The organism is Candidatus Methanocrinis alkalitolerans (genome assembly GCF_029167205.1).
Classification (GTDB): Archaea; Halobacteriota; Methanosarcinia; order Methanotrichales; family Methanotrichaceae; genus Methanocrinis; species Methanocrinis alkalitolerans.
In genome coordinates this window covers 1-54,875 of sequence record NZ_JARFPL010000013.1, presented here as the reverse complement: position 1 = coordinate 54,875, position 54,875 = coordinate 1, and the positions used below count along the sequence as shown (strand labels likewise).

The 54,875-nt window shown below is 60.2% G+C and carries 60 protein-coding genes and 3 pseudogenes (1 of these 63 running past the window's edge); 24 read left to right on the top strand and 39 right to left on the bottom strand.

The genetic code is table 11. From position 1 onward, the window contains the following. On the bottom strand, positions 1-35 hold the 5' portion of the coding sequence (locus P0O24_RS05715; RefSeq protein WP_316968779.1) for a phosphoglycerate kinase. 1,183 nt of this gene lie to the left of the window's left edge; only the first 35 of its 1,218 coding nucleotides appear in the window; the start codon lies at positions 33-35; the stop codon falls past the left edge of the window. A gap of 247 nt (positions 36-282) precedes the next feature. Between P0O24_RS05715 and P0O24_RS05710 the strand changes: the two are divergent. Continuing rightward, a pseudogene (locus tag P0O24_RS05710) lies at positions 283-528 on the top strand (DUF4277 domain-containing protein); the annotation flags it as partial. A gap of 86 nt (positions 529-614) precedes the next feature. On the opposite strand, the gene P0O24_RS05705 reads toward P0O24_RS05710, so the two are convergent. From P0O24_RS05705 to P0O24_RS05695, 3 genes and pseudogenes are all read right to left on the bottom strand, one after another. Next, positions 615-1,376, bottom strand: a complete 762-nt coding sequence (locus tag P0O24_RS05705; RefSeq protein ID WP_316968778.1) for a DUF6834 family protein — start codon at positions 1,374-1,376, stop codon at positions 615-617. Positions 1,377-1,504: 128 nt separating this feature from the next. Continuing rightward, positions 1,505-2,428 (bottom strand): annotated as a pseudogene (gene mptA / locus P0O24_RS05700) (GTP cyclohydrolase MptA); the annotation flags it as partial. A gap of 6 nt (positions 2,429-2,434) precedes the next feature. After that, entirely contained in the window at positions 2,435-2,650 is a 216-nt protein-coding gene (locus tag P0O24_RS05695; RefSeq protein ID WP_316968776.1) for a hypothetical protein, read from the bottom strand. Between the two features lie 264 nt (positions 2,651-2,914). Between P0O24_RS05695 and P0O24_RS05690 the strand changes: the two genes are divergently transcribed. Then, positions 2,915-3,556: an RNA 2'-phosphotransferase gene (locus P0O24_RS05690; protein WP_316968775.1), complete on the top strand. Its 642-nt coding sequence runs from the start codon at positions 2,915-2,917 to the stop codon at positions 3,554-3,556. Here the strand turns inward: P0O24_RS05690 and P0O24_RS05685 are convergent, their stop codons facing one another. Beyond that, positions 3,557-4,183 (bottom strand): undecaprenyl diphosphate synthase family protein, encoded by a 627-nt coding sequence (locus tag P0O24_RS05685; RefSeq protein ID WP_316968774.1) that lies wholly within the window; start codon positions 4,181-4,183, stop codon positions 3,557-3,559. A 64-nt stretch (positions 4,184-4,247) separates the two neighbouring features. Here P0O24_RS05685 and P0O24_RS05680 point away from each other — a divergent pair, with 64 nt between their 5' ends. Continuing rightward, the gene (locus P0O24_RS05680) at positions 4,248-5,504 is read left to right on the top strand and encodes a TIGR00297 family protein (protein ID WP_316968773.1); all 1,257 of its coding nucleotides are present in this window, start codon (positions 4,248-4,250) and stop codon (positions 5,502-5,504) included. A 100-nt stretch (positions 5,505-5,604) separates the two neighbouring features. Here P0O24_RS05680 and P0O24_RS05675 read toward each other — a convergent pair whose 3' ends face one another. Together P0O24_RS05675 and P0O24_RS12525 are read right to left on the bottom strand one after the other, a co-directional pair. Beyond that, positions 5,605-7,149 (bottom strand): AMP phosphorylase, encoded by a 1,545-nt coding sequence (locus P0O24_RS05675; RefSeq protein ID WP_316968772.1) that lies wholly within the window; start codon positions 7,147-7,149, stop codon positions 5,605-5,607. A gap of 424 nt (positions 7,150-7,573) precedes the next feature. Continuing rightward, complete coding sequence (locus tag P0O24_RS12525) at positions 7,574-7,666, bottom strand: helix-turn-helix domain-containing protein (protein WP_394356711.1); 93 nt, start codon at positions 7,664-7,666, stop codon at positions 7,574-7,576. A gap of 225 nt (positions 7,667-7,891) precedes the next feature. On the opposite strand from P0O24_RS12525, the gene P0O24_RS05670 reads away from it, so the two are divergent. Beyond that, a complete protein-coding gene (locus tag P0O24_RS05670; protein WP_316968771.1) occupies positions 7,892-8,167 on the top strand; it encodes a hypothetical protein in 276 nt (91 codons plus the stop codon). 52 nt (positions 8,168-8,219) lie between these two features. Here the strand turns inward: P0O24_RS05670 and P0O24_RS05665 are convergent, their stop codons facing one another. From P0O24_RS05665 to P0O24_RS05630, 8 genes are all read right to left on the bottom strand, one after another. Then, positions 8,220-8,615: a putative zinc-binding protein gene (locus P0O24_RS05665; RefSeq protein WP_316968770.1), complete on the bottom strand. Its 396-nt coding sequence runs from the start codon at positions 8,613-8,615 to the stop codon at positions 8,220-8,222. Positions 8,616-8,621: 6 nt separating this feature from the next. Further along, complete coding sequence (locus tag P0O24_RS05660; protein ID WP_394356714.1) at positions 8,622-8,855, bottom strand: thioredoxin family protein; 234 nt, start codon at positions 8,853-8,855, stop codon at positions 8,622-8,624. Positions 8,856-8,914: 59 nt separating this feature from the next. Then, entirely contained in the window at positions 8,915-10,528 is a 1,614-nt protein-coding gene (locus P0O24_RS05655) for a sulfurtransferase (RefSeq protein ID WP_316968768.1), read from the bottom strand. A 153-nt stretch (positions 10,529-10,681) separates the two neighbouring features. After that, on the bottom strand, positions 10,682-11,782 hold the full coding sequence (locus P0O24_RS05650; protein ID WP_316968767.1) for a cytochrome c biogenesis CcdA family protein: 1,101 nt from the start codon (positions 11,780-11,782) through the stop codon (positions 10,682-10,684). Between the two features lie 112 nt (positions 11,783-11,894). Further along, entirely contained in the window at positions 11,895-12,461 is a 567-nt protein-coding gene (locus tag P0O24_RS05645) for a CBM96 family carbohydrate-binding protein (protein ID WP_316968766.1), read from the bottom strand. Positions 12,462-12,520: 59 nt separating this feature from the next. Further along, positions 12,521-13,549 carry a permease gene (locus P0O24_RS05640; protein WP_394356713.1) on the bottom strand — a complete coding sequence of 343 codons (1,029 nt, stop codon included), beginning with the start codon at positions 13,547-13,549 and terminating at the stop codon, positions 12,521-12,523. Positions 13,550-13,677: 128 nt separating this feature from the next. Beyond that, positions 13,678-14,010 carry an ArsR/SmtB family transcription factor gene (locus P0O24_RS05635; RefSeq protein ID WP_316968764.1) on the bottom strand — a complete coding sequence of 111 codons (333 nt, stop codon included), beginning with the start codon at positions 14,008-14,010 and terminating at the stop codon, positions 13,678-13,680. Positions 14,011-14,142: 132 nt separating this feature from the next. Continuing rightward, entirely contained in the window at positions 14,143-14,385 is a 243-nt protein-coding gene (locus P0O24_RS05630) for a hypothetical protein (RefSeq protein ID WP_316968763.1), read from the bottom strand. 144 nt (positions 14,386-14,529) lie between these two features. Between P0O24_RS05630 and P0O24_RS05625 the strand changes: the two genes are divergently transcribed. Genes P0O24_RS05625 through P0O24_RS05610 form a run of 4 tightly spaced genes read left to right on the top strand, consistent with a single transcriptional unit; the run spans position 14,530 to position 16,535 of the window. Continuing rightward, positions 14,530-14,685, top strand: a complete 156-nt coding sequence (locus P0O24_RS05625) for a hypothetical protein (protein ID WP_316968762.1) — start codon at positions 14,530-14,532, stop codon at positions 14,683-14,685. Between the two features lie 7 nt (positions 14,686-14,692). Beyond that, complete coding sequence (locus tag P0O24_RS05620; protein ID WP_316968761.1) at positions 14,693-15,148, top strand: hypothetical protein; 456 nt, start codon at positions 14,693-14,695, stop codon at positions 15,146-15,148. Between the two features lie 15 nt (positions 15,149-15,163). After that, positions 15,164-15,448 (top strand): DUF2098 domain-containing protein, encoded by a 285-nt coding sequence (locus P0O24_RS05615; protein WP_316968760.1) that lies wholly within the window; start codon positions 15,164-15,166, stop codon positions 15,446-15,448. Beyond that, positions 15,423-16,535 carry a DUF2117 domain-containing protein gene (locus P0O24_RS05610; protein WP_316968759.1) on the top strand — a complete coding sequence of 371 codons (1,113 nt, stop codon included), beginning with the start codon at positions 15,423-15,425 and terminating at the stop codon, positions 16,533-16,535. Before P0O24_RS05615 ends, P0O24_RS05610 begins: the two co-directional genes overlap by 26 nt. A 49-nt stretch (positions 16,536-16,584) precedes the next feature. Here P0O24_RS05610 and P0O24_RS05605 read toward each other — a convergent pair whose 3' ends face one another. Together P0O24_RS05605 and P0O24_RS05600 are read right to left on the bottom strand one after the other, a co-directional pair. Then, on the bottom strand, positions 16,585-18,549 hold the full coding sequence (locus P0O24_RS05605) for a SpoIIE family protein phosphatase (RefSeq protein ID WP_316968758.1): 1,965 nt from the start codon (positions 18,547-18,549) through the stop codon (positions 16,585-16,587). A gap of 185 nt (positions 18,550-18,734) precedes the next feature. After that, positions 18,735-19,866: pseudogene (locus P0O24_RS05600) on the bottom strand (RNA-guided endonuclease InsQ/TnpB family protein). 224 nt (positions 19,867-20,090) lie between these two features. On the opposite strand from P0O24_RS05600, the gene P0O24_RS05595 reads away from it, so the two are divergent. From P0O24_RS05595 to larA, 4 genes are read left to right on the top strand one after another with little or no spacing between them, the layout of a single operon-like run. Continuing rightward, complete coding sequence (locus tag P0O24_RS05595; RefSeq protein WP_316968757.1) at positions 20,091-20,954, top strand: hypothetical protein; 864 nt, start codon at positions 20,091-20,093, stop codon at positions 20,952-20,954. Positions 20,955-21,012: 58 nt separating this feature from the next. After that, positions 21,013-21,963, top strand: coding sequence for an AAA family ATPase (locus P0O24_RS05590; RefSeq protein ID WP_316968756.1), 951 nt, complete (start codon positions 21,013-21,015; stop codon positions 21,961-21,963). Between the two features lie 9 nt (positions 21,964-21,972). Continuing rightward, positions 21,973-22,830, top strand: coding sequence for a DUF58 domain-containing protein (locus tag P0O24_RS05585; RefSeq protein ID WP_316968755.1), 858 nt, complete (start codon positions 21,973-21,975; stop codon positions 22,828-22,830). 3 nt (positions 22,831-22,833) lie between these two features. Beyond that, positions 22,834-24,051 (top strand): nickel-dependent lactate racemase, encoded by a 1,218-nt coding sequence (larA, locus tag P0O24_RS05580; RefSeq protein ID WP_316968754.1) that lies wholly within the window; start codon positions 22,834-22,836, stop codon positions 24,049-24,051. A 9-nt stretch (positions 24,052-24,060) separates the two neighbouring features. On the opposite strand, the gene P0O24_RS05575 is transcribed toward larA, so the two are convergent. The 4 genes from P0O24_RS05575 to prf1 are packed head-to-tail and all read right to left on the bottom strand — an operon-like array spanning position 24,061 to position 27,146. Continuing rightward, positions 24,061-24,723, bottom strand: a complete 663-nt coding sequence (locus tag P0O24_RS05575; protein WP_316968753.1) for a translin family protein — start codon at positions 24,721-24,723, stop codon at positions 24,061-24,063. Continuing rightward, complete coding sequence (locus tag P0O24_RS05570) at positions 24,720-25,493, bottom strand: sugar phosphate isomerase/epimerase family protein (protein WP_316968752.1); 774 nt, start codon at positions 25,491-25,493, stop codon at positions 24,720-24,722. Before P0O24_RS05570 ends, P0O24_RS05575 begins: the two co-directional genes overlap by 4 nt. Beyond that, positions 25,486-25,896, bottom strand: a complete 411-nt coding sequence (locus P0O24_RS05565) for an RNA-binding domain-containing protein (protein ID WP_316968751.1) — start codon at positions 25,894-25,896, stop codon at positions 25,486-25,488. Before P0O24_RS05565 ends, P0O24_RS05570 begins: the two co-directional genes overlap by 8 nt. Positions 25,897-25,904: 8 nt before the next feature. Next, positions 25,905-27,146: a peptide chain release factor aRF-1 gene (gene prf1, locus P0O24_RS05560; protein WP_316968750.1), complete on the bottom strand. Its 1,242-nt coding sequence runs from the start codon at positions 27,144-27,146 to the stop codon at positions 25,905-25,907. Positions 27,147-27,348: 202 nt separating this feature from the next. On the opposite strand from prf1, the gene P0O24_RS05555 reads away from it, so the two are divergent. Then, positions 27,349-28,101, top strand: coding sequence for an MTAP family purine nucleoside phosphorylase (locus P0O24_RS05555; RefSeq protein ID WP_316968749.1), 753 nt, complete (start codon positions 27,349-27,351; stop codon positions 28,099-28,101). A gap of 54 nt (positions 28,102-28,155) precedes the next feature. Here the strand turns inward: P0O24_RS05555 and P0O24_RS05550 are convergent, their stop codons facing one another. The 4 genes from P0O24_RS05550 to P0O24_RS05535 form a co-directional block, all read right to left on the bottom strand. Continuing rightward, positions 28,156-28,530, bottom strand: a complete 375-nt coding sequence (locus P0O24_RS05550; RefSeq protein ID WP_316968748.1) for a PKD domain-containing protein — start codon at positions 28,528-28,530, stop codon at positions 28,156-28,158. Between the two features lie 22 nt (positions 28,531-28,552). Then, positions 28,553-29,317 (bottom strand): nucleotide-binding protein, encoded by a 765-nt coding sequence (locus P0O24_RS05545; RefSeq protein WP_316968747.1) that lies wholly within the window; start codon positions 29,315-29,317, stop codon positions 28,553-28,555. After that, positions 29,314-29,910, bottom strand: coding sequence for a 30S ribosomal protein S3ae (locus P0O24_RS05540; RefSeq protein ID WP_316968746.1), 597 nt, complete (start codon positions 29,908-29,910; stop codon positions 29,314-29,316). Before P0O24_RS05540 ends, P0O24_RS05545 begins: the two co-directional genes overlap by 4 nt. A 115-nt stretch (positions 29,911-30,025) precedes the next feature. After that, positions 30,026-31,357 (bottom strand): hypothetical protein, encoded by a 1,332-nt coding sequence (locus P0O24_RS05535; RefSeq protein WP_316968745.1) that lies wholly within the window; start codon positions 31,355-31,357, stop codon positions 30,026-30,028. Between the two features lie 284 nt (positions 31,358-31,641). Between P0O24_RS05535 and P0O24_RS05530 the strand changes: the two genes are divergently transcribed. The 4 genes from P0O24_RS05530 to P0O24_RS05515 are packed head-to-tail and all read left to right on the top strand — an operon-like array spanning position 31,642 to position 35,761. Next, on the top strand, positions 31,642-32,634 hold the full coding sequence (locus P0O24_RS05530; protein ID WP_316968744.1) for a hypothetical protein: 993 nt from the start codon (positions 31,642-31,644) through the stop codon (positions 32,632-32,634). Between the two features lies 1 nt (position 32,635). Further along, complete coding sequence (locus tag P0O24_RS05525; RefSeq protein ID WP_316968743.1) at positions 32,636-33,493, top strand: mechanosensitive ion channel family protein; 858 nt, start codon at positions 32,636-32,638, stop codon at positions 33,491-33,493. A 25-nt stretch (positions 33,494-33,518) separates the two neighbouring features. Next, a complete protein-coding gene (locus tag P0O24_RS05520) occupies positions 33,519-34,703 on the top strand; it encodes an FprA family A-type flavoprotein (protein WP_316968742.1) in 1,185 nt (394 codons plus the stop codon). Positions 34,704-34,723: 20 nt separating this feature from the next. Then, on the top strand, positions 34,724-35,761 hold the full coding sequence (locus P0O24_RS05515; protein ID WP_316968741.1) for a ketopantoate reductase family protein: 1,038 nt from the start codon (positions 34,724-34,726) through the stop codon (positions 35,759-35,761). A gap of 167 nt (positions 35,762-35,928) precedes the next feature. Here P0O24_RS05515 and P0O24_RS05510 read toward each other — a convergent pair whose 3' ends face one another. Together P0O24_RS05510 and P0O24_RS05505 are read right to left on the bottom strand one after the other, a co-directional pair. Further along, a complete protein-coding gene (locus P0O24_RS05510; RefSeq protein WP_316968740.1) occupies positions 35,929-37,329 on the bottom strand; it encodes a tetratricopeptide repeat protein in 1,401 nt (466 codons plus the stop codon). 193 nt (positions 37,330-37,522) lie between these two features. Continuing rightward, a complete protein-coding gene (locus P0O24_RS05505; RefSeq protein ID WP_316968739.1) occupies positions 37,523-38,362 on the bottom strand; it encodes a sulfite exporter TauE/SafE family protein in 840 nt (279 codons plus the stop codon). 58 nt (positions 38,363-38,420) lie between these two features. On the opposite strand from P0O24_RS05505, the gene P0O24_RS05500 reads away from it, so the two are divergent. Both P0O24_RS05500 and P0O24_RS05495 read left to right on the top strand, forming a co-directional pair. Further along, entirely contained in the window at positions 38,421-40,973 is a 2,553-nt protein-coding gene (locus P0O24_RS05500; RefSeq protein WP_316968738.1) for a U32 family peptidase, read from the top strand. A 58-nt stretch (positions 40,974-41,031) separates the two neighbouring features. Further along, positions 41,032-41,322, top strand: a complete 291-nt coding sequence (locus P0O24_RS05495) for a hypothetical protein (protein ID WP_316968737.1) — start codon at positions 41,032-41,034, stop codon at positions 41,320-41,322. Positions 41,323-41,354: 32 nt separating this feature from the next. Here the strand turns inward: P0O24_RS05495 and P0O24_RS05490 are convergent, their stop codons facing one another. The 10 genes from P0O24_RS05490 to P0O24_RS05445 form a co-directional block, all read right to left on the bottom strand. Next, positions 41,355-41,762, bottom strand: a complete 408-nt coding sequence (locus P0O24_RS05490) for a hypothetical protein (protein WP_316968736.1) — start codon at positions 41,760-41,762, stop codon at positions 41,355-41,357. Between the two features lie 102 nt (positions 41,763-41,864). Beyond that, positions 41,865-42,596: a DNA alkylation repair protein gene (locus P0O24_RS05485; protein WP_316968735.1), complete on the bottom strand. Its 732-nt coding sequence runs from the start codon at positions 42,594-42,596 to the stop codon at positions 41,865-41,867. 56 nt (positions 42,597-42,652) lie between these two features. Next, positions 42,653-43,156 carry a peptide-methionine (S)-S-oxide reductase MsrA gene (gene msrA / locus P0O24_RS05480; RefSeq protein WP_316968793.1) on the bottom strand — a complete coding sequence of 168 codons (504 nt, stop codon included), beginning with the start codon at positions 43,154-43,156 and terminating at the stop codon, positions 42,653-42,655. A 63-nt stretch (positions 43,157-43,219) separates the two neighbouring features. Further along, positions 43,220-44,356 carry a hypothetical protein gene (locus P0O24_RS05475; protein WP_316968734.1) on the bottom strand — a complete coding sequence of 379 codons (1,137 nt, stop codon included), beginning with the start codon at positions 44,354-44,356 and terminating at the stop codon, positions 43,220-43,222. After that, positions 44,353-45,720, bottom strand: a complete 1,368-nt coding sequence (locus P0O24_RS05470; RefSeq protein WP_316968733.1) for an MBL fold metallo-hydrolase — start codon at positions 45,718-45,720, stop codon at positions 44,353-44,355. Before P0O24_RS05470 ends, P0O24_RS05475 begins: the two co-directional genes overlap by 4 nt. Before the next feature lie 233 nt (positions 45,721-45,953). Continuing rightward, on the bottom strand, positions 45,954-46,349 hold the full coding sequence (locus tag P0O24_RS05465; protein ID WP_316968732.1) for a hypothetical protein: 396 nt from the start codon (positions 46,347-46,349) through the stop codon (positions 45,954-45,956). A gap of 357 nt (positions 46,350-46,706) precedes the next feature. Beyond that, a complete protein-coding gene (locus P0O24_RS05460) occupies positions 46,707-47,492 on the bottom strand; it encodes an ABC transporter ATP-binding protein (protein WP_316968731.1) in 786 nt (261 codons plus the stop codon). Next, positions 47,486-48,559 (bottom strand): FecCD family ABC transporter permease, encoded by a 1,074-nt coding sequence (locus P0O24_RS05455; protein WP_316968730.1) that lies wholly within the window; start codon positions 48,557-48,559, stop codon positions 47,486-47,488. Before P0O24_RS05455 ends, P0O24_RS05460 begins: the two co-directional genes overlap by 7 nt. 46 nt (positions 48,560-48,605) lie before the next feature. After that, positions 48,606-48,815 (bottom strand): hypothetical protein, encoded by a 210-nt coding sequence (locus P0O24_RS05450; protein WP_316968729.1) that lies wholly within the window; start codon positions 48,813-48,815, stop codon positions 48,606-48,608. A gap of 196 nt (positions 48,816-49,011) precedes the next feature. Beyond that, positions 49,012-50,067 (bottom strand): ABC transporter substrate-binding protein, encoded by a 1,056-nt coding sequence (locus P0O24_RS05445; protein ID WP_316968728.1) that lies wholly within the window; start codon positions 50,065-50,067, stop codon positions 49,012-49,014. A 189-nt stretch (positions 50,068-50,256) separates the two neighbouring features. On the opposite strand from P0O24_RS05445, the gene P0O24_RS05440 reads away from it, so the two are divergent. From P0O24_RS05440 to P0O24_RS05430, 3 genes are all read left to right on the top strand, one after another. Further along, complete coding sequence (locus tag P0O24_RS05440; RefSeq protein WP_316968727.1) at positions 50,257-50,526, top strand: SemiSWEET family sugar transporter; 270 nt, start codon at positions 50,257-50,259, stop codon at positions 50,524-50,526. Positions 50,527-50,607: 81 nt separating this feature from the next. After that, positions 50,608-51,030, top strand: a complete 423-nt coding sequence (locus P0O24_RS05435; RefSeq protein WP_316968726.1) for a phosphate-starvation-inducible PsiE family protein — start codon at positions 50,608-50,610, stop codon at positions 51,028-51,030. A 197-nt stretch (positions 51,031-51,227) separates the two neighbouring features. After that, complete coding sequence (locus P0O24_RS05430; RefSeq protein WP_316968725.1) at positions 51,228-51,866, top strand: hypothetical protein; 639 nt, start codon at positions 51,228-51,230, stop codon at positions 51,864-51,866. Positions 51,867-51,888: 22 nt separating this feature from the next. Here P0O24_RS05430 and P0O24_RS05425 read toward each other — a convergent pair whose 3' ends face one another. Both P0O24_RS05425 and aroE read right to left on the bottom strand, forming a co-directional pair. Then, positions 51,889-52,935 (bottom strand): prephenate dehydrogenase/arogenate dehydrogenase family protein, encoded by a 1,047-nt coding sequence (locus tag P0O24_RS05425; RefSeq protein WP_316968724.1) that lies wholly within the window; start codon positions 52,933-52,935, stop codon positions 51,889-51,891. Beyond that, complete coding sequence (gene aroE / locus P0O24_RS05420; protein WP_316968792.1) at positions 52,932-53,738, bottom strand: shikimate dehydrogenase; 807 nt, start codon at positions 53,736-53,738, stop codon at positions 52,932-52,934. Before aroE ends, P0O24_RS05425 begins: the two co-directional genes overlap by 4 nt. Positions 53,739-54,122: 384 nt before the next feature. Here aroE and P0O24_RS05415 point away from each other — a divergent pair, with 384 nt between their 5' ends. Continuing rightward, the gene (locus P0O24_RS05415; RefSeq protein WP_316968723.1) at positions 54,123-54,689 is read left to right on the top strand and encodes a helix-turn-helix domain-containing protein; all 567 of its coding nucleotides are present in this window, start codon (positions 54,123-54,125) and stop codon (positions 54,687-54,689) included. Between the two features lie 83 nt (positions 54,690-54,772). Beyond that, on the top strand, positions 54,773-54,875 hold a 103-nt coding region (locus P0O24_RS05410), incomplete at its 3' end, for a DUF4277 domain-containing protein (RefSeq protein WP_316968791.1).

Here is a 54,875-nt window from a genome sequence, read left to right as displayed (position 1 = left end):
AGGGGGAAATCGTCTAGCGTGAGATAATCCTTCAACTGGCTCCCTCCTCAGGGATTTAGCTGTGACAGGGGTTGACTCAGGGGGTATATCACTTTTAGCCCACAGGGCGGCGCGAGGCGGGCGGGGCTCTTCCTTGGGGACGCGGCCGGAGAAATGGAGATATAACTTGCGCGCGAACTTCAGGTAGCTTGGGGTGGTCGAAACGATAGATCCGTCGTTGTGCACTAACGGTCTAATCTACAAACATTTTCTCTATAATTTATAGCAAATTTCCACTAGACTATGATCCTGAACGGACTGGGCTACGTTGGCCAAAGACTATACTTATTTCCCGAGTTTTACGAGAAGCTTCCCGTCGAGAGGTTGCTTGGTGAAGGTGTCACCGCCGCAGACCTGAACGATGATGCCCTCGGCAGGACCCTTGATGCGATTTACGCCTACGGTCCGACGGAACTCTTCAACTATTTTGCTCTGAAGGTCATGAGCCAGCTGGATCTCGGAGTTCAACGGCTTCATGCCGACACCACGATAACGAAAAATAATTTCAATGCAGTAAATTTGCTTATCGCCAAGAAATAATCTAAAGGGAATTGAATGCGCCGACAGCCCCGCCCCTACTCCATCCTCCGCCCCCAGTTCGTCTTGACCATCATCGCCATCCGGGGGTTTTTGAACTGCTTGTAGATCGCCATATCCTTGGGGTAGCCGATGAAGGGGTCGATCGTCCCCTGCTCCATGTTGGCGACCCAGACCTTGATCTGCCCCTCCTCCACCTCCTTGCCCTTCTCCTGGAAGAAGGAGATGAAGGGGCCGGGGCTCTCGGCGTGGGGGACGATGACGACGGACTCCTCCATCCCCTCCACCAGCTCCACCTCCTGGATGGAGGTGAAGATCCTGAAGTCGAGCCTCCTATCTCCGGGACCATTGAAGGTGAGCTTCCCCGAGGAGCCGTCGGCGAGGGCGTAGCCCGCCCGTCCCATGAACTCTGTGAGGAGGTCGGCGAGGTTCAGCCTCACCAGCCCATCCAGCTCCCCCTCTGAGCTTTTGAACTTTTCATAGGCCCTTGCGAAGTCGGGGTCGGTGTAGCCTCCGGTGTGGACGAAGTGGAACATTCTGTCGTTGATGTTCATCACGCTGTCGAGCTTGGGGAGGTTGATGAATATCGGCTCGCCGGAGAGGACGTTGAAGAATATAGCCGATGCAATGTGTTTATTTCCCAGGATGGCCTGCAGCTCCACCCTCTCCTCGGCGGTGAGGTCGGCCCTCCGGACGCAGTCGTAGACCCTCTGGAGGAGCTCGTAGCGTGCTATGATCTCCTTCTCGGCGAGGAGGGCTGATAGGCAGCCTCCCATCAGCTCAATCTTCTTATCCGTCATTTAGTCTGCACCTCTGAATCGATCTTTGAAGAGGGTGAGGGTGAGGTGGATGAGGCAGCGGTGGAGGTGGGGGTGGAAGTGGAGGGGGAAGGGGACGGTGTGGAGGCGCAGCAGCCCGCCGTCTCCTCAGCCCCCAGCTCAGCCCGCAGCTCCCCCATGGTTGCTGACCTCTCGGCGAAGGCGTTGTGCTGGTGGATGCTCTCCTCGTTTATCTGCTTCATGATGACCACCGCGTCGTCGGGGAGGTCTTTGAAGGACTCGACGACCTTCTGGGCCATCGTCCTGACGCAGTCCTCTACGAACTTGGGGTTGCTGTGGGCCCTCTGGACGACGACCGCCTCGTCGGGGCGCTTCAGGAGGCCGAAGACCCTGGAGCTCATGGACCTCTCGATGATCTTTATGATCTCTTCGAGGGATACGCACCGTCGGTCGCATACCTGGATCGAGATCATCCCCCGGCCCCGCTGGTTGTGGGTCGCAACGGGAAGCCTCCCGGCAAACTCGAAGGCCTCCTCAGGGGTGAGCCCCAGGGTCGCCAGCTCCCGTCTCACCTGGTCCCTCATGATCTCCTGGGCGCAGGGGCAGGCCGTCATCCCCACCACCTCGGCACCCACCAGCTTTCTTACGTGGCCTTCCCTGGCGACGGCCTCGGCGAAGATGTCCACCACCTCCTGGCCGGGGGTCCTGGTGACGGGAGAGCTCCTCTCGACGATGAACTCGCTCTTCATCTTCACCTCGGCCCGGGTGGCGTACTCGTGTTTGGATAAGACCCGGCGGGCGATCTCGCCGCAGAGCTCCTCGATGACGTAGACCGGCTCGTTTATAGCCCCCTCCAGGACCTCGTCTATAACCTCGAAGTTTCGAGAGAGGTTCGCCCCCTTCCGGTCGGAGGGAAGGTCGACGAAGACCTCGAAGTTGGATATGAGTACTATCGGTCGTCCCTCATCTTCCCGGAGGACCTTCACCAGCTTCTTGACCCCGGTGAGGCCTACGCGGGTGAGGTTTATCGGATACTCCGGTTGACAGGCCTGAACGTCTGGCAGCGTCTCCAAAGGGGATCACCTGCCATGGGGGTCGAGAAGCTCCAGGTCGTCGGAGAGGACTAGCAGATCGTCCACCTCAGCCAGAAGGTTTTTCAGGGTCTCTGATATCTGGCGGTCCCGCTCCTCTTGGGTCTGAAAGAACGTCTCAAGCCTTGCGGATAGCTCCTCGTCCTCGAGATCAAGAAGGTCGCCGGTCTGTAGCAGTCTCTCGATCTTCTCCAAATCCAGCATGAACGAATATCAGGGCTCAAATTCTATTTCAGCCTTTGCCCAGGACCGATGACCACCTTCAACGACTGGGAGATATCCCGGTTTCTGCGGGGAACGGCCGCCCCCCGGCAGAAGACGACCGAATTCTCGGAGCGGCTCGCCACCGGCCGAGAGAATGTCTGGGTTTGGACCTGTCGACAGAATGTCTGGACTGGTACCTGTTATCTCGCATTCAGGAATATTTATCAACAGGGCGATCTTCTATTCTGGCAGGAGGAGAGAAACGTGATCAAGAGATGCCCCGAACACGGTTATTTCCGGGGAGAAGCCTGCGAATGCGGCGCCGTCGGAGAGGCCGTCCTCGATGATGAGAGGAGCGAGAAGCTCGGGAGGCTGGTGGCTGGCGCCCTCAGACACTTCCCTGACGACATGGGGCTGGAGATGAGCCCCAGAGGCTGGGTCGACTTGGACGACCTCTCCGAGGCGATCGGCACCAGGTACCGCTGGGCAAATAAAAGGCTAGTCATCTCCCTCGTCCAGTCCGATCCCAAAGAGAGGTACGAGATCAGGGAGGGGAAGATCAGGGCTAAGTACGGCCATTCGGTAGACGTGGACCTGGACTATCCTCCAAATGAGCTCTCTTCTCTCTACTACGGAGCAAACGAGGAGGAGGCGGACAGGATCCTGGAGGTGGGGCTGAAGGCTGCGACCCAGCGTTACGTCCACCTCTCCACCGCCCCCGAGAAGGCCTGGCATGTCGGCACCTTCAGGACGAAGAGCCCCCGGGTGATCAGGGTCGACGCAGAGGCGGCTCAGAGGGCTGGGGTGAAGATGATGACGGTGAGCGAGAACATAGTGATCTCGGAGAACGTCCCCCCGGAGTACCTCAGCCCCGTTCCTTTAGCCGACCTGAATCTGGAAGGCTGATCACTTCCCAAACCTCCTCTCCCTCCTCTGGTAGTCCCTGACCGCCCTGAGAAAGTCGACCTTTTCAAGGCTCTCCCAGGAGCGGTCGATGAAGTAGAGCTCGGAGTAGGCAGACTGCCAGATCATGAAGTCGCTCAGCTCTCGCCCCCCAATCCTTATCAATAGGTCAGGCCGCTGCTTCAATCGGAGCCGGGCCTCGATCGTCGTCTCGTCTATATCCTGGGGATCCATGAGTCCGGACGAGACGTCTTCGAGGACCGACCTGATAGCAGAGGTCACCTCCGCCTTTCCGCTGCAGCCGAGGGAGACGACCAGATCCAGGGGGCCGCCCTTCCCGAAGGAGATCTCACCCTCCTCGAAGAGGAGGCGCCCCTTCGCAGGAAGTTTTGAGAGCTCCGCCGCCGCCGCCTCCGCGGACCCAATTCTACCTCTCCCGGCGCCGGACGTTGCTGCAAAGATCGTAGCCTCACGGATATCCAGGGAGGTGCACCATCCGGCGACATCGCCTACCTTCCTCCACCAGCGGGGAGCCATCGCCTCTTTTGATATGACCAGGGCTACGGATGAGGGGGCCGATCCCATCCTGATCTCCCTTTCCAGCAGCATCTCCCAAACTCTTCTGATCATATAGCCCTTCTGTACCGGCTCGAATAGAGAAAGTATTTTTGTGATCGAGTTCAACTGACGGACCGTGAAGAGAGAGACGGTGGCGAGGATGGGGGCAGGGATGACGGTTTTGCTCTTTCCTTACGTCGGGGTCTACACCGTAATCCCCCTATTGCCCATGATCCCCCTATTGGCGATCTTCCTCGCGGAGCGTAAGACGAGGGTCCTCTCCGCATCCCTCGCCTCCCTCCTCCTCCTCAGCTACGGCCTTTTCCTCCTCTCCTTCGGCCTCCGATCGACGGATATCGAGCTCCCCCTTTACCTGGTGGCGGTATCCTTCGTCGCCCCCACCTTCGGGGCTCTTGCAGCCGGAGCCTCTGGGATCTTCAGGGATCTGGGAAGGAGCCTGGTATATCTGGCGACGACGACGGCCGTCGGCGTTCTTGCCATCATCTGGACCGGACCTCCTGCCATCGGCGCCGATCCCGAGAGGGTCCTCTTCCTCGCGACCCTGGGGGGGCTCTCCGGTGCCTTCCTCCACTCAGCATCTAAGAGGGGAGAGAGGGACTTCGCAGTCCCCTTCGGCTCCTGCATGGTGATGTGGCTCTTCAGCTTCGACTATCCTCTTCCCGATATCCAATACATGGCTGGGATATACGTCTTCGCCCTTGCTCTTGGGATAGGGGCCTACAGGATGAAGGCCGCCGACGCCGAGGCGGTCATCTCCATGGTGATAGTCTGCCTCCTGGTCATCTTCTTCGCCGACATCGTCTGGTTTCTCATCCTCCTCTCCTTCTACCTCCTGGGCAGCGGCTTCACCAGGTACAAGTACGCGAGAAAGCAGAAGCTGCGGATCGCCCAGTCCCGGGGCGGCGTCCGGGGGTACAAGAACGTCTACAGCAACAGCCTCGTCCCCCTGGCGATGGCGATCCTCTATGGGGTCTACGGCTCCGACCTCTTCGCCTTCGCCTTCCTGGGGTCTGTCGCCACCGCCACCGGGGACACCCTGGCTAGCGAGATCGGCGAGACGGCGAGGTCGAGGCCGAGGATGATCACCACCTTTCGGACCGTCGAGCCGGGGGTCGACGGCGGCGTCACCCTCCTGGGCCAGACGGCGTCGATCTGCGGCTCCCTCTTCACCGGCATCCTGGCGGTGGCGGCGGGGATGGCCGGGGCCTGGGGGATCGCCGCAGCCCTCGCCGGCGGCTTTCTCGGGACGAACTTCGACAGCCTCCTGGGGGCGACCTTCCAGGCGAGGGGGCTGCTCACCAACAACGGGGTCAACCTCGTGGCGACCCTCTTCGGGGCGGTGGTGGGAGCGGCGGTATGGATGATGGTATGATCTTTGGGTCGGGGATCTTTTGACTGGGTGGCGAAGCCTCCGCCCCGGCACCCCATCGTCCAGTAGGCTCGTTGGTCCAGGTGCCAATTCGTCAAGGATCTCACCTATCCAGGGTGAAGCTCCTCTTTACGACCGGCCTCTCCTTCACCTCATGGATGAGCATCTCCATCCTGTCGCCGACGGCCAAAACCCTCGCCTTCTCCAGCCTCTCCTGGGAGCGCCGCAGGTTTGACCCCCTCTCCGCGATGATGGTGAAGAGCGGCTCGCCCTCGCCTACAACGTCCCCGATCTTCTTGTGAAGGAGGATCCCGGCGCCCGCGTCCTTGGGGCAGCCCGCAGCCTTCGCCACTTCGGCGACCGACGAGTTGTTTATCCAGAGGACGGTGCCGGACCTTCCGGATTTTACGGTGAGCCGCTCTTCGCCGACGGCTATATCCTCGGGGGCGATATCCGGGTCTCCACCTTGCGCGGCGATGATCTCCCTCATCTTCTCCTCCGCGCGGCCGGAGCTGAGGATCTCCTCCGCCAGGGCCTTCCCGTCGGACCTACCCGCCATCTTCAGGATCATCCCGGCGATGGCCGTAGCCTTGTCGACGAGGTCGGGGGCGGTTCCCCGGTTCATCAGAGCCTCCAGGGCCTCCCTCGCCTCCAGGGCGGGGCCGATGGCGCTTCCTATCGGCTCCTCGCCGTAGGTGACGGCGCAGCGGACGGTTATCCCCAGGCGGCTTCCGATCTCCATGAAGTCCTTTGCCAGGAGGTCCGCCTCACCGATCGTCTTCATCTTGGCTCCCCTGCCGGTGGGGATGTCGACGACGAGGAGGTCGGCGCCGACGGCCCTCTTCTTCGACATGATCGACGGCAAGAGGAGGGGGTCGATGGAGAGGGGGTACTCGACCTTGACGAAGATGTCGTCGGCGGGGGCTAGATGGACGGCCCCCCCCCAGACGACGGCGCCTCCGGTCCTCTCCACCACCTTCCTCATCTCGTCGAGGTCGAGGGTCACCGGCATCAGGACCTCCGCCCTGTCCGCCGTCCCTGCCGGGGATGTGATCGCCCGGGAAGAGGACTTGGGGATCAATAGCCCGGCGGCGGCGACGATTGGAACGACGAGGAGGGTCGTCTTGTCCCCCGGCACTCCCCCGATCGAGTGCTTGTCGACGGTGGGACCCCCGTCGAGCTTCATCGTCCTGCCCGTCTCGATCATGGCCAGGGAGAGGTACGTCGCCTCGTCGAGGTCGAGGCCGAAGCTGTGAAGGGCGGTGACGAAGGCGCTCAGCTCGACGTCGCTGAGCTTCTCGTCGACGGTATCCTCGACGATCTCCAGGATCTCGTCGCGGCCTAGCTTTCTTCCGGCTAGCTTGTTTCTTATGAAGTAGAGGGAGTCGGGGAAGGCCGCAGCCTCCACCTCGACCTCGGACCTTTCGGCGAGGCCGAGGCCTCTCCAGACCTTTTTGCAGACGCCTATCGTTCCCGGATCCACCATCTTTGAGGATTTATGGACTATCGCCGTCTTCACCTCCCCGTTGAACCGGATAGCCACCCTTCCGAGGCTGAGGACCCCCAGCCGCTCCGCGTCGTCTCCGTTCATTATGACGATCGACTTTCCTCCCGCCTCCAGCCCCAGAAAGATCGTTTTTAAGATCATCGAAAAGCACCCTCTATTAATCAAAACGGATCTGATATCAGTGGGGGCCGGTTTGGATTTAGAGATTGCCCTGCAGCCTTGAGACTGTCGGAGGTCCGGGGACGAGGGTAAGCCAGCGATCTCTGGATGGAGAAAGCCATCCCCTGAATGCTCTTTCTAAGGAAGAATCTTTAAACCGGCATTTCGCATTAACGGTTTGAACGCTCATTAATTTTCCTGCTATCGATTTTTTGAGAATAGATATCAATCGACTCTGTATAGAGATCAAATAAGGCCAGCTTCATAAAGACTAAGAATATAATTATTAAATTTTTATAATATACTGAATTGTTAATATCGTGTTGACAAATTCTAGTAAAATTATTTTAAACAAAATTTAAGTTAAACGTTTGAATTTATGCACATTTTGGCAAGCAATAAATTCTTAATTTTGCATAGCCTTACTGCGGAATGCCGGTTCCATCTTAGAACGCTGTGTTTTTGTCGGATAGATCCTATATTTGAAGGCCTTAAGCATTACACTCACTTATGCTGTTATGATATTTAAAGATTCATAGCTTAAGGCAGGGTACGATTCATCCCCGGCCTAAAGACCGGGGTTTTCTCTACCTATAGAAGGCTTATTGGGCTGCGAGCTTGAGATATCTGAAAAACCGCTCTGATAATGCAAAAGATATTTAACTTATAATTATCAAAAATAGCATCAACCTGATATCGTTCAATGGCAGAGGAGGATCAGAATATGGACAAGTTTCTGGGAATAGCGAAGGACGGAAGGTTCTCGATATTGATGCCTCGCCCTCAGTGCTGTACAGTGAGGTTAACCCGCATCGAAAAGCCTGCATCGATAGCTGAAGAGCTGACCGCCTCCCACGAGATAAGCCTGGAGGAGCATGAGGGCAAAGCCCTTCTGGTGACGGGCACCCTCCCAGAGCGGAAAGGCTGGCTTTACGAGGCGAAGGTCGTCGATGAGGGGGGCCCGATACTGACCGAGGTGGTGAAAGAGGTCTTCGGTTGAGATTAACCGGCCCTCTTTAAAAATTTTTTATAAACCCCGTTCTGCAGAAGAGCTAAGCCTTCAGCCCCTCTTTGATCTTCTCCACCACCTTCTCGCAGTCGGCGGGATCGACCTCGAGCTTAGGCGACTTCTCTATCCCGAGGTCGGTGACCACCACCGCGAGGGCTGCAGGAAGGGACGCGTGATCGAGGATCTTCTTGGCGCACTGGACGGGGCAGCCGTCTATCGCCACGAGGTTTCTCTCCCTCGCCGCAACGATCATGGTGTCCAGGTGGGCGCCGATCCCGGCGAGGCAGAAGAGCTTCCCCCTCCCTTCCTTTGCCAGCTCCACCGCCGCCTGGTTTGATATCTGGCCGACGTTCGAGCCCCCCGCGCAGGCCAAAAATAGGAGGTCTCCGGAGGCGCAGAGGCACCCCACCTCCTTTCTTTCATCCCCTCTCTCAAGCATGAACTCTCACCTCTTCAGCATCCCCTTTATCTCCGCCACCGACGGCGCCCTCCCCACGACGACGGCCTCGCCGTCGATGAAGAGGGCGGGGGTCATCATGACCCCTCGGTTCATGATCTCGCTGAGGCTCTCGACCTTCACGACCTCCGCCTCGACCCCGGACTCAGCCACCGCCTTCTCGACGTTCTTTGCAAGAGACTTGCACTTGGCGCATCCGGTTCCCAGAACCTCTATCTTCACCATCTCTTCTCACCTCTCAAACTCAGAGCTCTCGAGTGAGCCCATGTACCTGATCGTATTTATTCCCCCAAGACCTCGATCGCCAGAACGTTTCTGAAGAACCTGGTGGAGCCGGACCGCTCGGCGAGGATGTTAAGACCATAGACCCCCGGCTCCAGCCCCTCCGAGCTCCAGATCCCGACGTAATTTTCATCGGACCCGGCAAGGAGTTCCGCCCTCCCCACCTCCTCTCCGTCGGCCTCGACGATCATGGCGGTGACCTTCAGAGGGTTCTTTGCCGCTGCTGCCCCGCCTGCGGAAGGCAGGCCGGAGGAGGCGCCGCTGGAGGGTCCTCCTATGCGGACTGTCCCGCCGGCGGAGTCGAGGTTGGCGAAGGACTGGGGCGACCCAAAGCCGCAAGGAACGCAGGATACGGAAGCCGTCCGGCCGAGCTGGACGGGGCGGGCGGCCGCAGCCTCAGGATCGGAGAATGCGGCTGCTAGCCAGACCGCTTCGCTCGCCCTGACGGGGTTTGGCTCCGCCGTAGCCTCGATTAGCTCCACCTCCAGGGCGGGGTGGCTCTCCAGCCAGTCCCTCCAGGAGTAGAGGACGGCGTCGTATCCGGTCATCTCCAGGGCAAACCAGGTGACGGCCGCCTGGATCCCGGTGTTGGTATAGACCGCTACAGGACGATTAGTCCGCAGATCCCGGAAGATCTCCTTCAGCTCCTCAGGGCTCTTGATATCGTCGCCGTCGAGGACCGAGTCGAGGGGTATGTTGACGGCCCCGGGTATCGATGCGGGGGCCGCCGCCTCGGCGGATCGGGCGTCGACGATCTGGTAGATCCCGCTCTTGACGTAATTGTAGTTGGCGTAAAGGTCGGCCTTGACCTGGGGGGCGTAGACCGTCGCCGGCCTCGTCGCCGGATAGTCGGCGACAGAAAGGCCTGCGGCCTTCCAGTCCTCGACGTCGCCGTCGAGGATCCTCACCTGGTCGTGGCCGAGGTACTTGAAGAGCCAGTATGTGAAGGTCGCCGGGACGGGGCCGGTCCCGCAGGGGAGGCACTCGCCGTATATGACCACCGAGTCATCCCAGGATATCCCAGCTCTCCCCAGGATCCCGGATATCTCCGATACTGGCCTGATCCGTCCGTCTTTCGTGATGAACTCCTCGTAGTTGACGCTTATCGCCCCCTCGATGTACTCGTCGGCGTCGGGGCTGATGTCCAGGATCAGGTTGTCCTCCAAGACCGCGGATATGGGGAGGAGAAAGACGCCGATCCCGTCCCTATCTGGATTTGCGGAGGCGGGATTGATCGCCGGGCCGTTTGATGCAGGGTTATTTGATGCAGGGTCGTTCGATGCCGGATTGTTCGATGCTGGGTTGTTCGATGCTGGGTTGTTCGATGCAGGGTCGTTCGATGCCGGATTGTTCGATGCTGGGTTGTTCCATGCCGGATTGTTGGATCCGGTGGGCTGAGCCAGCCCGGTGGGGCCGGACGATCCCCTGATGGAGACAACCTGAGAGTCGTAGTCCTTGGAGTAGTCGATGCAGAAGTCGCAATCCGCCGCGCCGCCGATGGCCAGGAGTGGAAAGAAGCCGCCCAGAGCCAAAAGAACTATGATGAGGGCCGACAACCCCCTGAAACCCCTTATCTGCTTCAGGCCGGGGATCTGCCCGAAAGTCGTCTTCAAAGGCTTCGCCCTTTCAGCTGGCCCCCCCATGAATGGGTCCGACGGATAAGCCTCTCTAGTGATCTTTTTGCCGTCATCTTTCATATCATAACACCTTGTTTTCGAAACATAACAGTTCTGGTTAAGAGATATCAATCCCATCTGATCAGAAAATCACAGTATCTGCCACCATATCAGGGGGGCGAGCCCCGCCAGGGTGAGGCCGGTGACGAGCCGGATGGCCACCCTGTGGTCGTGCCTGAACCTGTCGACCTGGTCGGGGGACATCCCCAGGGCTATCACCATCCCGAGGATAAGGACCGGGAGGACGACCCCCAGGTTGTAGAAGAGGAGGTATACCGTACCCGAGGACGCGTAACCCTGGGACTGGATGATCCCAATGATGGCGATGTAGACCGCTCCGACGCAGGGAGCCTTGACGAGGGAGAAGAGGGCACCTATGAGGAAGTAGGAGAAGATGCTGTAGCTCTCCAGGGACTTTTTGAAGTACCCCAGCGCCCACTCCGCCTTGAAGAGGGAGATACCACCCCGGTGAAGCCTCCTCGCGTCCTCGATCTGGGTGGCTCCCAGGACCAGGAGTATGATGGTCAAAGCAAGTCGGAAGCTCGCCTCGAAGCTGGGGATCGAGAAGAGCCTGAATAGCCCCAGGCCGAAGAGGTAGTACATGACGAAGATCCCCAGGCAGAAGAACCCCACCATCACCGCCAGATCCCGTTTCCTTCCGGATCGCGAGAGGGTCATGCTGGCCAGAAATACCAGGACCGCCAAAAGACAGGGGTTGAAGCCGGCGATGAGCCCCGCCGCCAGGACCGCCGCCGCCGACGAGACCGAGACGCCGTCGAGGAAGATAATCTCGTGATCCCCATCGCTGGCGGCTGGGAGGAGAGCCACCCTCCCCTCCAGAGCGGCCCTGATCATCCCTTCGAGCTTCTTCTCGTCGCCGTCGTAGTCTCGGTAGCCGATGACGGTCCCGTCGATGATGATCGAGGGCATATCCTTGGCGTTCGTCTCCCTTATGATCCGGCGCCCCTCTTCGCTGTAGAAGATCTCCTCTCTGATGTTGAATCCGTCGTAATCTGATGCGACGCTCTTGACGACCCTATCTGCGGCGGCGCACTTGGTGCACCCCGGCGATGTTATGATGACGATCTCGGTGGTGGCAGCGGCAAAGCTCGCCGTCATCAAGATGAGGGATAAGATCAGGGCGAGGAGGAGACCATATCGCCGCCTTTGGGGGTTCGTTTTATACATCATAACCTGCCGTTGCCGATAAAATTAGAGATGGCGGGGGGATAAAGGGAGGGTTATGATCCCGCCATCGCCGTACCATCTTGACTATTCGAGCTTCCTCTGGGCAATGCCGTCCTCAGGCGATGTACTCGATAACCGCCGTCTCGTCAACGGATCCCTCCATGGAGGCAAATCCGATGGAGGCGTCGCCTTCAGCCACCAGGACCACAGAAAAGGGGCAGCCCTCGCTGCACTCTTCGGCCGCTTTCTTTACGAGGTCCGTGGCGTCCCAGGTCGCCCATCCCGTCTCCTGGATATCCAGGGTGGCGAGGGGCTCGTCGTCGTACCGGGGCATATCCCTCCAGGTCTCCGTCTCCAGGACCGCCATATCATAGAAGTAGAGGGTCACCTCTCCCGGCCTCTCGACGTCGGTGACGCGGGCCCGAAACTCCCCGGACTCTATCTCCATGGGGAGCTTCACCATCTCGCTGTAGACGAGAAAGGCTATCCTGACGGGATCGCCGTCTTCGGAGGTAACCCAGAGGGTCTCCGCGTCGGCGAAGGTCTCGTCGTCTTCATAGGCGTCCATGTACGTGTCCACCACCAGCGCCGGAGAGAAGGTCTCCGCCGCCGCGATGCCTGCCAGCAAGACGATGAGTGCCGCTGACAGCGGCCCTGCAGATCCAAAGCTTTTCCGTTCCATTTTTCCCACTCCAGACGGTATTCTCTGACTATTTTTTGTGCAAAGTTCATGTAATTTAATCATGACGCCACCATCCCGTATATCATCCCCATCAGGGTCGAGAGGAGGACCACGAGGGTGATGTAAACGGCCGCCCTCTTCGATCCTATGATCCTCCAGATGACGATCATATTCGGAAGGCTCATGGAGGGGCCTGCCAGGAGGAGGGCGAGGGCGGGGCCTGGGGCCATAGCCCCGGTGGAGTAGCCGAACATCGTCCCGACGATGGGGACCTCCAGGAGGGTCGGCATGTAGAGGAGGGCGCCTATCATCGAGGCGACGAAGCAGGCGGCAAAGTCGCTCTCGCCGAAGACCATTCTTATCAGTTCCACGGGGAGGTAGTAGCCTATGATCCCGGCGACGAAGGTCCCCACCAGGAGGAGGGGGAAGATCCTCTTGGTGAGCCACCACGTCTCCCCGAAGAAGGAAGCTTTCTCTCCATCGGTGAAGTATCTCATCAGCAGCCATGCCGAGGCGAGGACCAGGATCCCGACTATTACGGCCTTGGGCAGGATGGCGAGCCCCGATGTGGCGGCGAGGAGGACGGCGACGAGGACTCCGACGAAGAGGGGAGGGATGTAGCCGGGCCTCTCATCCACGCCCTCCGATTCGGGGATGGCGCAGGCCTGCGCCGCCGCCCTTTCCGCCACCCTCTCGCCCCTCTCGAAGACGGCGGCCATGACCAGGCCTATGATGACAGCCATGGATACGGCGGCTGCTATACGGGCAGCCCCCAGCTCCAGCCCCAGGACCCGGGCCGTCAGGACGACGGCGAGGAGGTTGATGGCGGGGCCGGCGAATAAGAACGCCGTGGCGGGACCGATCCCGGCCCCACGCCGGTGGATCCCCGCGAACATGGGGAGGATGGTGCAGCTGCAGACGGCAAGAATGGTGCCGGAGGTGGAGGCGACGGAGTAGCAGAGCCACTTGGGGGCGTCTCTTCCGAAGTACTTCAGCACCGCCTCCCTCTGCAGGAGCGCTGCTATAGCCCCGGCGATGAAGAAGGCGGGGATGAGACATGTGAGGACGTGGGCCGAGAGGTACTCCATCAGGGCTTCAAACCCCGCCGCCAGGGCGGGGAGGACGATCTCCAGATTCAACTGATCACTTCTCCTGCTGCATTTCTGACCGGTATTTATCGATCTTCGTAAACCTTTCCGTCCTTTCCGCCATCAGATCATCCGACGGAGCTCGTCAGCGCCTCTTCGGCCTTCTTCAGCTCGTTTATCTCGTCGAGGGCGATGGCGTCCACCACTCTCAACAGGTCGAAGAGCCTGGGGCTTTTGATCCGATAAAGGGTCCGCTTCCCGTCGATCCGCCTCTCCAGGACCCCCGCCTCATGGAGGATGGAAAGGTGCTTTGAGATGGTGGACTGGGCCCGCCCAAAGGCGGGGACGATCTCGCAGACGCACCGCTCCTCGCCTCCCAGAAACTCCACGATCTCGAGCCTGGTGGGGTCGGAGAGGGCGGAGAGGATCCTCGCACGCCAACCGGTGGCAGATCTTCTCATGCTATCAGAAGAGAGGGTCGGAGAAGTTGTATATATACATATCGCCATGAGACGATTTGTTATCCGTCTTGGAGGATGGCGCATAGACCGTTGAGCGATCGTTCATCCCGGTGGCCAGATCCCGCCGGTCGATCATCGGAAGCTCAGCACCCCTTCGAGGTGACGATAGGCTATCTTAAACCCCGTCTCCAGGGACTTCAGGGGGTTCCAGCCCCGGACCCCACCGCTGGCGGTGGGGTGCCCCTCCTCATAGGAGATCCCCGACTCCCCGAAGACCTCGTCGGCGATGTTTGCTGAGAGCGCCGCCGCAGCGAGGGCGAGGACGCAGCAGAAGACGAGGGCGGCGACCCTTCCCATATTGACCATATTTCCCATATTGACCATATCTTCGTGTGACTGCTCCCTACCATCCCTGATAGAACGGCGGATATAGCCCTTTCAATGATGGATTTCCTTCTTGTGCCCACCTCATTTAAATAAGAGCCGTTGGGAATATAAAGATAAGGAGGTGATAGTCCCATGTGTACCGTTGGAGGCGGACCTGAGATCGGCGACGTTGAATCCCTGGCATCGAAGGGCTACATCTGCCAGGAGTGCGGAAACAAGTTCAAGGGCATGGGCAGAAAGCCCCGATGTCCTTCCTGCCAGTCGAGGAACGTAAAGGCTGCTGAGTGATGAGAAGATGAATATCCCCCTGGAAGACGACGAGATCGCCTTCCTCTCAGGACGGACCGGGACCCTGGCCGTTGTCAGGACCCTGGGCCACTTTTTTTATCTCGAGACCGACGCCGAGGAGATCGTTCTCTTCACCGAGGACGACGACCTCCTCGTAGCCTCCACCTTCGAGGTGGGGGATAAGGCTAAGCGCGGTCTAAAATGCACCCTCTTCATGATAAGAGAGATGGCGTCGCCCCTGATAGTCCTGAGGAAGGGCCATCCCGCCTCCCCGAGGCTGAAGACCGTCGTCTCGGTGGGGGAGAAGACGAGGATAAGCTGCACCGTCCAGGCCGGGACCCACCCGGAGCAGGAGATCCTCTGCGGCACCTGCGACCTCGACGGGGTCTTGGTCCTCTCGTCCCCCGGAGGGGCAGAGGTTAAAAACTTCGCGGGCGTAGTGGTGACGGAGAAGTTTTTGTGAGGTGATGAGGGTAACATGTCAGAGGAGATCAGCGAGGGGTCCATCGTCAGGTACGCTGGGACCGGAACGGTGGGGACGGTCAAGGTCCTCAAGACCGAAGATGACGGCGAAAGGTGGGCTCTCCTCGATTCGACGGGGCTCTACTATCACCTGAGCAGGTTACAGCCGATCGATAAGCTCCCCGAGAGGAGGGAGATCGGAGCCCGGAGCCTGAAGGAGATGGAGGAGAGGATGAAGGCCGAAGAGGAGAGGATGAGATCGGTGAAGATGGAAGATGAGAGCGTCGAAAGTGGCGGATGAGATCGGGGTCGTAGTCCACGGTCCCGAGGTGGTAGACTGCGGGTTCGCCGAGAGGGCGATAGACCGTCTCTCGGACCTGGGAGTCGTCACCGCCGTCCTGGGAGGGACGATGGGGAGGGTCGCGGTCATCGACGGAGGGCTGGAAGATAAGATCGACATCTCGAGGAGAGAGATGCCGAGCCGATCGGTAAAAAGGCTCGAGCCGGAATCCGACTTCGTCATCCTTCTCAACTATGCCAAGACTGAAGAGACGGCTCTGGCCTTCGGCGCGATGGTGGCGGAGAGGTCGAAGCCCAGAAAGCCCCTGGTCCTCGCCGACTGTGGGGGCGGGTTCGTTGCACCCCTGCCGATGGGGGGGCCCCTCTCGGAGGAGACGTCGAGGGTCGCCGAGAGGGTCGGACGGGCCCTGGGACTGGAGGTGGCAGACCCCCCCTGTTCTTCTTCAAGGATGAAGTCCGTGGGGAGGATCGTCAGAAGGTGGATCCTTGGGGCCGTCCCCGGGGAGAACGTATCCATCAACGGTACCGTCATCGGAAGAGCCCTCAAAGATACGGTGGAGCTGGCGGCAATAGAAGGGAAGATCGTGGAGGTCCACGGTGCGGAGGTGAAGGCCCACGGCCTTGAGAAGATCCCCACCGTCGACCTGGAGACGGCTATCCTGAGGACCGGAGAGATAAGGAGGACCGAGAAGGTTCCACGGACGGTCCGCCGCCGGGGGCGCGACGCAGCGCTGATAGATCACGCGGCGGAGGAGGCGTTCGAGAGGGCCCAGGGGGCGATGGTGGCGGTGACCGTCGGCGACGACACCACCGCCATCGCCGGAGAGGTTCTGGCGAGGCTGGGAGCGCCCCTCGTCGGGATCGTCGACGGAGACCTCGATCGCCTCTGCGCCAGGACAGCCGTCCCAAAAGGGAGCGTCGTCATTACGGTTTCGCCAGGCACCGACGACGCGGTAGGCCGAAGGGCCAGAGAGGAGATCTTCGGAGGAGGAGACCGGATCTCGATGGAGGGACTCTGCGTCGATGATCTCGTCGATATGGTGAAGAGGGTCGCCGGCGAAGACCTCGTATCTATGCGGCGGTTCTGAAGGGGCGCCAGGAAGGAGGCGAGGCTGTCCCCTCATCCTCGGTTGCGCTTCACACCGACCTTTTGATCATCATGACGGCGGGGTCCGATCTATAGCCCTCGCTTCCGGCATGGTCTTTTATCGCCGCCTCCAACTCCTTCATGATGTCATGGGCCGACCTCTCTTTGTTGCTTTTTACAAGAGAGATCAGGTTCTCCGTCCCGAACCTCTCCTTATCCCCATCCTCCAGCTCGATGAGGCCGTCGTTGTAGATGACCAGAACGTCCCCCGGATCTATCATCCAGCCTTCGGTATCCAGGTCGATCTGATCGAGTGCCCCCATGGATATGGCGCCGCCCACCAGGGTGTCCACAAAACCGTCAGAGCTGACGACGAAGGGCGGGATGTGGCCAGCGTTGGCGTAGTTCATCGAGTGGTTGGAGAGGTCTAGCATCCCACAGAAACAGGAGACCATCATACCGCCTCTGACGTTGTCGACGAGCTGGAGGTTAGTCTCCCTGAGAGCTTTTGCCGGATCGCCGAACTTGCGGAGAGCTGCCCTGATGAGGCTTCTGGTGAGGGCCGCCACCAAGGCGGCGGATAGACCTCTCCCCGATACCTCGGCCATCACAACGACCGCCTTCGACCCTTCCATCTCCAATAAATCGTAGAAGTGACAGCATCCACCGCCCTCCGCGATGGAGAGCCTGGCCACCTCATACCCCTCCACCTGGGACGCCCTCTCCGGCTGAAGGAACCGCTCGACATCCTGGCGGACCTCCCTCTCCTTCTCCGACCAGCCCGCATCAAAGGACCTCTTCTCCGCGATGGCGATCATATCTCTCATATCATAGGTCATCCGATCGAAGGCCTCTGCGAGGTCTCTCATCTTCCCCGAGCCGTCTCCTCCGATCCTCGAATTGAAGTCTCCTCTGCCGACCCTCTCAAGCCCCCCGGCTACGGCATTTACGATCGGTCCGACGGCGCTCCTGCCAGCCCTGAATCCCACCAGCCCCGCCAGGAGGGCGATGATGGCCGCCGCCACCGCCAGAGGCAGGGTCGGCGCGATCCCGGCAGCATCTCCCTCGCCGTCGATGGGAACTGCGGCGGCGATCATCCTCTCTCGGCGGCTCTCTTGGAAGGCCTCTCCTGTCTCCAGGGCCAGGATCTCGGAGTGGCCTCCGATCCGACCGAAGAGCTCGTCGTACTGGGAAGCCTTGGCAAAAGCCAGCTCCCGGTCGCCGGAGGCGAGACCGAGGGACCAGCCGACGGCGGGGATGGGGACGTAGGATATCCTGACGCTCCCCTTCCCCAGACGGAGGAAGGCGGAGCCACCTTCTCCCCGGACCATGGCCTCAGCCAACCCGGCTAGCTGAGGATTTTTTGAGTCCAGAAGGCTTCCAGGGGCCAGGATCTCCTCCCAGAGAAAACCATCGGGCTCCTGGGGGCGCATCACCACCACCCCCTGGCCGTCCAGGATGAAGGGATAACCGGAGGATATGTTGGTTAGGTCTGATTCCATCTTCGCTAGGGATACGTCCATCCCCACCACACCCATCAGGTTCCCCTCCACCGATATGGGTGTCGCGCAGGTTATGGCCAGCATCCCGGAGCTCTGGTCCAGGTAGGGCCTCGTCCAGATCGTATCCTCCCTTCTCATCGCCTCCAGGTACCACGGCCGTTCACGGTAGTCGAAGGGGGCGATCAGCCGGAGGTCTTCTGTGATGTCGGGCCATAAGACTAAAACCCCATCGGAGGTTCCGATATAACCCAGATCGACGACCTCCTCTTCCTGGACTATAATCCTCAAGATCCTGGCGGGCCCGAGCAACGATCGGAGGGTCTCTTCGCCCCCTTCGGAGACGTTCTCCCACCCAAAGGGGGCTATCCAGATCCCTGCCACCTGGGCCTCCGCCAGACCCTCCAGGCCATTGCCTCCGTTTTCACCCGATACGGCGTCTTTATCCCCCGCCGCCTCCTGGATGGAGACGGCACCGACGGAGCCCAGGAGGAGCGTCGCCAGAAAAGCCAGCAACGCTAACCTGGAGCCCAGCCCTTTGTAAGATGGAATATTGGCCATTTTTCTTGGATATCCAGTTGGCCCGGCTCCCCATGGAACCGCGGCCGAGTCGATGGTCGAGTTCTTCCCCACTTTCCCGCGGCGCATCTGGTGCCTTTCGGCCTGACCGCCTGGGAGGTGTTGGTCTTCAAAGGCTGTGACTACTCCCCGCCCTGAAGGGTGGGGCTTCTAGCTTTTGGCAGAGACTGTAGCCCCAGTCTCAGAATGTTTATCGCCGCATTCTCGTCACGGTCCATGACCAGCCCGCATTGAGGACATTCATGGACCCGATCCGATAGCAACTTCGGCACTTTAAGACCGCACCTGGAACATAGCTGACTTGTGTTCCGAGGATCTACTAGAACCACCATCGAACCGGCGCTCTCAGCCTTGTACGATGTGGTTATCACTAGCATCCTCCAGGCAGCGTCTGATATGCTCTTAGCCAGGCAGTGGTTCTTAAGCATGTTCGTGATACTCAGATCCTCGAAAGCAATCAGCCCGAACCTTTCGACCAGGTTGTGACTGACCTGATGAGCAAAATCGTATCTGCGGTTGGCTATCCGCTCATGGGTCCGCGAGACGACTTTGAGAGCTTTCCTCCTCTCAGGAGTTTCCTTCTCATATTTGGATAGTCGTCTTTGAGCTTTGGCCAACGCCTTCTCCTCAGATCTAAAGAACCGGGGGTTATCGATCTTCTCTCCGTTGGATAGCGTAGCGAAACTCTCCAGCCCCACATCGATGCCCGCCATCAACCCATCTTTCCAGGGAGGCTTCGGAGGATCGTCGATCTCCACTGAGAAGCAGGCAAACCATTTTCCGGTCGAAGATCTCCGAACGGTTAACCTCTTGATCTTGCCTTCGATGGGTCGATGGAGCTTGATCTTGATATCTCCGATCTTGGAGAGGCACAGCTTCCCGAAAGACAGTTTGAATCCCAGCTGTGGATAGGTGAACGAATCGTACCATCCTTTCCCCTTGAACCTGGGATACCCTGGGGTCTCTCCTGCTTTGACCCTCCGGAAGAACGCTTTGAAGGCCAGATCTACCCGTTCTTGGACGTTCTGGAGGGTCTGAGAGAATACCTCCTTTTAGTTCTGGTTTGTTTTTCTTCCACTCTGGCAGCAAGTTGTGAGTCTCATACTTAGATATGGATTTGCCTTCTTGTTCGAAAGAGTTTTTTCGATATGCCAAAGTCTCGTTATAGGTCCATCTACACAGCTCCAAGGTCTGTTCCATCTTAGACCGCTGTGCTTTTGTCGGATAGATCCTATATTTGAAGGCTTTAAGCATTATACTCACTTATGCTGTTATGGTATTTAAAGATTCATAGCTTAAGGCGGGGTACGATTCATTCCCGGCCTAAAGACCGGGGTTTTCTCTACCCCTGCACCCCGCTTCTATAAGAAGGCTCTCGAAGGGTCGATACGCCCTCGGACCCGTCCCCCCCATTTCGGCGGAGGCGACGGCCCTTCTGCTCGGAAACTACTTATTAGTAAGGGGTCTGACTAGGTCCCGTGGACGGCTCATACGACTTTCTGGCGGAATTGAGGCGGCTATTGGGGGTCTACAGGCTCTTTGAGCGGTCTATGTCTCTGCTCAACGGCGGGATAATCGCAGTCCTCTTCTACATAGCCGCACTTTTTTTGGGGATCCCCGCCTTCTTCAGGTTTTACTGGCAGGACTCATCCTTTGCTTGGGCTCCTGCGGCGGTCTCCCTAATCCTGGGGCTATTGGGAGCAAAGCTCCTCGCTCGATGGTCGGACTACGACCTCTTCGCCCATCTGGAGGGGAGCCTCTCGGAGAAGACCAAAGCCGCCTACGACAACCGCCACTCCGACTCGGTGGTGATGCAGAGCCTCGCCGCAGACGTCAAGGGGAGACTCTCGAAGGTCGGGGCCAAAGATCTTATAAACAACCGGCGGCTGAACTTCGGCGATAGAAGCTTCCCGACCTTCCAGGCGAAGGCCGGGGCCCTCGTCCTCCTCATCGCCTTCACCGCGATCTTCAGCCAGAGCCAGGCAGGAGATGAGATCACGCCCCACCCCTTCAAACCTCTCGCCGACCTCAGGGACCGGGCGGCAGGCCTCTTCGGGGAAGAGGAGATCCCGGAGGGAGGACGGACGGGGACGGGGATCTCCGGAGAGATCTACGGCAAGCCGTCTCTGGCGGTCCTGGAGGAGGTGAACCTGGAGCTGATCTTATACCCTGGGTCAGCGGCGGGGTTCAGGTCCAGGCAGACGGATCCCATGGACCGGCTCTTCACCGTCTCCGAGCCCGGAGAGGGGGTGGCGGTGGCCACCGAGCTGTACATCGAGAGCCTCCCACCCCAGCACCGAGAGATCATCAAGAGATATTTCGAGAACCTGGCGACGATCTGATTAATCCGTGGGGATGACGGAGAAAAAAAGAGCTGTAGATCTCACCGAGGAGAGACAGATGAGAGAAGATCTGATCAACATTTATAAGGAGGCCCCGGCCATCTTCGAGACGATCAGGGGCGAGATCGGCAAAGTGGTGGTGGGGCAGAAGTCGGTGGTGGAACAGATTCTGGTGGGGATCCTCGCAGGGGGGCACATCCTCCTGGAGAGCAACCCCGGCCTCGGAAAGACCCTCCTCGTCAAGACGATAGCCAACACCACCGGCCTTGACTTCAGCAGGATCCAGTGCACTCCGGACCTGATGCCCGCGGATATAACGGGGACGACCCTCATCGAGGAGGTGGAGGGGAGCAAGGTCTTCAGGTTCGAGGAAGGTCCGATCTTCGCCAACATCGTCCTCGCAGACGAGATAAACAGGGCCTCCCCCAGGACCCAGAGCGCCATGCTGGAGGCGATGCAGGAGAAGCAGGTCACCGTAGGAAAGAACACATACAAGCTCGAAGAGCCCTTCTTCGTCCTCGCCACCCAAAACCCCATCGAGATGGAGGGAACCTTCCCCCTTCCTGAGGCCCAGCTCGACCGGTTCCTCCTGAAGGTCTTCATCGACTACCCGACCACCGAGGAGGAGAGGGAGATCATGGAGAGATACACCGGCCACGCCGAGCCGCGGGTGGAGAGGGTGATAACCCGAAGGGAGCTACTATCCCTCCAGCAGCTCACTAGGGACGTTCCCATCTCCGACGACCTCAAGACGGCGGCGATAAAGGCCGTCGTCTCCACCAGGAGCTGGGAGGGGGTCGAGTACGGCGCAAGCCCCCGGGCGTCGATAGGCCTCATCCTCGCCTCCAAGGCCCGGGCGCTCCTCAGGGGCAGAGACTACGTCGATAGAGATGATCTGGTGGCCATGGCATATCCGATCCTCAGGCACAGGATAATCCTCTCCTTCGACTCTGAGAGGAGGGGCGTCACCTGCGACCAGGTCATATCCGATCTGCTGAAGTCGATCTGAGGCCAGAGGATGGATACCGAGTTTCTCGCAGAGCTGGAGAGGTTCACCCTCCTCGTGCGAAAGAGGGTATCGACCTCCTTCACCGGGGCCAGAAGGTCGGTGAAGGTGGGGCGGGGGATAAGCCCCGTCGGCTACCGGGAGTACCGGAAGGGGGACGATTTCAAGTTCGTCGACTGGAAGGTCTACGGCAGGACTGAGAAGCTATACGTCCGGGAGCACGAGGAGGAGAGGAGCCTCGCCGTCCACCTCCTTCTCGACGCCAGCTCCAGCATGTCATTTGGGGAGAAGTTCGCCTTCGGCGCTAAGGTCGCGGTGGGGTTTGCGTACATGGCGATAAAGGAGAACGAGAAGTTCTCCATATCCAAGTTCGCAGAGATGTTGGAGCCGGGGGAGACGAAGGGGGGGAGGAGGAACCTCTTTCTATCCATGGAGGAGCTGGACAGGACCGCACCTTCGGGGGGAACGAACTTTCGCAGGATGGTAGAGCAGTTCGACCTCTCGATCAGGTCGACGAGCCTGGTGGTGGTCGTCTCCGACTTCCTCGACGACGTCGAGGGGGTCGTCGCCGGGATCTACAAGCTATCGGCCCATGACCTGATCCTGATCCAGATCCTGGACCCTGCAGAGGCAGCCCTCGACTTCGAGGGGGATCTGCGGTTCATCGACATGGAGTCGAAGGAGGCGGTGATGACGAGGGTGACGCCATCGGTGAGAGAGGAGTACGCCGCGAAGATGGAGGAGCACGACCGTCGGATCCGGGAGGCGTGCGACGCCGTCGGAGCCGACTTCTTCAGCTACACCACCGATAAGCCCATATTCGAGGTATTCAGCGACGTCCACAGGCGGGCTAAGGTCTGGAGGGCGTAATTGATGAAGCTCGGATACGGCGCAGGCTCCATAGATCTCGAGGTCGAAGGAGACGAGATCTACGATCTCCTCCTCCCAAAGGAGATCCCTGGCGTCCCCGACGAGACTGCGGAGATGGAGGGGGCCCTCGACGAGCCGTTGGGCCCGTCCCTCGAGGATTTTGCCGGGGCGAAGAGGGCGGTCATCTTGGCGAGCGACATAACGAGGCCTGCCCCCACCTCCAGGATGATCCCGCCCCTGGTCAGAAGGCTCGAAGAGATGGGAGTATCCGATCTGCTGGTAGTCTTCGGCCTGGGGACCCACAGGAAGATGACCGCCCAGGAGATGGATCGGCTCCTGGGCGGATGCGCCTCCATCCCCCACATCCAGCACGAGATCGACGGGTGCGTCCCCCTGGGCGAGACGGGGCGGGGAACGCCGGTGGAGATCCTGGAGGCTGTCGCCTCATGCGACCTCAAGATCGGGACCGGGAATATCGAGTACCACTACTACGCCGGCTACAGCGGCGGCGCCAAGGCGCTCCTCCCCGGAGTCAGCTCCGAGAGGTCGATAAACAAGAACCACGCCATGATGTCCGACCCTCGGGCGAAGTCGGGGCGCCTCGACGGCCCTGTCCGCCTGGACATGGAGGAGGCGGCAAAAATTGCAGGCCTCGACCTCGTCCTCAACGTCGTCCTCAACAGCAATAAGCAGGTCGTCCGAGCAGTCGCCGGCGACTTAGTCAAGGCCCACCGCGCGGGGGCCAAAGTCGTCGACGAGATGTACCAGAGGGCCGTCAGCCCCGCCGAGATCGTCGTCGCCTGCGCAGGGGGCAGGCCCAAGGACATCAACCTCTTCCAGGCCCAGAAGGCGATGGAGAACGCGAGGGACGCGGTCCTCCCCGGAGGCTCCCTCATCCTCGTCGCTGAGTGCGCCGAGGGGCTAGGCCATCCGGTCTTTGAGCGGTGGGCGAGGGAAGCGAAGTGTGCCGAGGACTGCGTCGAGCGGTTCGGGAGGGAGTACGAGTTCGGGGGGCACAAGGCCGCCCTGATCGCGCGAGAGTCCCTGGAAAAAGACCTCATCCTCGTCTCCTCTCTGGCGCCAGCCCTGGCGGATCTCTGCTTCTTCCGGCATGCAAATAGCCTCGACGAGGCCCTCGCCATGGCCCGGGAGAGGCAGGGAAAAGACGCCAGGACTATCGTGATGCCCTTCGGGGATCTGACCCTGGCGACGCGAGGATAGAGCTATCGACTAGAGGGAAAAATTTTCCTTGGGATTATCTCTACCTTCGAGCCGCTCCTCCAGCTCCGCGAGCTGCACCTCCAGCCTCCGCTGGCCGATGGCATTTGTGAGATCACCCCGGGTCCGATCCAGGAGGGAGCGGGCGACGTCCCCCTTCCGCCGCATCCCCTTGGTGACGGCGTCGGGATAGTCGAAAGACATCAACAGGTGGTAGATCTCCTCCATCGCCGCGAGGTGGACCTCCCCCTCCTGGGGCCTGCCGAGGCGGATCAGGTCGAGGATGTGCCTCCTCAGCTCCCCGACGGCATCGCCGAGACCGGCCAGGTAGCTGGTCATCTCGACCCCCACCTCCTGAGGATGGGGGATCCTCTCCTCAGTGATGAGAGAGAATACGATCCTCGCCTCGGCGTACTCCTGCTCCGCTCCGTCGACGAGGCCGGAGTAGCGGACGTCGGGATGCTCTTTTAGGATGTCCAGGATCGCGGCGAGAGAAATCCTCGCCTCCCCGGCGAGGTCGAGGGCACGGTCCAGCTCCCCCCGGTGGATCGATCTGATGGCGGCGCCGGACCGTCGGACGACAGCCCTCGTCAGGGCGAGGGCCTCCTCCCGGGCGCGGTCCTTCGCCTCGAAGGTGACGGATATCTCCTCTGCCAGCTCGTCGATGGACGTCATCGAGATCCCTCCAGGAAGGCCTTCAGGTTCCTCATGGACTGGGCGCCCTGGACTAGGGTCCGCGCCTCGGTTACGAACCTGCCTTCGTACCCTTCGAGGGCTTCGGCCACCTTCCGCCAGTTGACGTTGCCGCCCTTGACGGGGAGGTGCTCGTCTCTAGCCCCCTTGTTGTCGTGGATGTGGACGTGGATCATCTCATCTCTCAGGGCGAAGAACTCCTCGACGTTCCCATTGGTGTTGGCGTGGCCGACGTCGAAGACGAACCCCAGGTTATCTCTGCCGACGTTCTCGATCATCCCTTTGATCTCCTCGGGGGTCCTCCCCAGCATCGACTCGATGCTCAGCATATTCTCGACGGCGATCCTCATGCCGAATTCAGCGGCATGGTCGCATATGATGGAGAGGCCCAGGATGTTCTGCTCCCAGGCGCGGTCCGGCATCTGTTTTCCCAGGGGAGATAGGTAGCCGGGATGGACGACGGCTAGGCCGCAGAACTCGGAGGCGAGGCTGATGCACTCCTTCATCTGCCGGAGGGTCTCCTCCCAGATCGGCTGGTTCATGCTGGCGAGGTTGAGGTCGGAGTAGGGGAGGTGGACGGTGATGACGAGGTCGGTCGTCTCTACGATCTCCTTGGCCAGGGGGAGGGTATCGGCCGAGAGCCTCTGCCTGCCTTCGTTGACGATCTCCCAGCCGGAATAACCGAGCTCTTCCAGCTGATACGCCCAATCGAAGGGCCGATCGACGAGGGCGCTGGACGAGAAGCTAAACATGATCCTCCAGGTCGATCTCCTTTATGGGCCTTCCGTCAACGGTCTGGGGGGCGAGCCAGTCGACGAGGAGCTGCGGCCCCCGGATCTCGACGTGGATCGAGCCGAGGGGCTCCTCTTCGGGGGGGAAGCTTATCCTTCCGGCGGAGGCGGCCTGCTTGCTCAGCCTGAACTGGAAGGCTTCACCGACCCTTCCGCGGAGGATCACAGCCCTGGCTGTGTCCAGGATCCTCTCCTCCCTCAGAAGGCGGTGAAAGGTCGAGAGCGCGTCTATCCCCCCCCGCCCCTCTATCCTCTCATCGGTCCCTTCCAGGACTATTCCAGCAAAGAGCTTCTCGATGGCTCTTGCCACCTTTTCGGGGCTTTCGGAGGGCATCACCACCGCGGTCACTGATAGCTCCATCATAACTCGCCTCATACGCTGCTCGTCTTGAACCGCAGGATAGCGGCGATACCACCGAAGGCCCGATAGAGCTGGGCCCCCTCCTCGAACTCGGTGGATATGATCTTGACGTCGCTTCCGCTCTCCTCCGCCATCCGTGAGATGTCGGCTATGATGTCCACCTCTTCGGAGATCTCAAGCTGTGACCCGCACTTTGGACAGTTTTCGGGGGGCGGGCTGGTGGGCGACCTCGTCACATCCTCGGAAAAGTCGCATCCAGGGTTGGCGCACCCTATCTTGGCCCTGGTCTTCCGGAGGTCCTCGGAGAGGAGGAGGGTGTCCACCGCCCCCATGATCAGGTTCTCCCGAACCTCCTTCTCCCCGTAAGAGGCGAGCCCCTTGTCGCTGACCAGCTCCTTCATGAACCTCCTCATGAGGAGCTTCTCCTGGGTCAGCTCCAGGTCCAGGAGCCTCTCCTGGGCTGCATCCACCAGCTCGTAGAGCCCCGACTCGTCGGTGTAGGTGACGTCGAGGGCCTCCAGCACCTTCTGCTGGAGCTCGTGGTGGAGAAACTCGCCGTCTACGAACTCCTCCTTCGTCGGAGACGGCCCTCCGATGAGGATCCCCTCCAGGTCGTTTCTGTCGATGGGGAGGAACGCCTCGGTGGCGCTATCTCCGATCCTTTTATAGAAGTCGTGGATCGCGATCAACCTCAGCTGCTGAAACCTCCGGCTGCTCTGGCCTCCCTTCCTCTGCTTTCCCGGGACCGAGGAGGTGAGATGCTTCAATGCCTCCACCTGCTTTCCCTTCAAAACCCCGATCGTCGCCTCCCTCCTGTCGAGGACGATCAGGCCGAAGGTCTTCTTATCGGCGAGCATATCCTCCAGGGGGGTGAGGAGGAAGGAGGAGTCGCAGTGGTATCTGTAGGTGACTATCGGCTCCGGAGGCTCCAGGGCCCTGCTATACATGTCGGTCTTGTTCCCGCCGACGTCGACGGCCCCCACGAAGATGACGACGCCGTTGGCGGGAGGCTTCGGGATGAGCCGCAGCCTCGCCATCACCGACTCGAGGGCGCTCTGGACGTTGGTGCGGGTGAGCTTCGACTTGATGTTGGAGGCCTGGCCGTGCTCGTCCCGGAGCTGAGATGTGACGTCCGAGATCTGCTTGTCGGGAGGTATGTAGAGGGAGATCAGCTCCGTGCCTCTGCCGCTCTTGCTCCTCAGGTCTTCCAGCAGCCGTTTGAACTCGTACTTCTCTTGGGCGGTAAATTCCATCTGATATCTCCTCAAAAGGGCCCGCGTTGGGGAGGCGTCATCGATATGCAGCCGCCGTCGCATGGCGGCCGTTTCAAAACCAAGAGGTGTACGCCCCATATGTAGGTTTCGCCATAGAGGGGCTGCGTATGAACCCCAAACCCTCTAATTCTCGCAAACGGCCAGGAGAAGCCCTTTAACCTCGGAATATCCTCTAACGAACATGGAAAGGAAGATCGCGGTGATGGGGGGGACTGGGATTGAGATCGAAGGCGAAGCCCTATCCATCGATACGCACTACGGGATGGTGACGCCGAGGCTCACGAGACTGGGAGGTGTTGACGTCCTCTTCATCCCTCGCCACGGAGAGGGCCATCTGCCCCCCCACCGGGTGAACTATAGAGCCCTCCTCATGGCCGCGAAGATGTGGGGCGCATCCCGGGTGATATCCACCAACACCGTGGGGACGATGTCGTGGCACCCCGTCGGAAGCTTCGTTCTGCCCAGAGACTTCGTGGAGTTCACCGGGTCGCGCCCCTCCACCTTCTTCGAGGAGGAGGCGGTTCACGTCGATCTTACCGTCCCCTACTGCCCAGAGGTGATAAGTGCCATCGAAGCGGGCGCCAAGGCTGCAGGAGCTGAAGTCTACGAGGGGATCTACGTCTGCACCGAGGGCCCCCACCTGGAGAGCCCCGCTCAGATCAGGATGCTCCGGCGGTTCGGCGACGTCGTAGGGATGACGGGGTACCCCGAGGTCGCCCTCGCCCGGGAGCTGGAGATCTGTTACGCCTCGATATGCACCGTCACTAACCCTGCCGCCGGAATGAGAAGAGACGCCATGTCCGCGGGGGAGATCACAGGCGAGATGGCGAAATCCGCGGATCTCTTGAGAGAGATCATAGAGGGCGCGGCGTCGAAGATGCCGGAGGAGAGGAGCTGCCGGTGCGGATCAGCCCTCGCGGAGGCGAGGCTCTGATCGGGGAGGGGGTCAAGGGGAAAAAGATAGAAAGGGAGGAGGGAGATCTCCGCCTCAGAGGACCGTCAAGGTGGTGCTAGCCTGGCCGGTCGCACCGGCGTCGTCGGTGACCGTCAGGACGACGACGTATCTGCCTCGGCTCATCTCAGAAGGCGGCTTCGAAAAAGACCTCTCGGTGGAGAGGGTCCCGTCCAGGGACGAAGACCACCGGTATGAATAGGGCTTCTTTCCGCCCGTCGCCTCCCCGACGAAGTTCACGCCCTCGCCACCGGAGAGGACTGAACCCGTAGCAGGAGCCGCAATCGACACCGCGATCTCAGAGAAGGATCCTTCCGCTGGGCCCTCCGAACCCACCTCGCCGTTATCCGAACAGCCAGCAGCAAAGCAGGCGAGAGTGCAGACGAATAGGGTGATCGCTCTTCTGTTCATGCTCCTCCTTCAGATCGTCGGTTCAGGTTCCCAGGATCTGATCTACCATCTCCCTCGCAGCTAGGGTCGCCGGAGAGTCGTCGGGAAGGTCGAAGACGGTCTTGCCCTGGTAGGCGATCTCTGTGAAGTTCGTGTCCTCGGGGATGGCGCCCAGGTATTTGAACCCCAGGCTTTTAGCTGTCTTTTCTACCTTCTCCAGCATATCGGGCCTCGTCTTGTTGGCGACGACGTAGTAGTTCCCGATCTGGGTCCCCACCTCTTCTGCCACGTCCTTTATCCGCTTTAGGGTGTCGAGGCTGACCTTGCTGGCGTCGGTGACTATGATGGCGTCGTGGATCTTCCCTGAGGTCTTCCTGGCTATGTGCTCCACCCCCGCCTCGCAGTCCATAAGGAGGTAGTTGTAGGTCTCTCCTTCGACGGTCTTCTCGAAGACCGCCTGGAGGAGGTCGTTGACGGCGCAGAAGCAGCCCGACCCCTCGCCCCTTCCCATGATGAGCATGTCGTAGCCTTCTTGCTCCCCCTCCATCAGGAGGGCGTCGAAGAGGTTCTGGAATATGTCAAGGCCGGTGAGCTCGGGGCTCTCTTCCCTCTGCCGCTTGTACTTCTGGAGCATGTTCGAGAGGGTCGGCGTCCCCTCCGCTCCCAGGAGGGCTGCAAGACACTCGTTGGCGTCGGCGTCTGCGGCCAGGATCCCCTCCTCCCCCCTCCGGATCAGCTCTCGGAGGATCAGAGCGGTGAGGGTCGTCTTGCCGGTGCCACCCTTCCCGAAGAATCCCAGGATCTTCATGAGGCTGCAGGCCTCGCCAGAATCTCCGTCTTTCTGATCTCAACCCTTCTCAGCGGATAGATCTCTTTCGCGTTCTTGTATATGTCGAGAGAGAGCCTGCCGAGGACGACCTCCTGGATGAACTGGTTGAGGTCGAGGGCTCCCGCCTTCTCCAGAATTATCGACGAGGCTATCTCTCTTATCGTCTTGACCTGAGTCGTCCTCGCCCTCTTAACGGTGAAGCAGCTCGGCTTCACCCTCACCCGGTAGCCGTCGCTGGTGGTGACGTCGATGATGGAGTCGATCCGGGAGGTCCTCCTCTTGACGAGGGACCTGACGTAATCGCTGGTCAGCTCGTGACCCACGAACATGGTGTACGCTGAGTCGCCGGCCACCTGGTCCACCTTGAACTTCAGCTTGGTGTTCTGTTTGGAGAAGTTGTTCGTCAGCTCCCCCAGGGTCGTCTCGATGACCCTTCCCATCAGCTTGCTCGGATCGCTGGCCAGAGTCTCCCCAACGGGAGACTTTCCGAACATATCGGGCCCTACGACCTTGTACCATTGCTTAGCCTTGACCTTCCTGCTGTCAGACTTTCTCTGTGACCTTCTCGCCAATAAACATCCTCCAGTAAGGGTAATCGCTTCAGATAGCTTCAGTGTAGACCGATGCTTACTGTATATAAAGAGATCGCCCCTCCCCCCGAAAATGGAGGGGAGGAGTTCGGCCGGATCAGCAGTCGAAGGGCCAGACGTATATGTATACGTAGTTGGACCAGTCGTTGCACTGGTAGACCAGGAGGTGCCATCCGGGAGTGCTGCTCTTAAACCAGGTCGGGTACCACCCTTCCTTCTTGTAGCCGAAGTTCTTCACCTCGGGAGCGCAGTAGTATCCCGACTTGCAGGGCGGCCACTCAAAGGACCAGTACATCCCCGGCCGGGTGATCTTGGACCAGAGCGGAAGCCATTGGTTCTGCTGAGTGCTGGCGACGGTGGTCAGCCTGTTCGGATAGGTCTGGACGTAGTACTCGTTGTACTTTGACGAAGACCTGGGTGTGTAGACGAGACCGAAATCGGATACTGTATCCGTCCCTGCGCTGTAGCCGGGAGGCGAGATGGGGCCCACCCCTGTGGAGGCGTGACCTGAGGTGCCGGAGGTGTAAACGCCGTGGCCAGTGGCCGCGGCGACGGGACCACAGTACCCCGTCGATCCTGTCGCGCAGCTGTCGTATCCGACGTCGCTATAATTAGGGGCTGGCAGCCGAAGGTCGGTGGGCATCAGCCCCTCGGATACGGGATCGGGGGGCGTAGGAGTCGCCATGCCGATCCCCGCAGGTTGGCTGCCGCCGCTCAGAGACGACGAAGACGGCTTCGTCTGGGGCGCCTCTATCTTCGGATGGCTCGTCGACCTTCCGTCAGCGATATATCCGGCCTTCACCGTTCCGTACGATCCAGATTCTGGAGAGACGTATATGTAGACGTAATTGCTGGCCTTGTCACAGTGGAAGCAGATTACGTGCCATCCCGGCTCGTCACCTTTAAACCAGCCCTTCAGGTAGTCGGGCCAGGTCCAGAAGTACCAGTTCACCGATGGCGTGAGCCTGTTCGGGTACCATTCGTAGACGAAGAAGTTGCCGGTGTAGGCGACCTTCGCCCATAGGGGAAGATAACCGCCGCTGCTGCAGCCTGCCACCGTCGTCACGCCGTCGCTAGTCTGGATGTAGAGCTTGTTCTGGGACGAGACCGAGCCTGGCCAGTACCACGAGCCCGAACCGGTCCCCGCATCCCCCGACATCCCGGCCAGGACGCTTCCCGGAGGCATGGCAGAGACGAAGGTCAGCCCACCATCGGGGGTGAAGCTGTACATCTCCGGGGTTTTGAAGTTAAGCTCCGTCGGCGAATACCCCTCCTCATAAGGCCCCCTGAGGCTGGGAGGCTCACCAAAGTAGGACTTAGAAGGATCGGTGGATACCGACCCCCCGGATTGTTCAACTGTCCCCACCGCGCCGAGGGCTATCGGCGCCAGCGCCAGAAGCGCTATCGCAATATAGACTGAGCATTTCATGCTACCCCCTCCAACTCCCTTCTTTCAGGTTCAAACTATAACCAAAGCATGTATTGTACTTATCTATTTAATATTTTTCGACTCGATGGGGCGAAGGGCGGACCCGACCCCCTGGAACCGAGCTCCAGAGGGCCAACGTAATGAAGACCTAAAGTCATCTCATTTGAGAAGGTCAGAAGAGGGGCGGCACAGCAATCTTAATTTAGGAGTATATCTAAAAAGAATGGCGAGGGATGGTCCAGCAGAGGCTTTTGCATCATATCCACCTCTGGAGATCTTGCCATATGCCACCGCCTTTCAAAGAAGAGATGGAGCTTATCGAGAAGGCAACAAAGGATTTTGAAGAGGGCAAGAGGAGGAACATCGCCGTCATCTCCGACCCCTTCTACGGCGAGTCGGAGCTATTGGAATGGGTTTGGGAAAGGGCCGGAGGCGGAGCCTTAAGGGTCAAAGCCGGGTCTTTGAAGGAGGACTTCGAGATCCTAGAGAGGTCCTCTGCGAAGATAGCGATTGTGGAGGAGGCCCATCGTCTTTACCTGCGGAAGATAGGCGGTTTTGATCTCATGGACCGCTTTATAAACTTCGTCTCCTCCTCCGAGAGGCTCTTCATCACCACATGGAACAGCTTCTCCTGGAAGTACCTCGACGAGGTCCTGGGGATCGGCCAGCATTTCCCCATGAAGATAGAGCTCCCCGGGATGGATGCTGGCAAGATCCGGGATATGCTCCTATCCGGCTATGAAGAAGGCGAGCTCACCTTCCTCGAGGAAGAGGAGGATGAGACAGAAGAGCCGAAGATCCTCAAACGTTCCAGCTTCAAGATAAGCCTCCTCGGCGAGAGGATCGAGATCCCCCGCCCTGAGGTGGACCTGAGTTCCATCAGGTCCCGCTTCCACAAGGGGGAGGAGAAGAGGCCGCCGATGGAGATATTCTTCGGAAAGCTCGCCCGGATCTCCGACGGAAACCCCGGGGTCGCCGAGCTTCTCTGGAAGGAGGCGCTGGACTATCCAGAGGTCAGAAACAGCCTCATAGATCTGCCGTCCATCGACCTAGACCTCGACGACTCCTTCGCCCTCAACGTAATACTCTCCATGGGGTCGGTGGATCTAGCAGCCCTCTCGGAGGTCTTGGAGCCGACGGGAACCTCCGCCGAGAGGGCCGCAGCCCTCCTGGAAGAGAGGGGGCTCGTCTTCATCGATGGAGAGGTCGTATCTTTGAGGGCCGAGGCGCTGAAGAGGACCGCAGAACACCTGAGAAGGGCGAGGCTGGTCTGGTAGCATGGCTGAGAACGCGACAGCTCCGCTCTCAGGTCCGGGAGGGGGGGCTATCCCGGATATCGGCATCGACTCGTCCACCATTATAAGCGCCCTTCTGTTGCTGGCCATCGCATACGTCGCCGTCAGAGTCGCGGTCTTCCTCCTTGGCTGGCTATCAGAGAGGGCGTACGAGCACCGGATCACCGTCAAGATGGCGATCCCCATCGCGAAGCTGGCAATATACGGCTTCGCCATATATCACATCCTCGGATCCGTCTTTCAGCTCTCCACAACCCAGCTCATCGCCTTCTCTGGACTTGCGGGCGCTGCCATAGGCTTCGGCCTGAAGGATCTGGTAGCCGAGGTGGTGGGAGGGGTCGTCATCGTCCTGGACAAGCCCTACCAGGTGGGGGATAAGGTGAGGATAGACGACCAATACGGCGAGGTGACGGACATCGGCCTGCGGGCGACGAGGCTCGTAACCCCCGACGACAACCTCGTCTCTGTCTCAAATCAGAGGGTCCTCAACCAGACCCTGGCCAACGCCAACGCCGGAAGCCAGGAGATGATGGTGGTGATCGACCTATTCATCGACTCGGCCTCCGATGCCTCAAGGGCTATGGAGATCCTGAGGGAGGCCACCGTAACCTCTCGGTACGTCTACATCTCCGAGAAGAGGCCGGTGACGATACTTCTGAAGGACTATCCCTTCTATCGCAGAGTGAGGTCCAAGGCCTACGTCTATGACCTGAGGGATGAGTTCCCGTTCGAGACAGACGTGACAAAGAGGGCCTGGGACTCCTTCGAGGCTGAGGGGATCGAGCCGCCGAAGGCGGGGATCGTGGATCTTGGAGGCGGGCCCGCTGCCGGCGGCGGATAGTTGAATCGAAACGAGGTGACAAGATATGGGAGTTTATAGAGAGGTGAGCCCGGGGGTATTCTCCGTCGGGGTCATCGACTGGGACCGCAGGCTCTTCGACGAGCTGATACCGCTGCCGGACGGGACGAGCTACAACGCCTACCTCGTCCGTGGAGGCGAGAAGAACGCCCTCATAGATTCCGCCGACCCGCCTTTTGGGAGGGCGCTCCTGGAGAACCTGGAGAGGCTCGGGATCGATCGGCTCGATTACGTGGTGGCTCACCACGCCGAGCAGGACCACTCCGGCTCGATCCCGGCGGTCCTCGAACGGTTCCCTGAGGCAAAGGTCGTCTGCACCCCCCGGTGTCGGGAGCTGCTGGAGGAGCACCTCAAGATCTCGGCCGAGAAGTTTGAGACCGTCGAGGACAGAGCGACTTTATCCCTCGGCGGCAAGACCCTGGAGTTCCTCTACACCCCCTGGGTCCACTGGCCTGAGACGATGGTCACATACCTCAAAGAGGATGAGATCCTCTTCTCCTGCGACTTCTTCGGCTCCCACTTCGCCACCAGCGACCTCTTCGCCGATCCGAAGATCATCTATGAGCCTGCCAAGAGGTACTACGCCGAGATCATGATGCCCTTCCGGGCGATCATCAGAAAGAACCTCGAGGTCGTCGATCCGCTATCAATAAAGATGATAGCCCCAAGCCACGGCCCCCTCCACGCCGACCCCTCCTTCATCGTCGAAGCGTACCGGGACTGGGCCAGCGAAGACGTCAAAAACGAGGTGGTGATCCCCTTCGTCTCGATGCACGGGAGCACGCGGCTGATGGTCGATTACCTGACCGACGGACTCATCGCCCGGGGGATCGGGGTGAAAAGGTTCGACATCGCCGTATCAGACGTCGGTAAGATGGCCGAGGCCCTCGTCGATGCCGCGACCCTCGTCGTTGCGACCTGCACCGTCCTCGGGGGGCCCCACCCCAACGCCGCTCACGTCGCCTTCCTCGCCAACGCCCTGCGGCCGAAGACGAGGTTCGCCTCCATCATCGGCTCCTACGGCTGGGGCGGCAAGACGGTGAAGGCGATCCAGGAGGCGATCCCCCTCCTTAAGGTCGAGGTGATGGAGCCGGTCCTCGCCAAAGGGCTTCCCGGAGAGGAGGACTACCAGGCCCTCGACCAGCTCGCCGACGAGATCCTGAAGAGGCACCAGGAGCTGGGAATCGCCTGAAGGAGGAAAGAAACCGAACGATGACGAAGGTCCTGATCATCGGGGCGGGGGCGATCGGCTCCTTCTTCGGCTACCTCCTCTCGGAGCCGGAGGCGGAGGGCGGGGATATAGAGGAGGCGAGAGAGGAGGGGTTGGAGAAAGATCAGGAAGGCGCGACCCCCGTCGTCGAGGAGGTCGCCCTCCTGGGAAGGCCCGGCCACATCGAGAGGATAAAAGAGCGGGGCCTCGAAGTCTCCCTCGCCGGAGGGGAAAGCCCCCTCTCGATCCGGTTCAGGTACGCCTTCGCCGACCCGGGGGAGCTTGCGAGGTCGGAGTTCGCCCCCGAGGTCGTCATCGTCACCGTCAAGACCCATTCTCTCGCCGCGATCGCAGGAGAGATCAAGGGATCCGGCCTCCTGGTGGGGAAGCTCTCGGACGCCCGGTTCATCCTCCTGATGAACGGGATGGGAAAACGGGAGAGGTTCGACCTCCCCGATAATCCAGTCTACGAAGCCATCACCTCCGTCGGCGTCGTCTTCGCCGGGGACGGGAAGATCGAGCTGAAGGGGCGGGGAAAGACCGTCTTCGAGGAGGGGATCGGCGAGGATCTGGAGCGGTTCATCGGAGCCCGGCTCGCTGAAAAGGGCTTTCTCGCGGAGTTCGCGGCGGACTTCCGGCGCCAGCAGTGGATGAAGCTCTTCGCCAACGCCGTCATAAACCCCATCACCGCCCTGACCCGGGAGAAGAACGGGATCGTCCTCTCGCCCCATCTCGCCCCGGTCGTCGAGAGGATCGTCGGGGAGTGCGTCGCCGTCGCGAGGGCCGAGGGGCAGAGGTTCGATGAGCTCGCAGTCCTGGAGTTCGTCCGCAAAGTCGCCGAGAGCACGGCCGCCAACACCTCCAGCATGCTCCAGGACGTCCTCCGGAGAAGGGAGACGGAGGTCGACGCGATAAACGGGTACGTTATCGAGATAGCGAGGAGGCACGGGATTGAGGCGCCGGGGAACGAGATGGTATGGGGGATGGTGAAGGCGATGGAGAAGGGAGGGCGACAGGGTCTGACCTGTCGCGAGCGGTGAACTTCAAAGGTTTTTAGTGCCCCTTTGCCATGGTCGAGGAATCCGAGGAGATGTCCCTGGAAGAGGTCTTGAAAGAGATCCGTGAGCGGCTACAATAATAGCGCATAACAACAGCTTCGCCGCGCCGCTCACAGCTTTCTGACAAAGGCGCTTAACCCCAAGTGGTTTTATCGACCTTCATCCCACTCACCACGACTTCCTTCAGCCCCCTCCTCTGAAGTCTCCTCCTCAACCTTCTCCTCCTCAACCTTCTCCTTCTCCTCACCCCTCCTCGCTCCGCCAGCCCTCGCCCGGAGAGCCTCCTCATAGGCGAGGATCGAGCGCTCCAGGTTCCCCTCCCGGTCCTCCAGCTTCGAGAGGCTCCGGTAGGCTACGCCCAGGTTGTTCTGGATCTCGGCGTACTTTGCCGGAGCTTCCTTCAGGGTCCTGATGGCCAGGGCCTCTTCGAAGGCGCCAATCGCCCGCTTCAGATTGGCACCATCCTCCGGCCCCTTCGCCGGGGCCGATAGGATGACGAGAGCTCTTCCCAGAAGGGTCTTCGTCTCGGCGTACTCTTCCGGATGCGCTTTTCGGATCCTGACGCAGAGCGCCTCCTCGTATGCCTCGATCGCCTTCTTAAGCCCCTCCCGGTCCGACGACAGGATCTCGGCCCTGCTCACCTGGGGCTCCGACCCCAGGACGAGGGCCTGGCCCAGGAGGGTCTGGGTCTCGGCCCTCTCCAAGGGGTGGGAGTCGAGAGTCCTGACCTCCAGGGCGGCCTTGAGGTTTATGACCGCCTTCTCCAGGTGCGCCTCCCTCATCTCACCTTCTTCCAGCTCTGCGAGGGCCATCCAGGCGCGTCCCAGGCTGGTCTGGGTCTCGGCGCGGTCCTCGGGATGCGCCTCTGCCGTCCTGAACTGGAGGGCCGCCTCGTAGGCGTCGATAGCCTTTCTGAGGTCTTCGGCGGCTTCGGGTCCTTCGATCTTCGAGAGGAGGAGGTACGCATCGCCGATGTTGTTCTCGGTCTGGGCCTCCTCCTGCCCCCTCCCCTCGGCGGCGTAGATCTTGAGGGCCGCCTCGAAGGCGGATATCGCCCGCTTGAGGTTTTGGACCTTCTCTTCCCCTTCCCTTCCGGAGAGGACGGCCTCGCCGCCCGCCGTCCCGACGGTCTCGGAGAGGCGGATTAGGGAGATTCCCAGCCCGTTCTGGGCCCGGGCGTGCTCGATGGGGTGGCGCTGGGGCTTGAAGAGGCTGATCGCATCCTCGAAGGCGGAGACCGCCATTTGCAGGTTCTTCTCCCTCGCCCCCTCGAAGGACGAGCCGTAGCGAGAGAGCCCCTGTCTGAACCGAATCTCTCCTCTTACGGCCGGCTCAAGCCTCGGGACGTCCGTCAGGATCTGGTCGTAGATGGATAGGGCCTTGTCCACATCACCCGCCCCGGCGAAGTCATCGGCGCTCTTGGCGAGGAGGAGGAGGACGTTCCTGTAGGTCTTCCTCGTCCGGTACTCGCTCGCAATCCACGCAAGAGCCGCTCCGGCAGCCGCGCCGACCGGCCCCGCTATCCAGGGGCTGCTCATCTCGATGGCCATATTACCCTCTCTTTCTCTTTGTCATGAAATCTGAAGCTTGAAATTTAAAAGCAGGCGCATTATCTGTATCCGGATGGATTTAACGCTCCTGGTTATCTCGTCAGGGTTAGCTCTCCAATTTGATATAAAGGTGGTTATCCGGCGGATACGGCCCCATAAAAGAGCTCCCTCATATGAGATCATGAAGGGCCTATCATACAAGGGAGCGCAAAAGCTCAAAGGCCCCCGTCATCTCCAGGCCGATGTAGACCATGACGAGGGTGAATGCCGCCCTCAAGCGGTCGGCCGGGAGGCGGTGGGCGGCCCTCACCCCGACCCGGGCCATGGGAATTGAGGCGCCGGCGAGGAGAGCCGCCTGGAGGAGGTTGACGTACCCGAGGCTGTAGGGGGGGAGGCCTGGGACGGCAAGGCCGTTGTAGACGTAGGAGAGGACGCCTCCAGAAGACGTCAGTATGATGGCGGCGGAGGAGGTTCCTACAGCCCTATGAATCCCAAAACCCAAGGCCATCGAGAGGATCGGGACCATGATCAGCCCGCCCCCGATCCCCACGAGGCCGGATACAAAGCCGAGGGGCAGCCCCAAAAGGAGGTAGAAGCTGTTGCTCCTCGGAGCTTTGCCGCCCTTCGCGCCTTCTGCGGCCTTGATATCGGGGGCAGTCGCCATCCTCAGGGCTGCGGCGATGACCACCAGGCCGAAGCCGATCCGTAGGAGTTCACCTGGGGCTTTTGCAGCCACGGCTCCGCCTACGAAGGCGCCGACGAATCCGGCGATGCCCAGGAGGAGGGCAGCCCGAAGGACGACGGCACCCCTCCGATGGTGGCCCAGGGCGGCGTTTACGGCGGTGGGGAGGGCCACGGCGAGGGCGGTCCCAAAGGAGATCCGGATCGCCAGGGTCGGCTCGACCCCCGAAGAGGTGAGGGCCCAGAGCTGGACCGGGACCATGATGAAGCAGCCTCCGACCCCCAGCATCCCGGAGGCAAGGCCTGCGGCGACCCCCGTTATAACCAGGGCGAGGGCTAAGATCGGCTCCACGATAAGACGGATGTCGGATTGAGATAAATATATATCTCGCCCTATCTGCTATCCTTCCGTGAGACGATCAAGAGGGGTGCCGGAGCTCCTCGCCCCCGCCGGGTCCTGGGATGGACTCATCGCGGCGGTGGAGGCGGGGGCCGACGCCGTCTACCTGGCAGGAAAGAAGTTTGGGGCGAGGAAGGGGGCGCAGAACTTCGATGATCAGGAGCTGGAGAGGGCCATCGACCTCGCCCACATGAGGGGGGTGAAAGTCTACGTCGCCGTCAACACCCTCATCCCCGAGGCCGAGGTGGAAGATCTCGGAGAGCGGCTCCTTTGGCTCTACGAGGCAGGGGCCGACGCCGTCCTCGTCCAGGACCTGGGGGTCCTCCGCCTCGCAAGAGATCTCGTCCCCCGCCTGGAGCTTCACGCCTCCACCCAGATGACGATATCAAGCCTCGAAGGAGCGCTGTGGGCCGCCGAGATGGGGCTATCGCGAGCGGTCCTGGCAAGGGAGCTGACCCTCCCGGAGGTGGTGGAGATCGGGGAGAAGGCTCCCATCGGGGTAGAGGTCTTCGTCCACGGCGCCCTCTGCTACTCTTACTCCGGCCAGTGCCTCCTCTCCTCGGCGATCGGCGGAAGGAGCGGAAACCGGGGGCTCTGCGCCCAGCCCTGCCGAAAGCCCTACCGGCTCATGCACTCCCAAAAGAGGGACTCCTGGGGACGGCCTCTTGAGCTGGAGGAGGTACCTCTTCCCGCAAGGTACCTCCTATCTTCAAAGGACCTGGCCGTCTATCCCAGACTCGAAGAGGTGGCGAAAGCCCCCGTCGAGGCGCTGAAGATCGAGGGGAGGATGAGGTCCCCCGAGTACGTCAGGGCCGTCGTATCCATCTACAGGCGGGCTCTAGACGCCATATCCAGGTCGGAGTGGGCGCCGTCGGCGCGGGATTATCGAGACCTCGCCCTCGCCTTCAACCGGTCCTTCACCCCGGGCTGGATCGGCGGCGCCTCCCGGGGGGAGATCGTCAGCTCCGATCGGCCCGACAACCGGGGGGTCCGGATCGGCCACGTCGTCAGCTGGGACCAAAGGAGAAAGGCGGCGGCTGTGAGGATCGAGGGGGACCTCGTCCCGGAGCGGGGGGACGGCCTCGTCATCTCTTCGAGGGGTAAAGAGCAAGGGACGGTGGCGAGATCTCCCGTCTTTGTCGAAGACGGGCTCATCAGCCTCCCTTCCAGCGAGCCGGTGGAGAGGGGGGCTATTGTCTATCTCACCCGGAGGGCAGGGCTCGGCGGAGGCAGGGGCCCGGGGCAGGTCCAACCCATCCCCATCGATCTAAAGGTCCGATGGGAAGGAAGAAGGCCCGTCCTCCGGGGGAACATCTTCCTCCCGGATGGAAAGACTGCGACATCGATCCTGGAGGCCGACTTCTCGATGGAGCCGGCGAAGAAGAGGCCCCTTTCGGAGGAGGAGATCAAAGCCCAGCTCTCAAAGGCCGGAGGGACCCCCTTCTTCGTCAGGGATATCGAAATGGACTATCCCGGAGGCCTCTTCGCCCCCCTGGGAGAGGTCAACCGGCTACGGCGGGAGTTTCTGCAGGCCGCGGAGAGGGACATCAGGGCCTCCTTCAAGCCCTCCGAGGAGGTGGTGGGGTCGGCAAAGGCGAGGCTTGGGGCGTTCATAGAGGGGAGGAGAGGAGCGGAGCCGAGACATATCATGACCGGATCTAAGCCGTCGGTCTCGGTCTACGCCAACTCCCTTACGGCCGTCTCCGGGGGCTGCGAGGGGGGATGCCGCCGGGTCTACTTCGAGCCCGCAGTATCCATCGCCGGGGGGAGGAGGTGCGGGCCAGAAGAGACCGGAGCCGACGCCCTCCTGGAGCACCTCGCCGAGGCAAAGGAGATCTGCGATGGTGGCGGAGCCGACCTCGTCTGGAAGTGGCCCAGGATCGCAAGACGCCGCTATCTCGATCTTGCGCTCCCCCTTTTGAGGAGGGCGGAGGTGGATGAGGTGATGGTGGAGGGGGTGGGCCTCGCGGAGGCGGTCGCCGCCGTGGCACCGGAGATGAGGGTCTCTGGATCTTTTGGTCTGAACCTCTGGAACAGCTCCGCCGTAGAGGCGCTGTCGCCGAGGTTATGCAGGCTCGCCCTCTCTGCTGAGCTCTCGGCCCCAGAGGTGGAGGAGCTGGTCATCCGATCTCGATCAATCTCAAACCGGTCGGAACTGGAGGTCCTGGTCCAGGGGAACGTCGAGGCGATGGTAGCCGAGGACTGCCTCCTCTCCTCAGCCCTGGGGTGCGAGACGGCCGCCCCATACGGCGACGACTTCTGGGGGATCGAGGACGAGACCGGAAGGGTCTTTCCCCTCAGGAGGGACGGCGAATGCAGGACTCACATCTATAACGCCGTGGAGCTATCCCTGGTGGATCAGGCGCCGAGGCTCATTGATCTCGGCATATCATCTCTGGCCATCGACGGACGGGGCAGAACGGCGAAGTACGCCCGGAGGATGGCGGAGATCTACGGCGAGGCGGTGGAGGGGGGCGACCTCCAACGCCTCAAGGGAGAAGCGATGGCCATCTCCCTGGGGGGGGCGACCGGCGGAGCCTTCCTCCGGGGGAGGAGAGAATGACGGACCTATAGCTGCCGGGAAAAGGGCTTTAAGACCCGAAGGTTAAGGATCGACGATCATGGACCCATCCACCTCCAGGGGGAGGCACGAGGCGCTCCGCCCCGACTATCGGAGCGGGATCTGCTGCGTCTGCGGCCACCTCCTCTCAAACCACCTCAAGGAAGGGGACGGCTGGAGGTGCACCGAGCGGGGGCTCGACGGGAGGCGGTGCGAGTGCTTCCTGCGGCAGATCCTGACGGGTACGGAGCGGGAGAAGGAGTTCTACGACCTGGGATGGAGGATGAACGTCTCGGAGCGGGAGATCTACGAGTTCAAGAAGAAGTTTCGGGACTGCTACCGGAGATGGTAGCCCTTAAAAGACTCGAGATCAAAAGACGAAGATCAAAAGGGTATGATCCCGTCGTAGATCTCGGCCCCGAACTCCAGGGCCTCCTCCACCGAGACCGGGTCCTTCATCAAAAATACCCGCTCCTCCTTCGTCTCCAAGTATTCGACGGAGTTTTTCAGAACCGGAGCGTACTTGCTCCGCTTATCGAGGCTTACGACGTAGCCTGCCAGATCCTCGACGACGTGGATCTCGAAGCCCCGGGACTTCAGCTTCTCGAAGGCCTCATCCCTCTCGTGCTCGGTGAGAAACTCGAACCGGTACCTATCGCGGCTGTAATGGTCGGCCAGCTCCTTGAAAGTCTCCTTTTCTGCGAAGAAGTGCTTGAAGGCCCAGATCCTGCCAATCCTGAAGGCGGTGATCCTCATCCGCCGCTCCGTCAAGTCAAAGGTGCTCGGTTTCATAGTTAAAGCTGAGAGGGCGGCCGATAAAAAAGAGACGGTGGTGGACTGTGAGGAGATGCAGGCTATCGGCCCTCTGAAATTTGGACCCATGGGCTATTGTTCTCACCTAGCCATCGCCCTGCGCCGCAGATCTTCTGGCATCTTCTCGATGGCGTAGCGCAGAGCGGTCCGGGGCATCCGGACCTTGTTCTTCATGACGTAATCGAAGACCTCCTGCTGATGGCTTTTGGACGCCTCCTTCAGCATCCAGCCGTACCCCTTCTGGACGAGGTCGTCTGCGTCCAGGAGGAGGAGGTCGGATATCTCGAAGACCTCCTCCAGGAAGAGCCCCTTGCGGGCCGGGAGTATGAGGGTCACGGCTGCCGCTCTCCGCAGCCACCTGTTCTCCGATCCAGTCCAGACCTTGAGGTTATCGAGATAACCGGGATACATCTCGATGAAGGTCCCCAGGGTGTGGTTGCAGAGGGTGTCGCACTTCGCCCAGCTGTTGACGTATCGGCTGAGCCACCCCTCGAAGACGGCGAAGTCGGAGGGCTCGTATTCTTTCCTCCGGGAGTAGGCCCACTCGAAGGCTATGGCTGCCTCCTCGCCATAGTCGGATTTGAGAAGCTCCTCGCAGAGGGCGAAGATCTCCTCCTTCTCCCTTCCATCCATCTCCCGGAGGCTCTTTTTGGCGATCTGCCTCACCACGGAGGCCTTGACGCCGTAAAGCAACACCTCTTCCTTGAAGAACCGCTGGCCGCTCTCCCTCGTCCTCTCGTCAGCCTCTTCCAGAAGCTGCCGCTTCACGGATGCGACGACGTCATCCTTCAAGCCCTCGCCAGACCCCTTCATCCTCTAAGCCCCCTCATCCTGACCAAGACCCTTTCATCTTCTTAACCCCTCCATCCTCACCAGACCCTGCACCCCTTCCGTCCGTGCTTCTCGAAGTAGCGCTGGTGGTACTCCTCTGCCCGGTAGAACTTCGACGCCGGGACGATCTCTGTCACTATCTCCCTTCTATAAAGGCCGGAGCTCTGGAGCCTCTCCTTCGCCGATCGGGCCGCTTCCTCCTGCCTGGGGTCGTGGAAGAAGACCGCCGACCGGTACTGGCTCCCGACGTCCGGCCCCTGCCTGTCTCTGGTGGTGGGGTCGTGGATCGACCAGAAGAGGTCGAGGAGCTCATCGTACGTTACGAGATTGGGGTCGTAAACCAACTCCACCGCCTCGGCGTGGCCGGTCTCACCGGTGCAGACCTCCTCGTAAGAGGGGTCCTCGGTCGCGCCGCCGGTATAGCCGGCGGCCGTCGAGATGACCCCCTCCACCTCCCGGAAGGCCGCTTCAACCCCCCAGAAGCAGCCGGCGGCGAAGGTCGCCTTCTTCGTCCCGGCCTCTATCGTATCCCTCACCTCCATCCCCTTCAACTCAGATCACCATCCCTTCTCTTCATGGTCATCTCCTAATCATCATCTCAGTGACTAAGCAGTAAGCTCCACCACCGTCTTCTGGACGGTGGAGGTGAAGGCCTCCGTCAGCTTCTCCTCGTAGCTGCCGAGGAGCTTTCCCGTCCCTTTCTCGTAGGTGATGAGCCTCTGATAGTCCCGGCCGTTGGTCTCCCGGAAGACTATCCCGTTCCGATCGTTCTGGATGACGGATATCAGCAGCCCCGTATCCGGATCGGCGTCGACGTCTCCGACCTCGTCTATGGCTAACGCTGTAGCGGGAAGCCAGAATCCCATGAGCTGGCGGACGCCGCTGGCCGCATAGTACGGGATCGATCCTCCGCCTTCCCCCGGAGCCGTCCACTTGATGATGGAAGACTCAGAACTGACGGAGACGACTTCAGCCCGGAGGTTGACGGGGAAGGGGTTCGGGACCGTCCCGGGTATCTCGAAGACGGTCTCGCCCAGGTACGACGTCGTCTGGCCGGCCCGGAGCCAGTTAGGGGAAGTGCCGCCGGTCCAGGGGATATCCACCTCCCGGAGGTTTCGCAAGGATATTATGCCGGTCTCGGTGGTGGCCCCGTCAGAGGAGAGGATGTCGTAGCGGTGGAGGAGGAGGAGGCCCGTCTCTGCGTCATAGGTCATGGCATACCTGATCCCGGTCCGCTTCACCTCCAGCCTCACCGCCTGAAAGGTCGAGCCCGCCACCTCCACAGGGCCCCGGATCACCGACAGATCGCCGCCGTCTCCCTCCGGCACCTTTGCCAGGACCTCGGGACTGCACCAGAAGTCGCCGCAGCCTGCCGGCACCACCGACCCGAAACCCCCTCCGGGGAGTGGGCGGAAGAGCCCCAGGGGGGAGCGGACGTAGCTGACGGTGGAGGTGGCGGCGAAAGATCCCTCCAGGGCGACGACGTCGGTCTGGATGAGGGCGTCGCCGACCTGGGGTTTCCCATCCCTCGCCCCCTGGTCGACGGTGGCGTAGTAGGTCGCCCTCAGCCCCTCGACGACCCAGGAGGGCGCGGGCTTTGTATTCAGCTCCGGGAAGAGGATGGGCAGCGGGTTCTCCTTCCCGCTGGGAAGGGTCGGGAGCCCCAAGGCCGATGGAGCCGCCGCAAGAATTAGGCATATCAATAGGCTGAGGGCTGATAGGATCCCGATCTTCTTCATCATCTCACCACGGGACACCGGGCCGATGACCAGCCGGCAAGCCCCCCGAGGATGACGGTCAGATCCTCCAGCCCCTCCCGCCGGAGGATCGAGGCCGCCATCATGGAGCGCAGGCCGGACCCGCAGAAGATGTAGATCGGCCGGTCCCTCGGCACCTCGCCGATCCGTTCGGGCAGCTTTGTGACGTGGATCTGGTGGGCGCCGGTGATCCTCCCGGACCTCTCCAGCTCGTCGTCGCCCCTGACATCGAGGATCCATGCCCTCTCCTTCTCCTGGCGGTCGAGGCGGCGGCAGAGGTCGTGGACGTTGGCGGTGTTGATGGTGCCGCTCTCCATCCCGGCGGTGTGCCAGGCGATCATCCCCCCTGAGAGATGACCTCCGATCCGGTCGAACCCGAGCCGCCGGAGGAGCCGGACCGCCTTATCGAGATCTCCGGTCTCGTCGACCATGAAGATCTTCCTGTCGTAGGGCAAAAACCAGCCGGCGAAACTGGGGATGCCGGCAAGCCAGATGCTGAGGGAACCGGAAAGATGGGCAGCCCCGAAGGCGAGCTCCGTCCGGTTGTCGAGGACGAACTCATCTCCAGCCGCCTCGGCGAACTCCTGAGCCGAGAGGGGGAGGGGGTCGGCGACGGTGCAAAGGAGGGGCGCACCCACCATGTTCAGCCTCTCCATCTCCTTGAAGTAGGGGGGCATCTCCAGCTCCACCGCCATCTTCTCGACGAACTCGTCCTTTCCTTCCACCTGGAGCTTGGGATTTCTCTTCCGCTCGATCCCTAGGGTCGTCCACTTCCTATCGGCTATGGAGGCGGCACAGACCGACCCCGCACCGTGGGCGGGACATGCTATCACCCCGTCCCCCAGGGGGAGGAGCCGATCGAAGATGGAGTCGTAGAGGAGGCCTGCCATCTCCCCGGCCCGTTCCATCCCCATGAGGTCTACCCTCCCCAGGTCACCGGCGAAGAGGTCGTCTCCGGTGAAGACGATCCAGGGCTCGCCTCCAGAGTCCCGGAGGAGGTAGCTCATGGAACCGAGGGTGTGGCCGGGGGTGGAGATCGCCTCGACCTCGAACCTTCCTACCTTCCATCTCATGCCGTCATCCACCGCCTCGCCGTACCGATAGTCTAGGTGGCCGTCGGCGTGGAATATATCGGCCCCACTCCTGGCTGAGAGCTCCACCGATCCGACGACATAGTCCTCGTTTCGATGGGTCTCAAGGACCGTGGTGATCCTCATCCCCGCGGACGTCGCCATCTTCTGGTAGAGATCGCAGTCCCGCCGGGGATCGATCACAAGAGCCTCGTTTCCGTCGCCCACGATGTAGGAGTAGTGGGCGAGCCCCTCAGATTCGACTCTCTCAAATAGCATAAAATTCACCTCCGACCTAAAGGTTGGCCGAATTCGAGCATTTTAAGGTATCCGCCGCAGGATATCCAGGATGGTGGATGGCCATCTGTACGGTCCTCTCCATCGGAAATCCTCTCTATTTTTAAGATGGGAGGTTATATGAAACTTATTATTGAGGGGGCGGGTCCCGGGAGGTGAGCCGCAGGAGAATTGAATGTGTAGAATTAAATAATATGGAGAGAAATATAGAGATCTCATATCTCCTTCAGCTTCGCCAATAGCCTCTTCAGCCGCTCGACGTTAGCGCCATCGATGGCATACCTGTCGCCCTCCTCGATATGTTCTGCTGTCGATAGAGCCCTCTGCGCCACCGCCCCCACCTCCCGGAGGATGTGATGCTCCGCGACGTCCTTCGTCACGACGTCGATGTACTCCCACCATGCCTCGTCCAGCCCCTTCAGGGGGGCGCCCCTCACCCCGCCCTTCCTCATCTCGTCGAGGCGATCCTGGAGGGTGCCGGCGGCGGGCCACCGCCCCGTCTGGTATCGCTGGTAAGCCTCGGACCCCGCCCTTCCCACCCGGTCGTCCCTCTTTCGCTGCTCAAAGAGCCACATCGAAAAGTCTACCCTTCTTCCTCCCATCGCCTTCACACGATCAGCCTCCTTTAGCAAAAGGCGGCTCCTGCGATAACTACCTATCCATACTCTCATCCGAAAAGCCGCTTGCGCCGGAGGGATCCTCCGGGACTTCCGGCATGATCGAAATACTCCCGGTGGGCCGGATTTTGTAGCATTCTAAGCAAAAAGTTTATTACTAAATAGGATTTAGTCTGGTTGGCGTGCGTGAAAACCCGTTTCGTGACCCGCTGGAGAACCCGCGCCCGCCGCCAAAGGGCGGCAAAGACGACAACAAGCCTTCCTGAACCAGAGGGTGCCGGAGCAGAAAAGGGGTGCAAGACCGATCCCCTTGAGATCCGGCATCCCTTTTCTTCTGCCCGACATCAAAATTTACAGAGCTTCGCCGCTCAACGATCGCAGCGGCACGACGTAAGGCCGGTCGAGGTCCCTCATCACCGCAGCCTCGACCCCGAATATCGACCTGATATTCTCCTTCGTCAGGAGGGAGAGGGGATCTCCGATGGCGTGGACCTTCCCTTCCTTCAGCATCACCAGGGTGTCGGAGTACCGGGCGGCGAGGTTCAGGTCGTGGATCGCCATCACCGCGGAGATGTCGGTCTTCTTGACGATCGCCCTCACGGTGTCGAGAGCTTCGAGCTGGTGCTTCACGTCCAGGTTCGATGTGGGCTCGTCCAGGAGGAGGACCTCCGGCTCCTGGCATAACGCTCTAGCGATGAGGACCCTCTGCTTCTGCCCTCCCGAAAGCTCAGAGAAGTCCTTTAGGGCGAACTCCTCGACGTGGAGGAGCTTCATCATCTCGACTACCCGATCGATGTCCTCATCGGTCACCCTCCATCCCATATGGGGCCTCCTCCCCATGAGGATGGTGTCGAAGACGGTGGTGGTGAGGGCGCTGGTCGTCGACTGGGGGACGTACCCGATGTACCTGGCCACCTCCTGGCGGCTGAGGGACTGGAGGTCCTTTCCGCCGTCCAGGAGGATCGTCCCCTTGGGCTTGAGGATCCGGTCGATGCATTTGATGAGAGTCGTCTTCCCGGAGCCGTTGGGTCCGACAAGACTCAAGACCTCCGAATCTCCGACGACGACGTTCAGGTCGTCGAGGATCTTGCGGCTGCCGTAGCTGAAGCTTAGATCCTTGATAGTTATCTTTACCAATAGTCCTTCCTCCTTCTCAGGAACAGGTAGATGAAGAACGGAACTCCCAGGAACGCCGTCATGATCCCCACCGGCAGGATGACGGGAGCGAATATCGTCCTGGCGACGGTGTCTGCGGCCAGGAGTATGAGGGCTCCGACGAGCCCTGAGGCGGGGAGGAGGAAACGATGGTCTCCTCCCACCACCATCCTGGTGATGTGGGGAGCGACGAGTCCGATGAACCCAATCGTCCCGGTGAAGCATATGACGCTGGCGGTGATGAGGGAAGCCAACATCATGCAGAAGACCCTCACGAACTCAACGTTGACGCCGAGGCTCTTCGCCGTCTCGTCTCCGGCCCCCAGGGCGTTGATGTCCCAGGAGTAGTACATCAAAAGAAGGGTGCAGACGACGGTCACAAGAGCTATGATCCCCACCTTGTCCCAGGATGATCTGCCGAGGCTACCCATCATCCAGAATACGACCTCGTGGACCTGCTCGGACTTGCCGACGTACTGGAGAAAGGAGGTCATGGCACTGAAGAGGTACATTATGGCTATCCCGGCGAGGATCATCGTCTCCGGGGTGATCCCCTTGTACCTGGCGAGACCGTAGACGGTGATGGATGCCAGCATCGTGAATATGAAGGCGTTTCCTACGATCAGCCACTGGCCTGCTACAAACCCCGCCCCCATGATGATGGCGAGGGACGCCCCAAAGCTGGCGGCGGAGGCGATCCCCAGGGTGAAGGGGCTCGCGAGGGGGTTCTTCAATATCCCCTGCATAGCGGCCCCGGCGACGGCGAGCCCCATCCCGGCGAAGATCGCCATCAAGACCCGATGGAGCCGCAGCTGCCAGACGATGGTGTCGATGAAGTTCGTAGTCTCGAAAGTTCCGGGAAAGAACCGGGCCAGGATCGCTGTATAGACCTCCGTCGGAGTTATGCTGGCGGAGCCCAAGGTGGCAGCGACCCCCGCCAGGACCACGATCCCCGCCATAGATAGGAGGATGAAGAGGACCTTCCTGCCGACGAACTGGCTGTACTCCACCTTCAGCTCCGAATTCTCTACTGGGCCTTCCTTTGACATCTTATCAGCTTTGCTCATAAACTATAACCGATTTAAGTCTGATTGATCACACGGGGATCTCCGGATATATGTATACTCCCTGGAGGTCCACCTCCTGGAACCTGTTGAGGCGCTCTCGATGGAGGGATACGGGGTCCAGATAGGCGAAGAGGTCGGGATGGAAGAGCTTCAAGAGGTATACCACCGCTATGAAGTGCTGGACCCCGCCGAGTATGCCGTTGGAGAGGGCGCGAGATCCGATCGTCTTTTGCCGCACCGATGGCGTACCATCCGGGGCGAAAAGCGATCTCGTCCCTCAGGGCAGCCATCAAAGAGACGCGGTCCTCATCATAGCCGCCGAAGTTCTTTCCTCCGGCGCCGCATATCATTATAAATGTGCTGAGCTTCAGGCCTATAGACCTGAAACAGGACATTTTTGTCGAGGTTCAAACGAGGCTTATGGTGAGGACTATCTAGATTCCCGGGAGGACGAAGAAGGCGTCCTCCGGATAGGATAGCCCCCTCATGGCCAGATACTCCCGGTAGACCCCCACGGGATCGAGGTCCGCCTCTGGATGGATCATCTTGGCCCAGTATGTGAGGCCGACGACGGAGCCGGTCCCGAGGGTTATGTCCCTGAAGATGACGTGGGCCCTCTCATCCTCCACGGCGGGGATGGAAGATGCGCCCGGACGGCTCTCCATCTCCCGGACGAAAGCCTCCATCTCGGCGGTCTCAGACCAGCCGAGACTGTTTATAGCCGCCGGCACCTTGATCATCACCTCCGGCATCGAGGCTAAGACCGTCTCCCATTCGACCTTGGGGTTTTGCTCGTCAGCGTCGATGACGTTCTCGCCACCGGCTAGAGATATCATGTCGTCGACGGAAGATCCCGGGCCGTATGTCCATAGAGCCCCCAGGTCAGAGGCGGACCCGCCCTCGACGTATACCTTCGGCCTGGAGAGGCCCGTTACAGCCTCTGCTACAGCTTCCTTCTTCTCGCCGACCCAGGTGTTATACATCTGCGCCTCAGCCTCCCGGTCCAGAGCCTTCCCGAGGACCGCCATCTCTTCCTCCAGGGTCTCGGCATTGTAGAGGTCGAGGCCGAGGATGTCGATCTTCTCGAAGGGGGCGAGGTTCTCCTCCATCTCCCCGGCCTTGCTGGCGTAGCAGATCACCAGCGTCCCGTCCCTTATATCTCCGCCGTCGTCTCTGGCAAGTTCTGCTATCTTCTCGTAGTTGAACTCCCTCCAGGTGCCCACCGTCTCCCAGTCGGCCGAAAATTCGGTGAAGTAGTGAGCCTTATAAGAGATGTCCACCGAGCCTGCGATCTTTCCAGCATCCCCGAGAATGCTGACGGCGTCGGCGGCATCTGAGTTCATGGCGACTATCTTCTCGACCGGAGCCTCGATCGTCACAGACCTTCCAGCAGAGTCGGTGACGGCTAGGGGATAATCGGCTCCTTTAGCCGCCCCCAGAGAAAGAAAGGCCACCAGCGCAATAATCAGGACAAAAGGCGTCTTATTCAAATTCGCAGCCTCCACATGGTTTATAATGTAAATGTGCGATATCCTTATTAATTAATAAGAGTTTCGGTCTTAAATTTGTAACTAAGGGGCGACGGTGACCGAAACCTGGATTAACGGCCTTGAGGTGATACCCTCCGATTGAGAGGCGGCGACCTTTGGCGCCTTGAGATCGAAAGGAGAGCGATATCTATGGACTGGGAGATGGTCGGTTACGCCGCTGCGGCTCTTACGATGTTCGGATTTCTGCCGCAGCTGGTGAAGATGGCTAGGACTAGGTCTGTGGACGACGTCAGCCTCCTCATGATGATCCAGATGGGGATCGGCGTCGCTCTCTGGCTCGCCTACGGCCTCCACCTCAATAACTCCCCTCTTATAGTCGCAAACGTAGTATCTCTCTGGATTCTGGCTTTGGGGATCGTTGTCTATTTCAGGTACACCACCAGAAGATACTTCAAATAATAAGGGCAGACCAGAGGGAAAAGAAGACGGAGATTTCGGTGCGCCGTCGCCGGGGCAGAGGTGGAAGGAGGAGGATCTTCGATGATGGAGAGGCTGGCCAAATTTCAAAAGGCGGTTCTGACGGTTCTAGCCTGGTTGATGGCCATCGTCGTCCTTCTGGCGACGGCGGAGCTATTTTACATCATCGCAAAAGAGATCGCGACGCCTCCTCTGGCCCTCTTGGAGATCGACGAGCTCCTGAACATCTTCGGCCACTTCCTGCTGGTATTGATAGGGATAGAGCTTTTGGAGACCTTCAAGATATACATCGAGGAGAACGTAATAAACGTCCAGGTCGTCCTTCTGGTGGCTATCATCGCCGTAGCGAGGAAGGTGATCATCCTGGACGTCAAGGCCCTCCCCAGCATGACCCTCATCGGGATCAGTATGATCGTCATCTCCCTCTCCATAGGATATTACCTAGTGAAGAAGAGCCAGCAAGACGAGAAGGCGTGCAAGCTTTAGATGGGATCTTAAACCTCCCATCTCGACGGTCTCCTTCCATCCGATCTCTGTCGCCCTCCCCGAAGAGGCTCCGATCTTCCGATCTCGGTGGCGCCCTCCTCCGCCGACGGGTGAAAGCAGAGCCCAGAACCCTCCGCCCCTGCCGGTGGGAACCCTTTAATCCGATAGGTGTGCAACTTACCTGGAGGAGAGACGTGATGATCCCCCATCGAAATTCGATCGATCCGCCCGAAGGGGTAATAACCGCCCTGGAGGAGGTGGCGGACCGGTACAGAACCCTGGCAAGAGACCTCCGGGAGGACCTCGCCTCCGCCGGGGGGGCGGAGGAAGCTTTGGATCTGGCCGAGAGGTCGACGCTGGAGATGCTGGCTTATCTCCCCCTGAGCCCCGTCTATAGCCCCTTCTGCACCTTTCACCGTCCTGGAGCCGTGGACTGCGCGGGGTGCAGATACGCCGCACGATACGGCCGCTGCAACGAGGCCGGTTCCCCCTACGATCTGGCCATAGAATCCCATTACCGGCTGGTAGAAGCGGTCCAAGATCACCGTTGGGACCGCATATCCGGCGGTCATCCGATACCGGTGGAGGAGGTTCGCAGGGCCCTGGAGGATCAGGCAGACCGGGTGATGGATCTTGCCATCCGGTTCCGGGAGAGGGTCCGGAGGGCCAGATCGTCGGAGGAGGTTATGACCGTCAAGACGGAGTTCATGAATGATCTCGTCGGAGAGCTCCCCGTGGAGGTGGTCTGCCGCAGCTGCGGCTTTATGGATCACAGCCTCTTCGAGGCGAAGAACGAGGCGCTCTTGGGTCTGAGCCGCCACTGGCCCGCCGGATGACCGAGGCTGCCTTAGGGCAGGATCATCCCCGGCGTTCACCCTCCCGGTTCTCGATCCAGAGGCCGATGAGCCTGTCGGAGCGGGCGAGGGCCTCATCCGTCCCACCAAAGTGGAGGGCCGCCGCCCTCATAGCCTCCTGAAACCCTGCGATGTCACCATCGTCGGCGAGCTCTGAAAGCCTCTGGCATTCTCCGATGTACGTCTCCCTCACTCTTCTCGCCTCGGGGTTCTCCTGGATGCTGGCGTAGAGCTCGGGGCTCTGGGCGAGGATCCGTCCTACGAAGTCGATCATGATCTCGTAGACGGGGCTCATGAACCGCCTCGACCTTCCGACGTCGAACTCCAGGGACCTGAGGGCGGAGGCTATGGAGATGTAGGCGAAGTGGGTGAGGGCCTGGACCACCGCCATCATCTCGTCGTGCTCCTGGGGACCCAAAACCTCCACCCGGGCCCCGCCCTCCCTGAAGGCCTCCTTCATCGGCGAAAGCCACGTGTCGCACCTCCCGGCCGCCGGGACCAGGATCACTGTCTGTCCCCGGATGGTCGGGATGGTGGGGCCGAACATGGGGTGGGTACCCAGGACCTCCACCCCCTCAGGTGCCCACTTCACCATCGCCTCCATGGGCCCCGCCTTGAGGCTGGTTACGTCCATCAGGAGGCTTCCGGGCTTCATCTTCGGGGCGACCTCCTCGATGACCCTGGCCGTTTCGAGGATGGGGACGCTGAGGACTACGACGTCGCTTCTGGCCACCTCCGCCAGGAGGTCCCCGGCGAAGGCGACCCCGAGCTCCTCGGCGACGTCAACCCGACCGCTCGGCCCCCAGACTGTGACCGAGAAGCCCCGGTCTTTGAAGTAGCGGGCAAACCAGCTGCCGGTCCCGCCCGTCCCCCCCACTATCAGCATCCTGTTATTCTCTCTCAAATCGATCGTCTCCATCTCCATCACCGGCTCCGTCTTCATCACCGGCTCCGTCTTCATCACCGGCTCCGTCTTCATCACCGGCTCCGTCTTCATCACCGGCTCCGTCTTCATCACCGGCTCCGTCTTCATCACCGGCTCCGTCTTCATCGGTTCCTCAGCTCCTCCCGGACTGCCTCCTCCATGACATCGGTGGGGGCCTTCCTCCCGGTCCATATCTCGATAGATAGCGCCCCCTGCCAGACGAGCATAGGAACCCCATCTATCGCCACCGCCCCGGCCCGGGCGGCGTCCTTCAAAAGCTCCGTCTTCCGGTTGTAGACGATGTCAAAGACGGTCTGACCCTCCCGGAGGAGGCGGCCGTCGAAGAGGCGGGGGTCGCCGCCCCTCATCCCGACGGAGGTGGCGTTGACGACGACCTCCGCCTCGGGGACGAGTTTGGAGAGGTCAGAGAGGCCGTAGCCCCGTCCCCCCACAGCGGCGGCAAGTTCGATGGCCCTTCGGCGGTCCCGGTTGGCGATGGCAACCTGCGCCCCCGAGAGGGCGAGCTGGCGGGCGATCGCCTTTCCCGCCCCCCCGGCGCCTATGATCAGGACCCGCCTCCCATCGACCCGGACCCCCGCCCCCTCCAGGGCCCGGACCGCCCCCAAACCGTCGGTGTTGTACCCTCGAATCGATCCATCAACGAAGGCGACGGCGTTGACCGCCCCCATCGCAGCGGCGTTCTCGTCGGGCTCGACGATGGAGAGGGCAGCCTCCTTGTGGGGGATCGTGAGGTTGAGGCCGCCGAAGTGCATCGCCTCCGCCCCCAGGATCGCGTCCCGAAGCCTCTCCCGCCTGACCCGGAAGGCGAGGTAGCGGGCCGAGAGGCCCAGGGCGGAGAAGGCGGCGTTCTGCATCGCCGGGGAGAGGCTGTGCTCCACGGGGTCACCGAAGACGGCGTAGACTAGCATCAAGGGCAAGTAGGTCTATTCGGGTAAATAAGGGTAGGTCCGGTTGGCGATCTTGGAATAAGAGAAAAGAGCTAAATCCTCCTCTATACGTCTCATGGCACAATCTAAAAATGGCTCTTCGCTATTTCTTGTGGGTAATGGATAGCCACTTATCATATGAGGTTATCAAATAAAAACCATGTCAATCTCACAAGAGGATCTTTTTAAGCTGGCTCTGAACTTGGGTCGCGTACTCGCTCTACTGAAAATCGCCACTCGAATCGAATTCAAGGGACTTATTTTCCGCCAAACAGCCATTACGTCACCCGTTAGCGCTATTCAGTAATCTGGGTACGCGACCTGAACTTGCAGCCGCCCTGGTATATCGATTCAATCGACTTCGATTTGGAGGAGAAACAACTCGACATCCACATAGATTTCAAACGAGGTAGTAAATTTCCATGTCCTCAATGCGGCAACTTCGAATGCGATGTTCACGATACTATCGATAGGACTTGGCGCCATCTTAACTTCTTCCAATTTAAGACATACCTTCATTGTCGAGTTCCCAGAACGAACTGTGAAAGCTGCGGTGTCAAGGTTATTAAGGTTCCTTGGGCTAGAAAAGGTAGTGGCTTTTCCCTCCTCATGGATTCCTTGATAATCTTAATGGCCCAACACATGCCTGTCAAGTCGGTAGCGGACTTGATCGGAGAACATGATACCCGGATCTGGCGAGTCCTGGAGTATTACGTTTCGAAAGCGAGATCAGAAGAGGACTTTTCAGAGGTAAAATCCGTCGGTGTCGATGAAACGTCCAGAGCAAAAGGTCATAACTACATATCCGTTTTTGTTGATTTGGATAAATCTAAAGTCATATATGTATGCGAAGGGAAAGATGCCAATACAATCGAGTCGTTTAGAGACGACCTTGAGGATCATAATGGATTAAGCCCACATTCCGCGTTTTGAACTTAGAAGTCCTGAATTTCTCTCTGTAAATATCCACAACATTTTTTAATAATAGCATCCAAGGCACCTCGAAGGTAAGTAGCATGGATGTGGACGTCCAATCATACCTAATAGGCCACCTTGGTCTAGTTGCAGGCATTTTCGATTCGTTGAAGATCGCTGAAGTTATTGATCGGGCACTTCCCA

What these genes read in the sequence shown, in the direction of transcription:
- P0O24_RS05705 (WP_316968778.1), bottom strand. Translation starts at nt 1,376, where the DNA reads ATGACGGATAAGAAGATTGAGCTGATGGGAGGCTGCCTATCAGCCCTC.
- P0O24_RS05695 (WP_316968776.1), bottom strand. Translation starts at nt 2,650, where the DNA reads ATGCTGGATTTGGAGAAGATCGAGAGACTGCTACAGACCGGCGACCTT.
- P0O24_RS05685 (WP_316968774.1), bottom strand. Translation starts at nt 4,183, where the DNA reads ATGATCAGAAGAGTTTGGGAGATGCTGCTGGAAAGGGAGATCAGGATG.
- P0O24_RS05675 (WP_316968772.1), bottom strand. Translation starts at nt 7,149, where the DNA reads ATGATCTTAAAAACGATCTTTCTGGGGCTGGAGGCGGGAGGAAAGTCG.
- P0O24_RS12525 (WP_394356711.1), bottom strand. Translation starts at nt 7,666, where the DNA reads ATGCTTAAGGCCTTCAAATATAGGATCTATCCGACAAAAACACAGCGT.
- P0O24_RS05670 (WP_316968771.1), top strand. Translation starts at nt 7,892, where the DNA reads ATGGACAAGTTTCTGGGAATAGCGAAGGACGGAAGGTTCTCGATATTG.
- P0O24_RS05665 (WP_316968770.1), bottom strand. Translation starts at nt 8,615, where the DNA reads ATGCTTGAGAGAGGGGATGAAAGAAAGGAGGTGGGGTGCCTCTGCGCC.
- P0O24_RS05650 (WP_316968767.1), bottom strand. Translation starts at nt 11,782, where the DNA reads ATGATGTATAAAACGAACCCCCAAAGGCGGCGATATGGTCTCCTCCTC.
- P0O24_RS05645 (WP_316968766.1), bottom strand. Translation starts at nt 12,461, where the DNA reads ATGGAACGGAAAAGCTTTGGATCTGCAGGGCCGCTGTCAGCGGCACTC.
- P0O24_RS05640 (WP_394356713.1), bottom strand. Translation starts at nt 13,549, where the DNA reads ATGGAGTACCTCTCGGCCCACGTCCTCACATGTCTCATCCCCGCCTTC.
- P0O24_RS05635 (WP_316968764.1), bottom strand. Translation starts at nt 14,010, where the DNA reads ATGAGAAGATCTGCCACCGGTTGGCGTGCGAGGATCCTCTCCGCCCTC.
- P0O24_RS05630 (WP_316968763.1), bottom strand. Translation starts at nt 14,385, where the DNA reads ATGGGAAATATGGTCAATATGGGAAGGGTCGCCGCCCTCGTCTTCTGC.
- P0O24_RS05625 (WP_316968762.1), top strand. Translation starts at nt 14,530, where the DNA reads ATGTGTACCGTTGGAGGCGGACCTGAGATCGGCGACGTTGAATCCCTG.
- P0O24_RS05620 (WP_316968761.1), top strand. Translation starts at nt 14,693, where the DNA reads ATGAATATCCCCCTGGAAGACGACGAGATCGCCTTCCTCTCAGGACGG.
- P0O24_RS05615 (WP_316968760.1), top strand. Translation starts at nt 15,164, where the DNA reads ATGTCAGAGGAGATCAGCGAGGGGTCCATCGTCAGGTACGCTGGGACC.
- P0O24_RS05610 (WP_316968759.1), top strand. Translation starts at nt 15,423, where the DNA reads ATGAGAGCGTCGAAAGTGGCGGATGAGATCGGGGTCGTAGTCCACGGT.
- P0O24_RS05590 (WP_316968756.1), top strand. Translation starts at nt 21,013, where the DNA reads ATGAGAGAAGATCTGATCAACATTTATAAGGAGGCCCCGGCCATCTTC.
- P0O24_RS05585 (WP_316968755.1), top strand. Translation starts at nt 21,973, where the DNA reads ATGGATACCGAGTTTCTCGCAGAGCTGGAGAGGTTCACCCTCCTCGTG.
- larA (WP_316968754.1), top strand. Translation starts at nt 22,834, where the DNA reads ATGAAGCTCGGATACGGCGCAGGCTCCATAGATCTCGAGGTCGAAGGA.
- P0O24_RS05575 (WP_316968753.1), bottom strand. Translation starts at nt 24,723, where the DNA reads ATGACGTCCATCGACGAGCTGGCAGAGGAGATATCCGTCACCTTCGAG.
- P0O24_RS05570 (WP_316968752.1), bottom strand. Translation starts at nt 25,493, where the DNA reads ATGTTTAGCTTCTCGTCCAGCGCCCTCGTCGATCGGCCCTTCGATTGG.
- P0O24_RS05565 (WP_316968751.1), bottom strand. Translation starts at nt 25,896, where the DNA reads ATGATGGAGCTATCAGTGACCGCGGTGGTGATGCCCTCCGAAAGCCCC.
- prf1 (WP_316968750.1), bottom strand. Translation starts at nt 27,146, where the DNA reads ATGGAATTTACCGCCCAAGAGAAGTACGAGTTCAAACGGCTGCTGGAA.
- P0O24_RS05555 (WP_316968749.1), top strand. Translation starts at nt 27,349, where the DNA reads ATGGAAAGGAAGATCGCGGTGATGGGGGGGACTGGGATTGAGATCGAA.
- P0O24_RS05550 (WP_316968748.1), bottom strand. Translation starts at nt 28,530, where the DNA reads ATGAACAGAAGAGCGATCACCCTATTCGTCTGCACTCTCGCCTGCTTT.
- P0O24_RS05545 (WP_316968747.1), bottom strand. Translation starts at nt 29,317, where the DNA reads ATGAAGATCCTGGGATTCTTCGGGAAGGGTGGCACCGGCAAGACGACC.
- P0O24_RS05535 (WP_316968745.1), bottom strand. Translation starts at nt 31,357, where the DNA reads ATGAAATGCTCAGTCTATATTGCGATAGCGCTTCTGGCGCTGGCGCCG.
- P0O24_RS05530 (WP_316968744.1), top strand. Translation starts at nt 31,642, where the DNA reads ATGCCACCGCCTTTCAAAGAAGAGATGGAGCTTATCGAGAAGGCAACA.
- P0O24_RS05525 (WP_316968743.1), top strand. Translation starts at nt 32,636, where the DNA reads ATGGCTGAGAACGCGACAGCTCCGCTCTCAGGTCCGGGAGGGGGGGCT.
- P0O24_RS05520 (WP_316968742.1), top strand. Translation starts at nt 33,519, where the DNA reads ATGGGAGTTTATAGAGAGGTGAGCCCGGGGGTATTCTCCGTCGGGGTC.
- P0O24_RS05515 (WP_316968741.1), top strand. Translation starts at nt 34,724, where the DNA reads ATGACGAAGGTCCTGATCATCGGGGCGGGGGCGATCGGCTCCTTCTTC.
- P0O24_RS05510 (WP_316968740.1), bottom strand. Translation starts at nt 37,329, where the DNA reads ATGGCCATCGAGATGAGCAGCCCCTGGATAGCGGGGCCGGTCGGCGCG.
- P0O24_RS05495 (WP_316968737.1), top strand. Translation starts at nt 41,032, where the DNA reads ATGGACCCATCCACCTCCAGGGGGAGGCACGAGGCGCTCCGCCCCGAC.
- P0O24_RS05490 (WP_316968736.1), bottom strand. Translation starts at nt 41,762, where the DNA reads ATGAAACCGAGCACCTTTGACTTGACGGAGCGGCGGATGAGGATCACC.
- P0O24_RS05485 (WP_316968735.1), bottom strand. Translation starts at nt 42,596, where the DNA reads ATGAAGGGGTCTGGCGAGGGCTTGAAGGATGACGTCGTCGCATCCGTG.
- msrA (WP_316968793.1), bottom strand. Translation starts at nt 43,156, where the DNA reads ATGGAGGTGAGGGATACGATAGAGGCCGGGACGAAGAAGGCGACCTTC.
- P0O24_RS05475 (WP_316968734.1), bottom strand. Translation starts at nt 44,356, where the DNA reads ATGATGAAGAAGATCGGGATCCTATCAGCCCTCAGCCTATTGATATGC.
- P0O24_RS05470 (WP_316968733.1), bottom strand. Translation starts at nt 45,720, where the DNA reads ATGCTATTTGAGAGAGTCGAATCTGAGGGGCTCGCCCACTACTCCTAC.
- P0O24_RS05455 (WP_316968730.1), bottom strand. Translation starts at nt 48,559, where the DNA reads ATGTCAAAGGAAGGCCCAGTAGAGAATTCGGAGCTGAAGGTGGAGTAC.
- P0O24_RS05440 (WP_316968727.1), top strand. Translation starts at nt 50,257, where the DNA reads ATGGACTGGGAGATGGTCGGTTACGCCGCTGCGGCTCTTACGATGTTC.
- P0O24_RS05435 (WP_316968726.1), top strand. Translation starts at nt 50,608, where the DNA reads ATGATGGAGAGGCTGGCCAAATTTCAAAAGGCGGTTCTGACGGTTCTA.
- P0O24_RS05430 (WP_316968725.1), top strand. Translation starts at nt 51,228, where the DNA reads ATGATCCCCCATCGAAATTCGATCGATCCGCCCGAAGGGGTAATAACC.
- P0O24_RS05425 (WP_316968724.1), bottom strand. Translation starts at nt 52,935, where the DNA reads ATGAAGACGGAGCCGGTGATGAAGACGGAGCCGGTGATGAAGACGGAG.
- aroE (WP_316968792.1), bottom strand. Translation starts at nt 53,738, where the DNA reads ATGCTAGTCTACGCCGTCTTCGGTGACCCCGTGGAGCACAGCCTCTCC.